A 56,012-nucleotide genomic window follows, 5' to 3' on the forward strand; every position below is an offset into this window, starting at 1 on the left:
GCGCCGCGTGGCCGTGGCACGGGCCTTGGCCCGGATTGAACACGTCCCCGGTGTGGACGTGCTGCTGGCCGATGAACCTACCGCACACGTGGATGAACGCAGCGCCCGGGCCATCGAGGCCGCCCTGGACCGGCTCCGCGGCCGGGTGACCACCGTGCTGGTGGCCCACGACCCGGACACCGCGGCGCTCGCCGACCACGTGGTGCCGGTGATGCCGGCGCCCCGGGAAACCGCTGCTGCCGCCCCGGCGGGGACGGAGGGTGTGCGGTCCCCGGCAGCGGGGATCGAACGCGGCGGGCCGGCGCCCGGAGCAAGGGCTGGCGCCGGAACGGAAGCGCCGGGGGAGGGCGGCACAACGGAAGCGGCGGCGGAGGACGCCGCCGGCGCCGGACCCGGCCTGTGGCGGCAGGCGGCCCTGCTGCGGCCGTGGAGCGGCAGGTTCCTGGCCGCCCTGTGCTTTGGCCTCGGCGCGGCGCTCTTCGCCGTCGCGCTGGCGGGCCTGTCCGGCTGGCTGATCGTCTATGCCAGCGAACAGCCGCCGATCCTGTACCTGATGACCTCCATCGTCGGTGTCCGGTTCTTCGGGATCGGGCGGTCGGTACTGCGCTACCAGGAGCGGCTGAAGCTGCACGACGCCGTCTTTGAAAGCACCGACCGGCTGCGGATCAGGCTGTGGAACGGGCTGCTGCAGCGGCCGGCAGCGTGGCGGCGGCTGGCCCGCGGCGGCGGCGCCCTGGAACGGCTGGTCGGAGACGTGGACGAACTGCGGGACATCGCCCCCCGGGCCGTCTTCACCCCGCTGGTCGGCCTGCTGGTGGCCGCCGCGTCCTGCGTGGCCACCGCCCTGCTGATGCCCGCGGCCCTGGGCTGGCAGCTGCTGCTCTCCGGGATCTGCGTGCTGGGTGCCCCGGCCCTGACGCGCTGGGCGGACCGCCACGCGCAGGCAACCACCGTGCGGATCAAGGGCAGGTCGCTGAACGCCTTCACGCGGCTGCTGGCCGCCGCACCCGACCTGGCCGCCAACACGGCTGCCGGGCCACTGCTGCTGCGTGCCCGCCGCCTCGACCGGGAAGCGACCGCCGCCGAGCAGCGCAGCGCCTGGGCGCAGGGCCTGGGACACGCGCTGACCGTGCTGGCCTGTTCCCTCTCGGCCGTCGTGATGCTCGGTTCGGCGGGAGGCACCGCGCCAGGGGTGGTGGCCGTCGTCGTCCTGATGCAGCTGGCGCTGGCCGAACCTTTCATGGCGGTGAACACCGCGGTGCAGCAATGGGGCGCCTGGCGCGCCGCCGGTGCGCGCGTCATCCCGGAGCTGGGCAGCGGCGGCGCGGACCCGGCCCGCCAAGCGCGGCGGGAAGCTCCGGTCGAGGCGCTGGAACTGCGCAACGCGTCCTACCGGTACCCGGGCGCCGGCCACGACGCCTTCACCGGCGTGGACCTGCGGGTGGAGCGCGGACAATGGCTGGCGGTCACCGGCCCGTCGGGCAGCGGGAAGTCCACGCTGCTCGGCGTGCTGCTGGGCTTCCTGCCACTGGGCTCCGGCCGCTACCTGGTCAACGGGACGGCCGGCGGGGCTCCGCGGTCGGCCATCGCGTGGATGCCCCAGGAAGCGCACCTGTTCAACTCGACGCTCCGCGCCAATCTGCTGCTGGCCCGGCCGGCCACGGACCCGCCGGCCGAAGAGGAGATGCGCTCGGCGCTCGCCGCCGTGGGGCTGGGCGGATTCCTGGCCGGACTGCCGCACGGGCTGGGCACCCGGATCGGGCCGGGCGGGCACTTCCTCTCCGGCGGCCAGCGGCAGCGGCTCGCCGTGGCCCGGGCGCTGCTGGCCGACTCCGATGTGGTGCTGCTGGACGAACCGGCCGCGCACCTGGACCGCGAGGCCGGGGACGCGTTGCTGGCCGATCTGCGCCGCGGGCTCGCCGGCAAGGCAGTGGTCATGGTGACGCACGACGAGCGGCAAGCCGCATGGTGCGAGCTTCGGCTGCATCTGCCTACCGGCACGTACGCCGCTGCCCTAAGCTGAGGCAATGACCAATTCCGACCTGCCGGTCGTTCCCGGCGGAGCCCTGCGTTGGCGTCCCATGTCCGCCTCGGACATCGAGGGATGGCACCAGTTGATCCTTCGGATGGCCGCGGTGGACAAACCGGTCTGGACCGAGACGACGGCGGATCTGGCGGAGGCGTTCGACGACCCTGCCAACGACCCCGCTGAGTGCACCGCCATCGGGTTGGATGCCGGCGGGACGGTGCGTGCCGTGGGCCGGGTCTACGCGAATGCCGGCTCGCCCGTCGCCCACACCTGGGGCGGGGTGGATCCGGACTGGCGCCGCCGCGGCATCGGCAGGGCGCTCTACGAGTGGCAGGCCGACCGCCAGCGCCGCCGGTTCAGCGCGGCCGGCATCAGCGGCGGCGTCCTGCGGAGCAGCACGGAGGAACAAGATCCGGCGCACAACGCGCTGATGGAAGCGGTGGGCGCCACGGTGGTCCGCTACTTCACCGAAATGACCCGGCCGCTGGAGGAGATCCCGGAGGCGCCGCTGCCGCAGGGCTTCGTGTTTGTGGACCTGGACCCGGGCGACAGCGACGCAGTGCGGCTGGCCCACAACGAGGCGTTCGCGGACCACTGGGGCAGCGAGCCGAGGGACGAGCGCCGGTGGAAGACCCTGGTGCAGCACCCGGAGACTAGGCCGGAGTGGAGCATGTCGGTGGTGGAGGCCGCCTCCGGCGAGACAGTGGCGTACCAGGTGGCCAGCTTTGATCCGCGGTACAAGCTGCAGTCAGGGTATGACGAAGGATTCACGAACCTCCTCGGCGTCCGCAGGCCGTGGCGCGGCCGCGGGCTTGCCCAGTCGCTGCTGGCCGAAGCGATGCGCCGGTTCCGGGCCGGCGGGATGGCACATGCCGGGCTGGGCGTGGACACCGAGAACCCCAGCGGGGCGCTGGCCCTCTACACCCGGATGGGCTACCTGCCGACCAAGCGCTATCTGGACTATGAACTGCCGCTGACCTGACGCAGGCAGGGGAGGAGGACCCCGACGCCGTGCACCGCCGACGTCGTGCACCGCGGCCGGGCGGCCGCTACGCCCCGACGTCGTGCAGGTGATGCGTGACGTCGTGCAGGAAGTAGCTGCCGAGCGTGACGACGGTGAAGGCCGAACCGTTGCTGCGCCTGCCGCGGCGGTCCCACTCAGCCGGGGTCACCGCATTGAAGCCGGCCGCGACCTCCGCGGCTGCTGCAGCCAGCTCCTCGGCGACGGCGCGCGGGTCCTGGCCGGCGTAACGTCCCTCAACGGCGGCGGCGTTCTGGTCCCAGTCGGCAAACTCCGGGTTGTCCTGGCCGAGCATCAGCTGCAGCCGGGCATCGAATACGCGGCAGGCGTCACGGACGTGGGCGGCGTACTCCAGCACAGACCACGTCGAGTCGTCGGGGCGGACGTGGGCGCCGGGCTCCGCCAGGGCCGCCTGCCAGCGGGGCACCGTGGCCAGCACCTCCGGGCCGATCCGGTCCGGCGTGACGACGGCCGGGTCGAAGCCGCATTCGGGGCAGGGCCGCTCGGTGACCCACGTCCAGTCCTTGGTGTCGGGGATGATCGCCATGCTCCAGCTTAGGAGTCCTGTGCCCCCTGCTGCGATAGGGCGGCGCCGACGGCGTCCACCGGCTGGGACAACGGGATGCCGGAACCGTCGCGGCGGCCGTGTTCGGTGGGCAGGGCCCGGGAGGCGCCGTTGGCCGAGCTGGCCTTCGCCGGACCGTGCCCGGCCCAGGCCAGCGAGAGCATGTCCTCGCCCTTCAGGAAGCGGTGCGCGCGCACTCCGCCGGTGGCGCGGCCCTTGGCCGGGTACTCCGTGAACGGGGTGACCTTGACCGAGCCGGGGGCGGTGCCCGGCAGGGCTTCCTGCGAGGAGGCGACGGTGACGACGACGGCGTCAGCATCCCCCGCGGCGACCGCACCGAAGAACGTCACGGTGTCTTCGGCGCCGAGCTTGATGCCCGTTACGCCGCCGGCCGTGCGGCCCTGGGCGCGCACCGTCGAGGCCGGGAAGTGCAGCAGTTGCGCCTGGCGGGTGATGAAGACCAGTTCGTCGTCGTCGGCCGGGACGCTCAGGCCCACGATGTAGTCCTTGGGCTTGAGCGCGATGATCTCCCAGTCCTCGCGGTTGAGCGGGTAGTCCGGGGTCACGCGCTTGACGATGCCCTGCGCCGTGCCGAGGGCGAGGACCTTGTCCAGCGGCGCCAAGGCCACCAGGGTTTCGCCCTTCGCCAGAGTCACGAACTCCTTGACCGGGACGCCGCCGGCCAGGTTGGGCGTTCCGGCAGCGGCGGCGAGCACCGGCATGTCCAGCACCGGGAGCCGCAGCATCCGGCCCAGCGAGGTCACGGCTCCGATTTCGGCCCGTGCCGTGGTCCTGACGACGGACGCCAGGACATCGTGCCGGATCCGCTGGCCGTCCGATAGGGGCTCCTGGTCCACCGTGCGGGCGAGCTGGCCGGAGGCGGAGAGCAGGACCCAGCACGGGTCGTCCGCGATCTGCAGCGGCAGGGCCGCCTTGGCGTTCTTCCCGGCGGCGGGGGCCGGCAGGGCGGTGCCGCGGAGCGGGGCGGCGGCCTCCGATTCGAGCAGCACGGTCCGCCGCGGCGTGGCGTAGAGCGCGGAAACCTCGCCCAGTTCGTCGGAAACCAGCTGGCGCAGCATGGCCTCGTTGGCCAGGATCTCCTCCAGCGCGGCGATCTCGCCGCGCAGCTCGTCCTGTTCCTTCTCGAGTTCGATCCGCGAGTATTTGGTCAGCTGGCGCAGCCGCAGCTCGAGGATGTGGTTGGCCTGGATCTCGGACAGGTCGTAGATGGCCATCAGCCGTTCGCGGGCGGCGGCCGCCTCGTCCGAGGACCGGATGATCTGGATGACCTCGTCGATGTCCACGATGGCGATCAACAGGCCTTCGACCAGATGCAGCCGGTCCTTCTTCTTGCCCAACCGGAACGCGGTGCGCCGGCGGACGACGCCGATGCGGTGGCTGATGTAGACCTGCAGCAGCTCCATCAGGCCCAGCGTGCGCGGCTGCCCGTCGACCAGCGTCACGTTGTTGATGCCGAAGGAATCCTCCATGGGCGAATAGCGGTACAGCTGCGCCAGCACGGCGTTCGGATTGAAGCCGTTCTTCAGCTCGATGACCAGGCGCAGGCCGTGCTGCCGGTCGGTCAGGTCCACGATGTCGCTGATGCCCTGCAGCTTCTTGGACGTCACCGCGTCCTTGATCTTCTCGATCACCTTCTCCGGACCCACGCCGTAGGGCAGTTCGGTGACCACCAGGCCGGTGCGGCGGGCGGTGAGCTTCTCCACCTCCACCTTGGCGCGGGTTTTGAAGGAGCCGCGGCCGGTGGCATACGCGTCGCGGATTCCGTCCAGGCCCACGATCTTGCCGCCGGACGGCAGGTCCGGTCCGGGGACGAACCGCATGATGTCCTCGAGCGTGGCGTCCGGGTTGGCGATCAGGTGCTGGGCCGCGGCGATCACCTCGCCGAGGTTGTGCGGCGCCATGTTGGTGGCCATGCCCACGGCGATGCCGGAGGAACCGTTGACCAGCAGGTTGGGGAAGGCGGCCGGGAGTACCGCCGGCTGCATCAGCTGGTTGTCGTAGTTGGGCACGAAGTCCACAACGTCTTCGTCCAGGTGGTCGGTCAGCGCGAGGGCCGGCGGCGCGAGGCGGGCCTCGGTGTAGCGCGGTGCCGCGGGGCCGTCGTCGAGCGATCCGAAGTTGCCGTGGCCGTCAATCAGCGGCATGCGCAGCGAGAACGACTGCGCCATCCGCACCATCGCGTCGTAGATCGCGGCGTCGCCGTGCGGGTGCAGCTTGCCCATCACCTCGCCGACCACGCGGGCGGACTTCACGTGTCCCTTGTCCGGCCGCAGCCCCATCTGGGACATCATGTAGAGAATGCGGCGCTGCACCGGCTTCAGCCCGTCGCGGGCATCGGGCAGCGCGCGCGAGTAAATGACCGAGTAGGCGTATTCGAGGAAGGAGCCTTCCATCTCGGAGGTCACGTCGATATCGACGATGTTCTCCGTGTAGTCCTCTTCGGGGGCGGGAGTCTGGCGGCGGGGCATCGGTAGAGCTTCGGTCCTTAGCTAAAAGTTGCGGATACAGTGAGTTTATGGCGCAAGAGGCTGATTCCCCGGATTATCCGGATTATTGGGAGGCGGATGTCGTGCTGCGCGACGGCGGGACGGCGCACCTGCGCCCCATCCTCCCGGCCGATGCCGAGGCCCTGCAGGCCTTCCACGTGGGGCAATCGGAAAGCTCCATCTACCTGCGCTTCTTCACCTTTAAGTCCAAGCTCAGCCCGCGCGAACTGGCCCGCTTCACCAAGGTCGACTACGTCAGCCGGGTGGCCTTCGTCATCACCATCGGCGATGAAATCATCGGGATCGGCCGCTACGACAGGCTGGACGATCCCGCCGAAGCCGAGGTCGCCTTCAATATCTCCGATGCCCACCAGGGCCGGGGGCTGGGCTCCATCCTGCTCGAGCATCTGGCGGCGGCCGCCCGGGAGAACGGCATCAGCAAGTTCTCCGCCGAGGTGCTGCCGGAGAACCGGAAAATGATCACCGTCTTCAACGACGCCGGTTACGAGGTACGGCGCCATTTCGACGACGGGGTGGTCGCCCTGGAGTTCGACATCGACCCGACCGAGCGCTCCCGCGCCGTCATGGCCGCCCGGGAACACCGCGCCGAGGCCAAGAGCGTGGCGGCCCTGCTGGCCCCCGGGTCCGTGGCCGTGATCGGCGCCAGCCGGGATTGGGGCAGCGTGGGCTACTCGCTGCTGGAGAACATCATCGAAGCCGGCTTTACCGGTCCCGTCTATGCCATCAACCCGCAGGCCTTCGAACTGAACGGCATGATCTCCCATGCCGCCATCGCCGACGTCCCGGACCCCGTGGAACTCGCCGTCGTCGCCGTCCCGTACGAGGAAGTGCCCAAGGTGGCCCGCGAATGCGCCGCCGCCGGCGTCAAGGGCATCCTGGTGGCCAGCGACGGTTTCTCCCAGGCCGGGACCGAAGGCCTGCAGCGGCAGCGCGAGCTGGTGCGCCAGGCCCGCGCCCACGGGATGCGGGTGATCGGCCCGGGGTCGCTCGGACTCCTGAACACCGACCCGGCGGTGTCGCTGAACGCCTCCATGGCGCCGGCCATGCCGCCGCGCGGGGCGCTCGGGCTGTTCAGCCAGTCCGCGGCGATCGGCGTACTGCTCTACACTGCGGCCAGCCGGCGCGGGCTGGGCCTGTCCTCCACGGTGTCGGCGGGGAACCGGGCCGATGTCTCCGGCAACGATGTCATGCAGTACTGGGAAGACGACCCGGCCACCATGGCGGTGGGGCTCTACCTGGAATCCATCGGCAACCCCCGGAAGTTTTCCCGCATCGCGCGCCGGCTCTCGCGCAGCAAGCCGGTGATCGTGGCCAAGTCCGATGTGATGGGGCTGCAGCTGCCGCCCGGCCATGCGGTGCGCACCACCCAGGCGCCGCCGGGCGCCCTCGACGCGATGTTCCGCCAGTCCGGGGTGATCCGCGTGGAGACCAATGAAGAGCTGATGGACGTGGCGCAGGTCCTGGTCAGCCAGCCGCTTCCGGCCGGCGCCAACCTGGCCGTCTTCAGCAACTCCCTGGCGCTGGGCAACGTGGTGGCCGACGCCGCCAAGGCGCACCAGCTGGACGTGGTCCGGCGGGAGGTGGCGCTGGACCTGAATACCGGGCAGTCCACCGCGCTCCCGATGCTTCGCCGGCAGGTGCAGCAGGCACTGTCCGCACCCGAGGTGCACGCCGCCGTCGTCACCCTCCTTCCCGCCACCGGCATCCCGACCTCCCGGCTGGCGGAGGTGCTGCGGGACTGCGCCGAAGAGGCCGGCAAGCCGGTGGTCGCCTCCTTCACCGGCGTGCTCGACCTGGCCGAACGGACCGACGGCCTGCTGGCCACCGGAGTCCGGACTTCCGGCGGCTTGCAGCGGGGCCTGCCCAGCTTTGCCAGCCCGGGCAGCGCCGTGAACGCGCTGGCGGCCGTGGTCCGTTACGCCGAATGGAAGGCCCGCGACCAGGGCGAATTCGCCGAACCGGCGGGCACCGATCCCGCCGAGGCGCAGCGGCAGATCGACGCCCTGCTCGCCGGGGTCACCGGGACCGAGCTGCTGACGCCGACCGCTGCGCAGACCGCCCGGCTGCTGGGCTGTTACGGGATCACGGTTCAGGAGTCGGCCGGCTTCACGCACGACGACGAGGCCGTGGCCGCCGCCGAACGGCTCGGCTGGCCCGTGGCCGTCAAGACCACCGACGCGCGGCTGCGGCAACGGCTGGACCTCGGCGGGGTCCGGCTGAACATCACGGACGAGGCGACCCTGCGTGCCAACATCGCGCACATGCGGGCCAGCCTGGCCCCGTTCGGCGACATCCCGTTGGAAGTCCAGTCGATGGTGCCCGCCGGCCAGGCCTGCACCATCCGCTCCATCGAGGATCCGCTTTTGGGCCCGGTGGTGTCCTTCGGGCTGGCCGGCGACGCCGTCAACCTGCTGGGGGACTGGTCCCACCGGATCCCCCCGCTGACCACCGTGGATGTGGCGGACCTGGTCCGCGGGCCCCGCGCGGCGGAGAAACTCTTCGGCTATCAGGGCCTGCCGGCCGTGGACGTTCCGGCGCTCGAAGACCTGATCGCCCGCGTGGCGCAGCTCAAGGACGAACACCCCGAAGTGGCCCTGCTGGAGCTCAACCCGGTCCAGCTCTCCGACCGGGGCCTGGCCGTGCTGAACGCCGAAGTCCGGCTCGGAAACCACGCGCACCGCACGGACAGCGCGCGGCGCGCCATGCGGGACTGAACCTGCCGGGTTGGCCATCCGGCGGCAGGGTAGGGGATTATGGAACCATGAGCCCCCTATCGACGGCCGAACGCCGCAGTCTCGACGACGCCCTCAACCGGGCAGGCTTTTACCCGCTGCTGGTTTCCGACGTGGTCCACGACGCCTTGGACGAGCGCGAGCCGCTGTCCCACCTGGTGCACCTGGAGACCCACTTCGACCGCAACGAGGTGCACCGGCACATCACCGTGCTGGTGCTCACCGAGGACATGCTGGTCATCACGCACGTGGACGACCAGCAGCTGGACGACGAGGGCGAGCAGATGGTGGCGCAGATTTCCACCGAGTCGGTCCCGGTCAGCCAGATCCGCTCCGTGGTGCTCAGCTACGTCTACGCCCAGCCGCAGAACTACACCTCCGCCGACCAGGCCCGCGAACTGACCCTGGCCATCGCCTGGTCCGGCGGCCAGCGGCTGGACATGGGCCCGGCCGGTTGCGGCGATCCGCAGTGCGACGCCGACCACGGCTACACGGGCAACATCGTCCAGGAAGACATCGTGCTGCGGGTCAGCGCCGAGGCCGACGGGTTGCAGGCGGTCCAGAACGCCAAGGACTTCGCCCGCGCCCTGCGCAAGGTCAGCACCAGCCACCCGGAGCCCGCCGCCGCGCCGGGGCCGGTGCAGCAGCGCCCGCGCATCGGCAACCGCCTGGTCCGCGGCCACCACGGCCGCTGATCTGCGGGATCGACGCCGCGTGACGCCGATACAGGAACCGCTTCCGGCTGCCCCCGGCTACGGCCGCAACTCGCTCGCGGAGGTCATGACCAGCGCGGCGGCAGCGCTGGGCGCCGAGGGCTTCGACAATGAGCTGCAGCTGCCGCCGGCGCGGCGGGTGTGCGTGGTCATGGTGGACGGACTGGGCAAGGCGCTGCTGAAGCAGCGCGGCGGACATGCCCCCTTCCTGCGCCAGGCCATGGACAACTCGCGGACCCTCGGCAGCGCCCTTCCCTCGACGACGGCGGCGTCCCTTGCCAGCCTGGGGACCGGGCTGGCGCCCGGCCTGCACGGCATGGTCGGCTATGACGTCCTGGATCCGGGGCAGGACAAGGTGGTCAACCAGCTCGGAGGCTGGGACCCCGGGGTGGATCCGCAGGTGTGGCAACCGTATGCCACGGTGTTCGAACGGGTGGCGGAGCAGTTGCCGGTGACCACCGTCAGCCTGCCCCGGTTCGCGGAGTCGGGCATGACCCGGGCGGCGCTGCGGGGCAGCAGGTTCGTGCCCGGCGCCACCGGCCATGCCCGGACGCGGGCCACGGCGGAAGCGTTGGCGGCTACGGACCGGGCGTTGGTGTACCTCTATTTCAATGAACTGGACAAGGCGGGCCACCGGTTCGGCGCGGCCTCGGCCCAGTGGGGGCATGCGCTGGAGGAACTTGACTCGGACATGCGCCGCCTGGCCCGGCAGCTTCCGTCCGATACGCTGCTGCTGCTGACCGCGGACCACGGCATGCTGGACGTGGCCGAGGAGTTCCGTCTCGACTACTCGGCGGACCCGGCCCTGGTGGCCGGGGTGCGGCACACCGGCGGCGAACCGCGGCTGGTCCACCTCTATTTCGAACCGGACGCCACGGCCGGGCAGCGCGAGCAGGTGGCCCGTGCCTGGCTGCAGCGGTATGGGAAGCAGGCCTGGGTGTTCACCCGGGAAGAGGCGGTCAGCCGCGGGTTCTTCGGCCGGGTGGACCCGCGGGTGCTGCCACGCATCGGAGACCTGATGGTGGCTGCCCGGGAGCCCGTGGCGTTCTACGACACCCGGCGCGTGCCGGAGACGGCGATGTCCGTGGTCGGCCAGCACGGCTCGCTGACCAAGGCGGAGCGGGAAGTGCCCCTGCTGACCCTGGCGGCTCCGGGCAAACGGCGCTAGGAAGCCGCGCCCGCCGGCAACGGGAGGTTGACGGGCCGGGCACCCCGCCGGGTCCCGGCCGCAGCCGGCGGCAGGTCAGTCGTGCTTGGTGCCGAAGACGATCTCGTCCCAACTGGGCACGCTGGAGCGCTTCGGTTTGATGGAGCGCTTGGGCGGTTCCGGCGCCGGATCTTCCCGCACCGTGTTTTTGGCCCCGGGGTCGGGATCGGCGGCCGTCTCCGCCCCGGCCTGCGCCGGCCGGGCCTGGTCCGCGGCCGCTGCGCTGCCGTTTTCCACGGTTGTCAGCGGTGCTGTGGAAGGACTGACGAACTCATTCCGGTCGTCCACCGGGGCGCCCGTTTCCTGCGCGCCGCCGCCCGTCGCCAGGCCTGCGTCGGCCTCTTCCCCGGTAAGGTCGCCGTCCTCGCCGCGGACGCCGCCGCCAGCTTCGGCGGCGGGCTCGTCCCGCAGGAACCTGGGCGCGCCGGAGAGCGTGATTTCGTGCGTGTGGGTGCTGATCCCGTGCCCCAGTTCCAGCGAAGAGACCGCGCCGTCGTCGTAGGCCGGGGCCAGCGTCAGCGGGAAGCCGGCACGCGGCCGCGCGCCGGGGTCGTCGCCGGAATCATCCGCTTCCCCGAATGAGTCGCGCGGGTGGGCCGCCGGAATCGGACCGTGGGTGAGCATCAGGGCCAGCGCGTCGTCGGCATCTTCGTCGACGCCCAGCCGCTGCCCGCGCCGGGAGCGCAGCACCTCCAGCAGCTCTTCCGACTCGGAAGACTGCCCGTCGTCCTGCCCGTCGTCCTCTTGCCCTGCCGGCTCGAGGTCCGGGTCCGCGGCGGTGTCGGCTTCGAAGTCGAAGACATGGTCGGTGACGGCCTTCAGCCGGCGCCCGGGGACCGGGCCGTCCACGGTTTCGAGCTCGCTCAGCTGCTGCGCCCACCGGTTGGCGTTCTGGATGGTGCGGCGGGCCGCATGGAACACCCAGCGGGCGGGCGGTTCTTCCCCGATGGAGTCGGTGGCGGGAGCCGCCGGCGCGGTGAAGGATGCCACAACTTCCCAGGTGCCGTCGCTGCGCCGCCAGGAATCCCAGTTCATCGATTCCGGGTCGATGCCGAAGGCGTGGATCCGGTGGTCCACCATTTCTCCCAGGGTGGCCGGCTCATCGCCGAAGGCCGACCGGTAGCCGTCGTGGCCGGGCAGCGGGCCGGCGACTTCCACCTTGCGGGCCTGCTCGACGATGTAGTGGCGCTCGGCGAGCACCGGGCTTTCGTAGCGCCGGATCCGCTGCAGGTCGAGGCCGGATTCGGCCGCGACCTCCTCGGCCGTGGCGCCCGCTCGGATGCGCGCCTGGATCTCGCGGGGGGACATACCGGCGTCCGACGGTTCGCCGGCCCCGGGAGCGCGCGTTGTGGTCGGTCGGAAGACCGCTGTGCGCAGGGCTTCGTCTATGGCCAGACGGTAGTCGTCCCCACCTGCGCTCAACAGCAGATGTTCGCCATCCTCATGGACACCCACCAGCCGTAGATCCTGCATGAAAACCCTCCACCAGACGACACTTTATGCCTGAAACTCTGCCACCCATACCGGGCTTTTCCTATTGTTTTCGCAGGTGTGGCGCGGTGTTTGTGGCCAAGGTCGCCCCGATCGGGCGCCCCGTCCGCAGGCGGCCGTGAATGCCCTGCAACCCCTGGGTTTGGCAGGCGCACCGAAATCGGCAAGAATCTTCGCGTCACGGGCACAAAATCGACGGCGAACGCGTTGAGCCTGTGCACAGATCGTCAGGCATGGGCACGTGTCCCGGAACCGGGGGTCTGACGTGAAACTGGACCGGACCACCGGAGTGGGAGCAAACAACAATGGCCACTGACTACGACGCCCCGCGGAAGCCCGACGAAGAGACCCACGAGGAGTCCATTGAAGAGCTGAAGTCGCACCGGCGGACCGACACGCAGTCGGCCGTCGTCGACGAGGACGAGGCCGAGGCGGCCGAGGGGTTCGAACTGCCCGGCGCCGACCTCTCCGGCGAGGAACTGCTGGTGCGCGTACTCCCGGCCCAGCAGGACGAGTTCACCTGTGCTTCCTGCTTCCTGGTCCGCCACCGGTCGCAGGTGGCCAAGAAGAAAGACGGGCTGCTCTACTGCCGGGACTGCGAGGGGTAGCCGCCGGCACCACGGGGCAGGGCACCGCCGGGGGCTGCCCCGCGGGTCCGCTAGGACGCGTCCGGGGCGGGGCGGTTCAGGGCCGCGGCGAGTTGCTGCGGCCGGCGCGTGGAGGCGATCCAGTAAGGGGTCAGGTCCGTCTCGTCGGTGATTTCGATGGTGACCACAGGATCGATCCAGCCGCGCATGCACATGTAGGCGGTGCCGTTCAGCTTGGGGCCGCGCTGCTCGGTGGCGGCCTCGCCGGTGAACGCTTCCACCCGCCCGACGTAGCGGCGCTCGATCTGGGCGCGGCCCACCTGCAGCATGGTGTCGGTGACCAGGATCCGCGGCGTGGAGGCGATCAGCAGGACGGCCAGCAGGATGGCGGCGACGACGGCGCCGATGATGCCCGCGGTCATGCTGATCGGTGCCAGCATGACGATGACCGCGGCGGCGGTGCCGGCGGCGATGAGCCAGACCCAGAAATTGGGCCACAGCCGCTCATCGAAGTGGGTCGAGGAGGAAGGACCGCCGGCGGGACCGGAGCCGCCTGCAGGGGTCGCGGGTTGTGTCATGGACTCAGCTTTTCACCTTTTGACAGGCATTTCACCTTGCTCCCGGCGGGCCCCCGGAAGCCCGCCCGTCCGCGGGCGCCACGGTTGAAAACGCGCTAGAGTGATGTGCGGAATATCTCAGCGGGCCAGGCCCTTGGCGGCCGCAGTCTTCCCGCCGCCACATCCGCAATCGCAAGGACAAACGATCACGAGTGCAGCAGACAACTGAAACGCTGACGGTCCAGCTGAAAATGCTCGACGACGGACTGGAACCGCCCGCCTACGCCCACCCGGGGGACGCCGGGGCCGACCTGCGGAGCCGGATCGATTTCCGGATCGCCCCGGGGGAGCGTGTCCTGGTGCCGACGGGCGTGGCGCTGGCGCTGCCGCACGGGTATGTTGCCCTGGTCCACCCGCGCTCCGGGCTGGCCGCCAAGCACGGACTGACCATCGTCAACGCCCCCGGCACGGTGGACGCCGGTTACCGGGGCGAGATAGCGGTCACCTTGCTGAATACCGATGCCAGTGAAACGCTCACGTTCAAGCGGGGGGACCGGATCGCGCAGTTGGTCATCCAGAAGGTGGAGACGGCCGCGTTCGAACGCGTCGCCGAACTCCCGGATTCGACGCGGGGGGCCGGCGGATTCGGATCCACCGGAGGGTTCGGCGCCGGTTAGTTCCGCACGCTCGGTGCGGGCACGCACGCGTGCGCCCCGCCCGCCGCAGGCGGCATCCCCTCAGCGCAGACATTGAGCAACCCGGTGCAGGACCGGAGGAAGAGGAATCTCACGTTATGGCATTTGGGCGTTCCAAGAAGAGGAACCAGAACGACGGCGAAGGGCCGGAAGCCGCCGCGGCCGCACCTGGCGAGGACGCCACCCGGCCGGCGCCGGACAGCGGTCCCCGCCGCAACGGCCCCTACGACGACTCCGAGCAGGACACCGGTAACGGCTACCTGGACCTGGGTGCGCTGAAGGTCCGTCCCCGGGAGGGCCTGCAGCTGCGGCTCGAGGTCGAGGAAAAGTCCAAGCGGGTTGTTGCGGTGACCCTTGACCTGGCCGGTTCCAACCTGCAGCTCCAGGCATTCGCCGCGCCGAAATCCGAGGGGCTGTGGAAGGAAATCCGCACCCAGATCGCGAGTTCCGTGGGTTCACAGGGCGGCACCGTCCAAGAGATCGACGGACCGATGGGCACCGAGGTGGTGGCCAAGCTGCCGGCACAGACCGCCGACGGGAAGCAGGGCTTCCGGGTGGCCCGCTTCCTCGGCGTCGACGGGCCGCGCTGGTTCCTGCGCGGCGTGATCGGCGGACCCGCCGCGCTGGACCGGGCCAAGGCCGCGGACCTCGAGGAACTCTTCCGCTCCACCGTGGTGGTCCGGGGCTCGCAGCCGCTGCCGCCCAAGGACCTGCTGCAGCTCAAGATGCCCAAGGGCGTCCCGGGGCAGCCGCAGCCCGCGGCACCGCACCACCCCGGACTGACCGCGCCCGAGCGGGGCCCGGAGATCACCGAGATTGGCTGACCGCTCCCGCGTCCCTCGCCGCTCCGCGGACAGCCCCATCGCCCGGCTGCCCGAGCGCGGCCACGTCGCCGGCACCGGGTTGGTTGAGGCGATCACCATCGCGCCGCCGGGGCATCCGCCGCGGTTTTCCGCCGTCGTCACCGACGCGGGCCAGCAGGAGCCCGGCAAGTCCCGCGACGGCGGGCACCCGCGGGTCCGGCTCATCTGGCTGGGGCAGCGCCGCGTTCCCGGCATCGCGGCGGGCATCCGATTGGCCTTCGAGGGCATGCTGTTCAGGGTGGAAGGAACCGCCACCATCTACAACCCGCGCTACGAGATCCTCAGCCCGTTGGAGAATTGACCCATGACAGATCAGCAGCCGGACTCCGGTCCGCACATCGTGCCGCCGCCGGGGGACGGGCAGCCGTCGGGAGCCCGTCCGGAACCGGCCCGGGAACCGGGCAACAGGCGCCCGGACGCGGCCGAGGCACTCGCCGGCGCCTACGCCGCAAGCGCCGCGGTGCACCGCACGGACGACGGACAGATCGACGTGCTGAAGACCGTGGGCGGCGTCCGCGGTCTGGCCGAGAGCATCCTGCCCGGCGTGATCTTCCTGGTGGTGTTCACCATCGGCCGGGAGCTCGGCCCCGCCCTGATCGGAGCGCTTGCGGCCGCCGCCGTCTTCACCCTGCTGCGCCTGGTGCAGCGGGGCACCGTGACGCAGGCCTTCTCCGGCCTGGTGGGGGTCGCCATCTGCGCCTTCGTTGCCAACAGCACGGGCCGGGCCGAGGACTTCTATGTCTGGGGCTTCATTACGAATGCCGCCTACATTCTGGTCATGGTGGTGTCCGTGGCCATTAAGTGGCCGGTGCTGGGCCTGATCTTCGGGCTGATCCGCAGCGAGGGCACGGCATGGCGGCAGCAGCCGCAGCGGCTGAAGGCGTACACCATCGCCACCTGGATTGTGATGGCGGTGCTCCTGTTGCGGCTTGCGGTGCAGCTTCCCCTCTACCTGATGGGCGATGACGGACTGGTGGCGCTGGGCACCACCCGCTTGCTCATGGGCGTGCCGCTGTACGCGCTGGGGCTGTGGCTGGCGTGGCTGGTTTCCCGCCCGGCCGCCGTCGAGGCGGGCCGGTCCGAGTGACCTAGTCTGCCGCCGTCGCCGCGGCGGGCCGGCCGGTCAGGACCGCACGCAGATCGTCCTCGGCGGCGATGGTCGTGATGAAGAAGAGCTCGTCGCTGCCTTCCACCACGTCGTCAGGGCTCGGCGTAATCGGCGCGTCGTCGCGCAGGATGGCCACCACCGTCGCGTCCTGCGGCCAGGCGATGGAGCCGAGCCGCTGACCGATCAGCGCCGAGTCGGCGGGAACCGTAAACTCGACCATGGATGCGACGCCGCTCTGCAAGGTCAGCAGCCGGACCAGGTCCCCGATCTCCACGGCTTCCTCTACCAGGGCGGTCATCAGGCGCGGGGTGTTCACGGCAACGTCCACGCCCCAGGAGTCGTCGAACATCCAGTCGTTCTTGGGGTTGTTCACGCGTCCCACCGTGCGGCCGACGCCGAACTCGCTCTTGGCCAGCAGCGACACCACGAGGTTGACCTTGTCGTCGCCGGTGGCCGAGACCACCACGTCGGCTTCTTCCAGCCGGGCTTCACGCAGGGTGGTGATCTCGCAGGCGTCGCCGATCAGCCAGCGTGCGCCCTTCAGCCCGCTGCGGCCGATCACCTCGGGCTTCGGATCGATCAGCAGGATGTCGTGGTTGTTCGAGAGCAGCTCCCGCGCAATCGACGATCCGACGCTGCCGGCGCCGGCAATGACCACCCTCATTCGGACTCCTCCACGGGGGGCTTGGACAGGATCCTGTCGATTTCGAAGGTCGAATCCACCGCCATCATGGCGTGGACTATGTCGCCCTTTTGGTAGCGGGTGCCGCGGGAGGGCAGGATTCCCTCGCCGAAACGGGTCAGGTAGGCCACCCGGGCGCCGGAGGCGGCTTCGATTTCGGCCAGTTCCCGGCCCACCCAGCCGTCGTCCAGTTGCACCTCACCCAGGATCAGGCGGCCGGAGGCCTCGCGGAAGTCGCCCTTGATGCCCTGTTCGGGCAGGATCCGCCGCAGCACCTGATCGGCGCTCCAGCGCACCGCGGCCACCGTGGGGATGCCGAGCCGCTGGTAGATCTCGGCGCGGCCGGGATCGTAGATGCGCGCCACCACATGCGGCACGTGGAAGGTTTCGCGGGCCACCCGGGTGGCGAGGATGTTGGAGTTATCGCCGCTGGAAACGGCAGCGAAGGCGTAGGCGTTCTCAATGTCTGCGTGCCGCAGGGTGTCGCGGTCGAACCCTACGCCGGTGACCTTGCGGCCGGTGAACCCCGAGCGCAGCCGGCGGAACGCCCGGTCGTCCTGGTCGATAATGGCCACGCTGTGCCCCGAGTCCTCCAGGGTGTGGGCCAGCGTCACGCCTACGCGCCCGCAGCCCATGATCACAAAGTGCGCCATCCACGTCCTTCCGGCACCCGCTGCAACGCGGGAATCAAATGTACTGCAACCATAACGCTGAACCGGTCCATCGATGCCATGACCGAAGGGTTCGAAACGGCGCCGGCGGCCGCGCGCCGGCCGGGACCAGCTACCCGGCCGCGGGCTCCTGCAGGGCCGCGAGCACGTGCATGTGCTCCCGGTTCGACGGGTAGAGGTGGCTGTAGGTGGCGTAAAGCTTTTCGTAGAGCGGGGCCGTCGCCGGATCGGGACTCACGGTCGCCGCCGTGCGGGCCCAGTCCGTCCCGGCGGGCACGGCCCCGGTGCCGATGGCGGCGAGCAGCGCGTCCCCGTAGCTGGCGCCGATGGCCTGTTCCGGGACCAGCTGTTCGCGCCCGCTGATGTTGCTGACGATTTCCGTCCACAGCCTGGCCTTGGTGCCGCCGCCGACGGCCACGACGCGCCGGATCGGTTCGCCCGCGTGCTCGAGGTACTCCAGGATCTGCCGGATGCCAAAGCCGATGCCCTCATAGGCGGCACGGAACAGATGGCCGCGTCCGTGGCGCAGCGACAGGCCCGTGATCAGGCCGCGGGCGTCCGGGTCGAAGACAGGCGTCCGTTCGCCGGCGAAGTAGGGCAGCAGCAGCAGTCCGTCGGATCCCGGCGGCACCGCGGCGGCCTCCGTGATGAGCTGCTCGAACGGGACGTCGCCAAACAGCCGCTGCAGCCAGGTGGTCAGGCTCCCGGACGTGGACATCCCCGCGGCCAACGTCAGGGACCCCGGATCCACGCCGGCCGTGGTCCAGAGCTTGGGTTCGGACCGGAACTCCCCGAGGACCTGGACGAAGAACATGGTGGAGCCGTACATCAGCATGAGGTCGCCCGGCTGCCGCACGCCCGCGCTGAACGCCTCGGCCCAGGCGTCGACGGTGCCCGCACAGACCGGCACGCCCTCCGGCAGCCCCGTGGCCTCGGCCGCCCGGCGGTGGACGCGGCCGCCTACTTCGGCCGGCCACGCCAGCCGGGGCTCCGGCAGGTGGCCGGCGACGGCGCCGTACCGGTCCGGATGCCACCGGTTGCCGCGAAGGTCGTAGAGCGGATCGCACTGGCTGGCGGTGTGGTGGTCAAAAACCAGCTCGCCGGTCAGCTTGGCCAGGATGAAGGAGTTCAGGCTGTGCCAGTTCCGGGCGCGGGCGAAGACTTCCGGTTCCCGGTTGCGCAGCCAGCGGAGCTTCGGTCCCACGGCCTGGGACGACAGAACCTTGCCCGACTCGCGAAAGATCTCCTCGGCACCGAACTCCTCCGTCAATTCGCGGATTTCGACGACGGCGCGCGCGTCGATCCCGTACAGGATCGCCGGCCGCAACGGGGCCAGGTTTTCGTCCGTGACCACCAGGGACGGACCCATCGCGCTGACGCACACGCCGGCGACGGCCCCGGCGTCGTTCCGGGAGAAGAGCTTTCGGCACAGCCGGACCGCTTCCGCCCACGCCCCGCCCTCGGCGTCGAACTCGGCCCAGCCGGGCCGCGGGTAGCTGACGTCGTGCGCGACCGCCGCGCTGTCCAGGACCCTGCCCCCGGCGTCCGCCAGCACCGCCTTGCTGCTGCCCGTGCCGATGTCGATGCCCAGGAACATGTCGCTCCGGCGGCCGGCCACTAGGCGCGGCCGTGGGAGGTGCGGGACTTGCGGGATACGGCGTCGAGGATCACTGCCAGCAGCAGGACCAGGCCGGTGATCATGTACCGGAACGAGGACTCAAGGTTCAGCAGGGTGAGGCCGCTGGAGATGGACTGGATGACCAGGATGCCCAGGAGGGCGGAGAACGCCGAGCCCCGGCCGCCGAACAGGCTGGTCCCGCCGATCACCGCGGCGGCGATGGCGTTCAGGTTCACGTCCCCGGTGCCGCTGCTCTGCGCCGAGGCGGCCAGCCGGCCGGCGGCCAGCATGCCGCCGACGGCCGCGAACGTCGAGCACAGGACGAAGATGGACACGTAGATCCGGTTGACGGCGATCCCGGCCCGCCGCGCCGCTTCCCGGTTGCCGCCGACGGCGTAGACGGAACGGCCCCACTGGGTCCGGGTGAAGGCGTAGTGCATCGCCAGCACCAAGGCGGCGAAGAACACAAACATCCAGCCGACGCCGCGGGCCTGGTTCAGGTACCACACCGCGAACAGCAGGATCACGGCCAGCAGGATTGTCTGCATCACGACCAGCTTCATCGGCCGCCCCGACAGGCCCGCCTTGACCCGCTGGCGGGAGAGCGTGAGCTGGCTGAGGAAGAAGCCGGCCACGCCGAGGACCGCCAGCACGTACGACAGCCACCCCGGCACGAAGGCCTGCTGGCCGAACCAGACCAGGAAGGAATCGAAGGGCAGGTTGATGGTGCCCTCGACGCCGAGCACGAACAATTGCAGGCCGAGGAAACCGAGCAGGCCGGCCAGCGTGATCACAAAGGACGGCACCCCGAACCTGGTGTACACCACCGAATAGACCAGCCCGATCGCTGCGCCCACCGCCATCGCGGTCAGGACCGCCAGCCCGATGGGCCAGTCCTGCTTGATGAAGGTGACGCCGACGATCGCGGCCGACAGGCCGCTGACGGAGCCGACGGACAAATCGATTTCGCCGACCAGCAGGACGCAGACGATGCCCAGCGCGATGACTCCGACGGCGGCGCTTTCCAGCAGCAGGTTGACCAGGTTGGCGCTGGAGAGGAAGAACGGGTTGAGCACCTGGAAGATGGACCAGATGACCAGCAGCCCGACGACGATGGGCAGCACGCCCAAGTCGCCGCCGCGCACCCGGTTGATTCCGACCTTGACGGCGCCCTTGAAGCCCTCGGTCCGGATCAGCCGTTCGTCCTGCAGGTCCGTGGCCACCGGAATGACCGGGGCGGCTGGATTCGTTGTCATGGTACGGTCCCTTCTTCCGGTGCTGCTGCCCCTGACCCCTGTCGGCCCGCGCTTCCGGCGGCCTGGCCGGGCGGGAGCGAGCCTCCGCCCGGGCCGCCCAGCCCGGCCCCCTCGGCCCCCGTGTCGGTTCCCGCGTCGCCGGCGGCCGCTGCTGCTGCCCCGGTCTGGGCGGCGCGCTGGGTCACGACGTTGTCGGTGGCGCCGGTGATGGCGGCGATCAGGTCGTCGGTCGAGACGTCCTTCATCCGGAAGGTGCCGTTGTTCTTCCCCAGCCGCAGCACCGCGACGCGGTCGGAGACGGCTTTAACGTCCTGCATGCTGTGGCTGATCATGATCACCGCGAGGCCGTTTTCGCGCAGCCGCTCCACCAGGTTCAACACCTCGGCCGTCTGCGCCACGCCGAGGGCCGCGGTGGGCTCGTCGAGGATGATGAGCTTGGGGCTGCCGAGCAGCGACCGTGCGATGGCGACGGTCTGGCGCTGGCCGCCGGAGAGGGAGGCTACCGCGATCCGGACCGAGGGGATCTTCGCCGAGAGTTGCCGCAGCAGCTTCCAGGACTGGACCTCCATCTCCACTTCGTTTAACCGCCAGGCGCCCAGCTCCCGGCCGAGGAAGAGGTTGTCGACGACGCTGAGGTTGTCGCAGAGGGCGAGGTCCTGGAACACCGTGGCGATTCCCAGCTGAATGGAATCCACCGGCGTGTGGATCGTCACGTCCCGGCCATCGAAGTTCACGGTACCGGCGTCCTGGGGATGCACGCCCGCGAGGATCTTGACCAGCGTCGACTTCCCGGCGCCGTTGTCGCCGACCAGGGCGACCACTTCGCCGGCGTGGACGTCCAGGTCGATATCGGTCAAGGCGGCCACGGCACCGAAGTGCTTGCTCACGCCCCGCATGGACAGGACCGGGGCGGTAGCCTCCGGCCGTTCCGCTGACACAGTTGACATGCTTCCCCTTCCCCTACGCCGGCGGTACCGCGGGGGCCGCGGCACCGCCGGCGGCTGCTTTACTCGATGCCGAGTTCGTCGCAGCCCGCCTTGTACTCACCGGTGCAGATTTCCGAAGCCTCGTAGATGCCGCCGTCGAAAATCACTTCCTTGACGTTCTCCTTGGTGACGACCGTCGGCACGAACAGGGCGGACGGGGTCTCGAAGAGCGTCGCGTCGGGTTCGGGGGTCTCACCATTGAGCAGCTGGACCGCCACCTCGGCCGACTTTTCGGCGACAATCTTGATGGGCTTGGAGATCGTGTTGTACTGGTCGCCCTTGATGATCCGCTGGATCGCGGCGACCTCCGCGTCGTTGCCCGTGACCGGCGGGAACGGCGAGACGCCGGCGGCCTTCAGGGCGGCGATGGAGCCGCCGGCCGTGCCGTCGTTGGCGGCCACGATACCGGTGATGTCCTCACCGAACTGGGTGATCTGGCCGGCCACCCAGTCCTGTGCCTTCGACGGCTGCCACTCCGGGGTGTCGTACGAGGCCAGGATTTCATGTTCGCTGGCCTCGACGGCTTCCGTCGCGCCTTCCTTGATCAGCTGCGCGGCCCGGTCGGTGGGGGAGCCGTTGACCATCAGCACCCCGCCGGTCTCTTCGCCGTCGGCGTCCAGCTTCTTCACCAGGTCCTCGGCGATGAGGCTGCCGATCTTCTTGTTGTCGAAGGAGACGTAGAAGTCTGCCGGCGTGTCCGGGACCGGCCGGTCGTAGGTGACCACCTTGATGCCCTGGCCCTTCGCGGTGTTGACCAGCGAGGCGGCAGCGGTGCTGTCCACCGGGTCCAGGACCAGGACCTCGACGCCCTGGGTGATCATGGCGTTGGCCTGCTGCTGCTGCTTGTTCGCGTCGCCGTCGGCGTTCTGGTACAGCACCTCGCAGCCGCCGCACAGCTCTTCAACCTTGGCCTTGAACAGCGGGCTGTCCTGCTGCTCGTAGCGGGTCGAGGCCCGGTCCGGCATTAGGAACGCGATCTTGCCCTCGGCCTGGCCGCCGCCCCCGCCTGCGGTCCCGCCGCCGCCGCCGGCTTCACCGCCGCCGCCGCCGCCACCACCGCAAGCTGTCATGCCGGCTGCAAGAAACAGGGCCGTGGTGAGGCCCATGATTCCCCGTGTGTTCTTGTTCATCGGAACTCCTCTTACTGGTGGCGCGCCGCGTTGCCGTTCGTGCGTTCCGGCATCCGCGGTCAGAGCCGCTGGGGGTAGATCATCGCCTTGAGCGATTCGGGTTCGGTGGAGGTGTTTTCCAGGGCGGCCGCGGTCTGCGGCAGCGCAAAGCTGTGCGTGACCAGTCCCTCCAGGTTGATCCGGCCGGAGGACACCAAGTCAATGCCCAGCGGCCAGGTGTTGTTGTACCGGTTCACCATCGAGATGGTGATCTCCTTCCAATTGAGCGTGGACAGGGGCAGCGGAACCTCGTCGGTCTTGGCCAGGCCGATGACGGCCGCCCGGCCGGCCTCGCGCAACCGGCCGAGCCCGGAGGCGAGGACGCCGCTGGCGCCCGAGCATTCCAGCAGCACGTCATAGGTCCGCGCCGTGGGCGCGTCGCTCTTCTCCACCGCGAAGCCATGGTCCCGGGCCACGCCGAGCCGGTACTCCGAGATGTCCGTGACCGTGACGCTTCCCGCGCCGAGGGCCCGCGCCGCTTCGGCGGCAAGCAGGCCCACCGGCCCGGCACCGGTGATCAGCACGTCGTCGCCCGCCTGGAGGTTCGCCCGCCGGCAGCCCCACAACCCCACGGACAGCGGCTCGAGCAGCGCGCCGTCCTCGTAGCTCATCGAATCCGGGATCGGGAAGTAGCAGCGGGCGTCCATGGCCAGGTATTGCAGCAGGGCGCCGTCGTAGGGCGGGGTAGCCAGGAACTCCAGGTTCGGGCAGAGGTGGTATCGTCCCGCCCGGCACTCTTCGCAGCTGCGGTCGGGCGTGCCCGGCTCGACGGCCACCCGGTCGCCGACACGGACGTTGCCGACACCCTCGCCGACAGCGACCACCTCGCCGGCGAGCTCGTGGCCGAGGATGAACGGGCCGTCAACGACGAACGGGCCGATCTTCCCGTAGCGGTAATAGGCGACGTCGGAGCCGCAGACCCCCACGGCTTCCACCCGGATCACGGCCTGGCCCCGACCAGGCTCGGGCATGGGGCGTTCCTGAATCTCGATGCTGCTCAGGCCGGTCATCACGGCGGCGGCATTGCCCATCTAAGACTCCTTAGCGAGCAGTCACTGGGTCAAACGGCCCCGGACCCCTGAATGTGATACAACGCACATTCATACGCTTATGCTAACCCCGGCGGACCTGCCGCGGCTATGAAACTGCGGGTCGGAGGCCCCGCGGCCCCGTAATTTCCGGGCCGGCAGTCTAGACTCTAAGCCGTGAAGATCCGGACCCATTGGCAGCGCGTGCCACCGAGGAAAACGTGCTGACATTCCTCGATGCCCTCAAGCGGGTCCTGGTGGGCAAGCCGTTCCGCAGCGAGCGGCTGAAGCAGGACGCGCTGCCGCGCCGCCTCGCGGTCCCGGTCTTCTCCGCCAACGCGCTCTCCTCGGTGGCCTACGCCCCGGACGAGATCTTGCTGACGCTGGCATTGGCGGGCGTCGCGGCGATCGCCCTGTCGCCCTGGGTCGGACTGGCGGTCATGGTGGTGCTGCTGGTCCTGGTGGCGTCCTACCGGCAGAGCATCCACGCGTATCCGTCCGGCGGCGACTACGAGATCGCCACCCGGAACCTGGGCAAGCCGGCAGGCATTACGGTGGGCTCCGCGCTGATGCTGGACTACGTGCTCACCGTCGCGGTGTCCATGTCTTCGGCGGCCCACTATCTCGTGTCCGCCGTTCCGGCGCTGAAGGGCTGGCAGCCGGGAGCGGCCGTCGCCGGCATCGCGATCCTCGCCCTGCTCCATCTGCGCGGGCTGGGACGCGGGCGCCTGACCGTGGCGATCGCCACCTATGTCTTTGTGGGCACCGTGCTGCTGATGTGCCTGGCCGGGTTCGTCCTTGACCTCACCGGAAGCCTGGGCGAGGCACCCAGCGCGGCGTTCGACGTCGTGCCGGAACCCGGCCTGGAGGCGGGCCTGACCGGGCTGGCCGGCGCGTTGCTGGTGCTGCGGGCCTTCTCCACGGGCGCCGCGGCACTCACCGGCCTGGAGACACCGGCCAGCAACGTGCCGGCCTTCGAGAAACCGCGCGCCAGGAACGCCGGCTTTGCGCTGCTGATGCTGGGCATCTCCGCAACCGTGATCACCATGGCGGTGATGTACCTGGCCCGGGCCACCGAGGTGCGGGTGGTGCAGGTCCCCGCCGATCAGCTGCGGCTGGACGGCGGACCCCTGCCGGCGGGCTACTTCCAGTCCCCGGTGCTCAGCCAGCTGGCGGAGACGGTCTTCGGCGGCGGCGCCCCGCTCTTCTACCTGACGGTCGCGGCCACCGCGGCGATCCTGGTGCTGGCCAGCCATTCGGCGTTCAACGCCTTCCCGCAGCTGGCGTCGATCCTCGCCACCGACGGCTTCCTGCCCCGCCAGCTGCGGACCCGCGGGGACCGGCTCAGCTACAGCAACGGGGTGCTCGCGCTGGCGGCCGCGGCCGTGGTGCTGGTGCTGATGTTCAACGCGGACGTCACCCGGCTGATCCCGCTCTACGTGATCGGCGTGATCGTTTCCTTCACCTGCAGCCAGCTGGGCATGATCCGGCACTGGTCCCGCGAAATCCGGGCCACCGCGCACCGCCCGGTGCGGCGCCGAATGCTGCGCTCGCGGTTCATCAACATGGTCGGCTTCATCCTGACCGTGACCGTGCTGGTGGTGGTAGTGGTCAGCAAGTTCGTTTTCGGGGCCTGGCTGGCCGTGCTCGGCATCGTCCTGCTCGGGCTGGTCATGCACAGCATCAACCGCCATTACGTCCAGGTCGCCCGCGAGCTCGCGATCGATCCGGACCAGCCGACCACCGCGCTGCCGTCACGGGTGCACGCAGTCATCCTGGTCTCGCACGTGCGCAAGCCGACGCTCCGGGCGCTTGCCTTCGCGCGGGCCTCGCGGCCGTCCCGGCTCGACGCGGTGGTGGTGGACCTGGACCGTGAACAGACCGAGCAGACCCTGCGCGACTGGGAGAAGCTCAACATCCCGGTTCCGATCACGGTGCTCGCCTCCCCGTACCGCGAGACCACCACGCCGATCATCGACTACATCAAGAGCATCCGCCGGGACTCGCCCCGCGAACTGGTGGTGGTCTACATCCCCGAATACGTGGTGGGACGCTGGTGGGAGCAGCTGGTGCACAACCAGACCGCGCTGCGCATCAAGACCCGCCTGCACTTCGAGCCCGGGGTCATGGTGGCCAGCGTGCCGTGGCAACTGGCCTCTTCCGATTCCGTCCGCCGCTACCAGGAGCTTTCATGACCGACCCCGCACCGCCACTGATCGAACTGACCGTCGGCGCCCCGGCGCACGGAGGCCACTTCGTCGCGCGGCACGACGGCCGGGTGGTGTTCGTCCGGCACGCCCTGCCCGGGGAGCGGGTTTTGGTACGCGTCACCGAGGGCGGACCGGACGCCGGATTCTGGCGGGCGGACACCGTGCGGGTGCTGGAAGCATCCCCGGACCGGGTGGAGCATCCCTGGGCGCCGGCGGACGCGTTGGCCGCGGCCGAAGCCGGCCGGCCGGCCGTGGGCGGCGCCGAATTCGGCCATATCGGGCTGGACGCCCAGCGCCGGCTGAAGGGCCTGATCTTCGCCGAACAGCTGCAACGGCTGGCCAAGCTGGAACGGCAGGTCACCGTGGAAGCCCCCGCGGGGGAGTACGACGACGGACTCGGCTGGCGTACGCGCGCCGCGTTCGGCGTGGGGTCCGACGGGCGCCTCGCCATGCACGCGCACCGGTCCGACGAGCTGGTCCCCATCGAGGGGATGCCGCTGGCCGCGGACGGCGTCAACGACCTGCGGTTGTGGGAGTTGGATCTGTCGGGGCTGCAGCGGGTGGAGGTGGCCGCGCCCGCCGACGGGAGCACGCCGCTGGTGCTGCTGGTGCCGGGCGCGGGGACAACGCCCAAACGGTTGGCGAAGATCGCCGACCGGATCGAACCCGGCGTGTCGGTTGCCGCGTGGGAGCCCGTGCCCGGGCGGCTCACCCGGTTGCGGGGACGCACCTGGGTATCCGAGACCAGCGGGCGGCACCAGTACCGCGTGACGGGAGACGGCTTCTGGCAGATTCACCGGCTGGCGCCGGCCACGTTGACGGCCGCCGTCCTGGACGGCGTTGCGCCCCGGGCGGGGGAGAGGGTGGCCGACCTCTACGCGGGTGCCGGACTTTTCACGGCGCCCTTGGCCGATGCCGTCGGGGTAACCGGCAACGTCCTCTCCGTCGAGGGCTCGCCGGCCGCCAGCAAAGACGCCCGCAAGAACCTGCACGGCTTCGGGCAGGTCGAGATCGTCCAGGGCAAGGTCGAACGGGTGCTGCGCTCGCAGCCCGAAGAGATGGACGCCGTCGTCCTTGACCCGCCCCGCGCCGGCGCCGGAAAAGCCGTGGTGCAGGCGGTGGCCGCCCGGAACCCCCGGGCGGTCGGCTATGTGTCCTGTGACCCGGCGTCCTTCGCCCGCGACCTGGGCTACTTCCTGCAGCTGGGCTGGAACCTCAACTCGCTGCGCGTGTTCGACCTGTACCCGCATACCCACCACATGGAGTCCTTCGCCGTGCTCACCCCGGGGCGCCGCTGAGCGGGAGCGGGCGTGCCCGGCGGCGGCCCTCCCCGCGGGGTCCCAATCCTCCCCGCGCGTTCCCAACCGGTTCCTTACCCTCCCGCGGCCGCTGCACGCGAATCCCTGCGGCCGATGCCCGGCAATCGCGGCTGTGAGGCAGGCCACAGGCGGCGCTCCGGTTCCCGCCAACGGGCTACCCGATAGGATGGAGGCAGCGGTCCCGGACGAAGCATAAAGTCTCTGGTTCGTAAATTCTGCGGGCTTCGGCGTGCAAAGCGGCCAGAGGCCGAACCCAAAGCTGTCCCTTCACACTTAGGGATGCCTAACTAGCGGGTGGTTGCCGCCCGGACAAAGATAAAGTGTGGCGAGAGGAGTCCTGTCATGAGTAATGTGGACAGCTTCGGTTCCAAAGGCGTCTTGAACGTCGCCGGGGCCGAGTATGAAATTTTCCGGCTGAGTGCCGTTGAAGGTGCCGAGAGCCTTCCGTTCAGCCTCAAGGTCCTGCTGGAGAACCTGCTTCGCACCGAAGATGGCGCGAACATCACGGCGGACCACGTCCGCGCCCTGGCCGGCTGGAACCCCGACGCACAGCCGGACACCGAGATCCAGTTCACCCCCGCCCGCGTCATCATGCAGGACTTCACCGGTGTTCCGTGTGTCGTCGACCTGGCCACCATGCGCGAGGCCGTCAAGGAGCTCGGAGGCGACCCGAAGCGCGTGAACCCGCTGGCCCCGGCCGAACTGGTGATCGACCACTCGGTCCAGATCGATGTTTTCGGCAACGCCGGCGCGCTCGAGCGCAACATGGAGATCGAGTACCAGCGCAACGGTGAGCGCTACCAGTTCCTGCGCTGGGGACAGACCGCCTTCAAAGACTTCAAGGTGGTCCCGCCGGGAACCGGCATCGTGCACCAGGTCAACATCGAATACCTGGCCCGCACCGTGATGACCCGCGAGGTTGACGGCAAGCTGCGCGCCTACCCGGACACCCTGGTCGGCACCGACTCGCACACCACCATGGTCAACGGCCTGGGCGTGCTCGGCTGGGGCGTCGGCGGCATCGAGGCCGAGGCCGCCATGCTCGGCCAGCCCGTGTCGATGCTGATTCCGCGCGTTGTCGGCTTCAAGCTCACCGGTGAAATCCCCGCCGGCGCCACCGCCACCGACGTCGTACTGACCATCACCGAGATGCTGCGCAAGCACGGCGTGGTGGGCAAGTTCGTGGAGTTCTACGGCGAAGGCGTGGCCGCGGTGCCGCTGGCGAACCGCGCCACCATCGGCAACATGAGCCCGGAGTTCGGCTCGACCGCCGCCATGTTCCCGATCGACGACGTGACCCTCGACTACCTGCGCCTGACCGGCCGCTCCGAGGAGAACATCGCCCTGGTCGAGGCGTACACCAAGGAACAGGGCCTCTGGCACGATCCGTCGCACGAACTGAAGTTCTCCGAATACATCGAGCTGGACCTGTCCACCGTGGTTCCGTCCATTGCCGGTCCCAAGCGGCCGCAGGACCGCATCGCCCTGACCTCCGCCAAGAATCAGTTCCGCAAGGACCTGCAGGGCTACGTCGGCACCGGCAACGAGGACGCCCTGGACGAGGCGCTCGAAGAGTCCTTCCCGGCGTCGGACGTCCCGGCCATGACCTCCACGGTCCGTCACGCTGCCGCTGCGCAAGCCGCCGCTGCGCAGTCCGGCGCGGCGCAGGCAAGCGCGCCGCAGGCCGACGACCGTCCCTCCGGCGGTTCGGCCAGCCAGGGACGCCACGTCGCCCTGCCCAGCGACGGCCGCGCCTCCAAGCGTGTCCACGTCACCATGGAAGATGGGCGCGAGTTCGAACTGGACCACGGTGCGGTGTCCATCGCGTCGATCACCTCCTGCACCAACACCTCCAACCCCTCGGTCATGCTGGCGGCGGCCGTGCTGGCCCGCAACGCGGTGGAGAAGGGCCTGGCGTCCAAGCCGTGGGTCAAGACCTCCATCGCCCCGGGCTCCAAGGTCGTCACCGATTACTACGAAGAGTCCGGCCTGATCCCGTACCTGGAGAAGCTTGGCTTCTTCGTGGTCGGCTATGGCTGCGCCACCTGCATCGGTAACTCCGGACCGCTGGAGCCGGAGATCTCGCAGGCCGTCCAGGACAACGACCTGTCGATCACCTCGGTGCTGTCGGGTAACCGCAACTTCGAAGGCCGCATCAACCCGGACGTCAAGATGAACTACCTGGCGTCCCCGCCGCTGGTCGTCGCCTACGCCCTGGCCGGCACCATGGACTTCGACTTCGAGAAGCAGCCGCTGGGCCAGGACCCGGACGGCAACGACGTGTTCCTGAAGGACATCTGGCCGAACCCGGTCGAGGTCCAGCAGGTAATCGACTCCTCGATCAACAAGGAGATGTTCGCCAAGGGCTACGAGGGTGTGTTCGAGGGCGACGACCGCTGGAAGGCGCTCGAGACCCCGGCAGGCGATACGTTCGCCTGGGACCCGAACTCCACGTACGTGCGGAAGCCACCGTACTTCGAAGGCATGAGTGCCACGCCGGAGCCGGTGCAGGACATCAGCGGTGCGCGCGTGCTCGCCAAGCTGGGCGACTCGGTCACCACCGACCACATCTCCCCGGCCGGTTCGTTCAAGTCCGACAGCCCCGCCGGCCGTTACCTGCTGGAAAACGGCGTGGAGCGGAAGGACTTCAACTCCTACGGTTCCCGCCGCGGCAACCATGAGGTGATGATCCGCGGTACCTTCGCCAACATCCGGCTGCGCAACCAACTGCTGGACAACGTGGAGGGCGGCTTCACCCGCGACTTCACCCAGACCGGCGGTCCGCAGGCCTACATCTACGACGCCGCCATGAACTACCAGGCCGCCGGCACCCCGCTGGTGGTGCTGGCCGGCAAGGAGTACGGTTCCGGTTCGTCCCGCGACTGGGCCGCCAAGGGCACCGCGCTGCTGGGCGTCAAGGCCGTCATCGCCGAGAGCTTCGAGCGCATCCACCGTTCGAACCTGATCGGGATGGGCGTGCTGCCGCTGCAGTTCCCGGCCGGCGAGTCCGCCGCGTCGCTGGGCCTGTCCGGCACGGAGACCTTCTCCATCGAGGGCGTAACCGCGCTGAACGAGGGCACCACCCCGAAGACGCTGAAGGTCACCGCCACCGGCGAGGACGGCAGCACCAAGAGCTTCGACGCCGTGGTGCGGATCGACACCCCGGGTGAAGCCGACTACTACCGCAACGGCGGCATCCTGCAGTACGTGCTGCGCCAGATCTCGGCGAACTAGCCCGGGATCCGGCACACACCGCACAGCGGCCCAACGCAGGGCGGGCGTCCGATGGACGTCCGCCCTGCGGCGTCCGGCCACCGCACCAGCCTGCTTTAGGGCGCGGTTCCTGACCACGGGTCGCCCGCGTTGTGTGCACCCTCGCACCGGGGGAACGCAGAGTGGCGGATGGATGGCGGTAGGATTAACCGACGCTTTGTGAAGGAAAGGACCTGCTCTGTGGGATTGCTCGAGACCATCCGCGAGCCGCGCGACCTGCGCCGGATCGACATGGTCCAGTTGCAGGACCTGGCCCGGGAAATCCGCCAGTTCCTGATCACGAACGTCGCACAGACCGGCGGACATCTCGGCCCGAACCTTGGAGTCGTGGAGCTGACCCTCGGCATCCACCGCGTGTTCGACTCCCCGCACGACAGCATCGTCTTTGACACCGGCCACCAGTCCTACGTGCACAAACTGGTCACCGGGCGGCAGGACTTCGGCACGCTGCGGCAGCAGGGCGGGCTGGCCGGCTACCCGGACCGCGCCGAATCGGTGCACGACATCGTCGAAAGCTCGCACGCGTCGTCGTCGTTGTCCTGGGCCGACGGCATCTCCCGCGCCCGCCGGCTGACCGGCGAAGGCGACCGCTACGTCGTCGCGGTCGTGGGTGACGGCGCCCTTACCGGCGGCATGGCCTGGGAAGCCGTGAACAACATCGCCGCCGACCGCGGGCGGCGCGTGGTGATCGTGGTCAATGACAACGGGCGGTCCTACGCGCCGACGATCGGCGGGCTGGCCGACCAGCTGGCCGCGCTGCGCCGGACCACCATCGACAAGGTCCGCACCCACCAGGCCTACGAAGGCACTCTGGACTGGTGGAAACGGAAGCTGCAGTCGGGCGGGCCGCTGGGCCAGTTCGCCTACCGGAGCCTGCACGCGACCAAGAAGGGCATCAAGGACTGGTGGGCGCCGCAGGGCCTGTTCGAGGACCTGGGCATGAAGTACATCGGCCCAATCGACGGACACGACCTGGAGGCCGTCGAGGCCGCGCTGACGCAGGCCAAGAACTACCGGGGCCCGGTAATTGTCCACACGATGACCGAAAAGGGCCGCGGCTACGCGCCCGCCCGCGCGCACGAGGCGGACCAGTTCCACGCCGTGGGCGTCATCGACCCGGAGACCGGCGAACCCGTCGAGTCCGGCGGACGGCAGTCCTGGACCTCCGTGTTCGCCGACGAGATCGCCGAGATCGCCGACGAACGCCAGGACATCGTCGGCATCACCGGAGCGATGCTGATCCCGGTGGGCCTGCAGAAATTCGCCAGTAAGCATCCGGACCGTGTCTTCGACGTCGGCATTGCGGAGCAGCACGCGCTGGCCAGCGCCGCCGGCATGGCCTACGGCGGACTCCACCCGGTGGTGGCCCTCTACGCTACGTTCCTGAACCGCGCGTTCGACCAGCTGCTGATGGACGTCGCGCTGCACAAGGCGGGCGTCACCGTGGTGCTCGACCGGGCCGGGGTCACCGGCCCGGACGGCCCCAGCCACCACGGCATGTGGGACATGTCGCTGCTGCAGATCGTGCCGGGGCTGCACCTGGCTGCCCCCCGCGACGCCACCCGGTTGAGGGAAGAGCTGCGCGAGGCGGTGTCCGTCGACGACGCCCCCACCGTGGTCCGTTTCTCCAAGGGCTCGGTGGGACCAGAGGTCGAGGCCCTGGAACGGCTCAAGGACGGCGTCGACGTGCTGGCGCGCCGGCCGTCCGGCTCCACCGAAAACGACGTGCTGATCGTCAGCATCGGAGCCATGAGCGAACTGGCGCTGGATGTCTCGAACCGGCTCGGCGCCCAGGGCATCAGCTCCACCGTCGTCGACCCGCGCTGGGTGCTGCCGGTGCCCCGCTCGATCATCGGCCTTGCCGCCCGGCACCGGATCGTCGTCGTGATCGAAGACGGCGTCCGCGCCGGCGGCGTCGGATCCCGGATCCGCCAGGAGATGCGTGCCGCCGGTGTGGACACGGCGCTGAACGAGGTCGGCCTCCCGGTCGAGTTCCTGGTCCACGGCACCCGCGCCGAGGTCCTGGAGCGCGTGGGCCTCACCGCGCAGCAGGTGGCCCAGGACACCGTCGCGCAGGTGCTGGGCACCAAGGTCCCGTTCGCGCGCCCGCTGCCCGGTCAGGAACTGCCGACCGGCCAGATTCCCAAGATCCAGTGACCGGCCGAATCCCCGCCGAGGCCCGGCCCGGCGATATGGTGATGTTCCGCAACTGGAAGTACGACGGCGCTGCCCACTGGCTGGTGCCCGGCACCTACCTCGGCTCCGACGGTTTCGGCGACTGGATCTTCCAGCCGGCCGGCTCCCTGGTCGCCCGGCCCGGCATCGCCTTCTTCGCGGCCTCCGACGCCGTGCAGTTGCTGCCCCGGGAAGGCGACTACGTGGCGACGTTCTACGACGACACCTACCCGGGCGACTTTCGCATCTACATCGACCTGGCCACCGGCATCCGGGTGGACCCGCTGCTTCCGGCCGGCTGGGAAGTCCAGCTCACGGACATGGACCTGGACGTGGTTCGCTCCGTCAGCGGCGGCGTGTACATCGACGACGAGGACGAATTCGCCGAACACCGGGTGACCATGGACTATCCGCCGGCGCTGGCCGAACGGATCCAGGCCAGCTGCCTGGCGCTCTACGGGCAAGTGGCAGCAGAAGCCGCGCCGTTCGACGGAACGGCCCTGACATGGCTGAACAAAGGACGGACATGAGTTTCCTTCGGGTGTACAAGAAGAACGACGACGGCGCGCTGGTGTTCCGCGAGGCGTGGTTCGACGAAGACTACGGCCAGTTCGTGGTCAACCACGGAACGGTGGGCCACCAGAGCACCACGCAGGAGAGCCGGGACGTCGATGCCGAGGCCGCCGAGTCGCTGATGGACGCGTTCGCCGCGCAGTGCGCCGAAGACGGCTACGCGGAGCTCGCGCCGGGGGAGCAGCACTGGGTGATTGCCCAGTATGCGTTGAAGACCGCGGACGGCAGCGACCGGGACCGTTACCTCGAGGACAAAGCCAAACGCACCATCACCGAGTACTTCGCCTGGCGCGGGCTCGGAACGGTGGAGAAGACCGAGTTCGTCCCGCACAAGCTCAACATCTATGTCCTGGCGCCGGATGCGGCCAAGGCGGTGGCTGGCCTGAAGGTCTGCCTCCGCGAAGCCAAACTGGACTTCACCAAGCTGAGCATCGGCGTCGCGCCCCACGGGGACCTCGCCGCGGTGAAGCAAAAGCATCCGCTGCCGGCCAAGACGGCGTTCAGCCTGTAGGGCCCGGCAACCCGGTCCGCCCGGCCGCCGGCGGGGATGGCGTTAGCTGCCCTCGGGCAGGTCCAGGCCGGCGGCGCGCGCCGCCTCCCGGTAGGCGGCCGCCAGCGTGGCCACGGTGTGGTGGGCGTTGAGGCCGCTGGGATTCGGCACCACCCAGACTTCGGCCCCGCCGAGCGTCTCCGGTTGCCGGCCCAGCTGCGCCTTCGGCCGCTCAAAACCCACCCGGTACGCGGTCACTCCCGCGACCGCCACCACCCGGGCCCCCAGGGTTTCGACCCTGGCCGCCAGGCGCCGGGCCCCGGTGCGCAGTTCCTCGGCACCCAGCTCGTCCGCCCTGGCGGTAGCCCGCGGGACAATGTTGGTGATGCCCACGCCGCGGTCGATCAGGTGGTTGCGGTCCGCAACCGCCATGCCGTCCCCGGCGTAGATTCGATGGTCGGTGATGCCGGCCGCCGCCAGGGCCGGATAGAACCGGTTGCCGGGCCGGGCGAAGTGCGATCCGGTGGCAGCCGACCAGAGGCCGGGATTGATGCCGACGAACAGCAGGCGCAGGCCCGGGCCCAGCAGATCGGGGACCAGCGCGTCCTTGTAGGCGAGCAGTTCGGCACGGGTAAAGGGCACAGAAACCACTCTTTCACACGGCGTGCCGCCCCGCCGCGAAACCGGCCGCATGCTCAGGCTCGCGGCCCCCTGCTCCGGACAGACTAAGGCACGGCGCCCTCCGAAGAGGTGGCGCCGTGCCCGTGCCGCCGCCCGCCGAGGCGGGCCGGCGAATCAGTCGGTACCGGCGTCGAACGCGGCGCGGTCCAGCGCCTCGTCGGCCGCGCGGTCGGCCGGGTCGAGCTGGGCGGTGTCGGCGATTTCGCTCGCGCCGCCGGCCTCCAGTGCGCCCACGAGCTCGGCGGTGGGACCGCCCACGAGGCCCTGGGCCGCGTACTGCTCCAAGCGGGCGCGGGAGTCGGCGATGTCCAGGTTGCGCATGGTCAACTGGCCGATGCGGTCCAGCGGACCGAAGGCAGCATCGCCCACACGCTCCATGGACAACTTGTCCGGGTGGTAGCTGAGCGACGGCCCGGTGGTGTCCAGGATGGTGTAGTCCTCGCCGCGGCGCAGCCGCAGGGTGACCTCGCCGGTGACCGCGGAGCCAACCCACTTCTGCAGCGATTCGCGCAGCATGAGCGCCTGCGGGTCCAGCCAGCGGCCTTCGTACATCAGGCGGCCCAGGCGGCGGCCCTCGGCGTGGTAGCTGGCCACGGTGTCTTCGTTATGGATCGCGTTGAGCAGCCGCTCGTAGGCGATGTGCAGCAGGGCCATGCCCGGGGCCTCATAGATGCCGCGCGACTTGGCCTCGATGATGCGGTTCTCGATCTGGTCGGACATGCCCAGCCCGTGACGGCCGCCAATGGCATTGGCCTCTTGGACCAGGGCGACGGCGTCGGTAAATTCCGTGCCGTTGATCGCCACCGGGCGGCCCGCCACGAAGCGCACCGACACATCCTCGGTGGGAATGTCCACGTCCTCGCGCCAGAAGGCCACGCCCATGATCGGCTCGACGGCCTCCAGGCTGGTGCCCAGGTGCTCCAGCGTCTTGGCCTCATGGGTGGCGCCCCAGATGTTGGCGTCGGTGCTGTACGCCTTCTCGGCGGAGTCGCGGTAGGGGAAGTTGTGCGCGGTCAGCCATTCGGACATCTCCTGGCGGCCGCCGAGCTCGGAAACGAAGCGCGGGTCGAGCCACGGCTTGTAGATGCGCAGCCTGGGGTGGGCCAGCAGCCCGTAGCGGTAGAACCGCTCGATGTCGTTGCCCTTGTAGGTGGAACCGTCGCCCCAGATGTCCACGCCGTCTTCCCGCATGGCGCGCACCAGCAAGGTGCCGGTCACGGCGCGGCCCAGCGGGGTGGTGTTGAAGTAGGAACGGCCGCCGCTGCGGATATGGAAGGCGCCGCAGGCCAGCGCGGCCAGGCCTTCCTCCACGAGTGCGGGCTTGCAGTCCACCAGGCGGGAGATATCGGCGCCGTACTCGGTGGCGCGGCCGGGCACTGCGTCGATGTCCGGCTCGTCGTACTGGCCGAGGTCGGCCGTGTAGGTACAGGGCACGGCTCCGCCGTCGCGCATCCAGGCAACGGCAACGGACGTATCGAGTCCACCGGAGAAGGCGATGCCGACGCGTTCGCCGACGGGAAGGGAAGTCAGAACTTTGGCCATGGTTTCGATCATATGTGCAGCGGCACCCAAAGACAGAAGCGGCAACGCCGCGGCCGCCTGCGTGACGTGTCCGAACTCACCCCCGCTTCCGGAACGGGGGCCGGAGCCGGGATAGGATGCGAGGCGAACGGCAAATCCCTTAGTGACATGACAAGGATGTAGCGATGGAATACCGGCGTCTCGGCAAATCCGGCCTTACCGTCTCCACGGTGGGACTGGGCTGCAACAATCTTGGCCGGTCCAACACCCCGACGGAAACGCAGGAAGGCACGGAGGCGGTGGTCAAGGCCGCACTCGACGCCGGCGTGACCTTTTTCGACGTCGCCGACAGCTACGGCAAGACCCCGGGCCTGAGCGAGGAGTTCCTGGGCAAGGCGCTGGGATCGCGCCGCGACGACGTGGTGGTTGCCACGAAGTTCGGTATGGACATGCGGGGCGCGAACGGCGAAGACTTCGGTGCCCGCGGCTCCCGGCGGTACATCGTCAGGGCAGCAGAGGCCTCGTTGCGCCGGCTCGGCACCGACTGGATCGACCTCTATCAGTTCCACACGCCCGACCCGCTGACTCCGGTCGAGGAGACCCTGTCCGCCCTCGACGACCTGGTCCGTGCCGGCAAGGTCCGCTACATTGGCCACTCGAACCGGTCCGGCTGGCAGATCGCCGAGGCGGAATTCACGGCGCGGATGGGCGGCTACACGCCGTTCATTTCCAGCCAGAACCACTACAACCTGCTGGACCGCCGGGCGGAGCTGGAAGTCACCCCTGCCGCCGAGGCCTACGGGCTGGGCCTGCTGCCGTACTTCCCGCTGGCCAACGGCCTGCTCACCGGCAAGTACAAGGACGGCAAGGCACCGGAAGGCAGCCGGCTGACTCACTCGCGTACCAACATGCTCAAGGACGCCGACTGGGAGCAGCTTGGCGCCTTCTCCCGCTTCGCCGCCGACCGCGGCCTCAAGGAAATCGAGGTGGCCTTTTCCTGGCTTGCCACCCGTCCCGCGGTCGCGTCCGTCATCGCCGGTGCCACGAAGCCGGAACAGATCCGGCAGAACGCCCAGGCTGCGGGCTGGCAGCCCACCGCCGAGGACCTGACCGAGCTGGACGGCATCTTCCCCGCGGTGCCGAAAGTGGCCCTGTTCTGACATCTTCGCGGAGGCGGCGGGAGGAGCCGATGGAACGCTGGGAAGACTTTTACTTCGAGGGCGCCAAGCAGGGCTGCCTCCACCGCCGGTGGGCGGATCACGTCCTCACCACGCGGATCGCCTTCGGGAGCGGGCAGGACGGGTACCGCGCGGAATCCGTCATCCGGTTCGAGCCCGGGACCCGGCGGTGGGAGTCCTCTTCTTACCGGCAGGGGCCGGGCCTCACCGAGGCGTCGGCCCGCCGGGAGGACTTCGGGCTGCCCGTGACGAGCCTGCCAAGCTACGGGGAGTACCTCCTGTTGACGGACATGATCGGTTCCGGCACCCAGGTTATGGAGTTTTTCCGGCTGGACGACGCCGCGCCGGCCGAACCCGACAGCGGGGCATGGACGAAGATGTCGCTGGCCGGCGCCGAGGACGTCCTGCTGACGGACGGCCGCCGGACGCTGTGCGACCGCTATGAAGTGGTGCAGAGTGCCCGAATAAGGGAAACAGTCGTCGGCCTCCCCGGCCGGAAGGACTATGCACTGCACGTCGGGGCCGAACTGGTCGGCGTTCATTGGGCGGCCGCCGGCCGTGTGGTCAAGAGCGACTGGCGCGGAGCCGAGTCCTTCCTCGCTCCGGACCGGGCGACGGCAACCGCCGGCCTCGACCGGGCGCTGATTGACTTCCTGGACGCCGGATACGGTTCCCGGCCGGCTCCGGCCGACTAGGACGCCTGCTCCGGTGGCTTCCCGGCCGCCGGTTTCAGACGGTGACGGTGATCCATTCGCCGTCGACAGCCGCCGCGAAGCGCGGAAGCGGAGCGGGTGCCGGACCGCCGGTAACTGTGCCGTCGGCGAGCGCGAAGGTCGAGTTATGGCACGGGCACACGAATTCAGCCTTCGTCGGAGTCACGCCGCATCCCTGGTGCGTACAAACGGCGCTGTAGGCCAGGACGGTGGTTTCGTCGGGGCGGTGGATGAGGATCTTCTCCCCGCCTGCCTCGCCGCTGGCGCTGCCTCCAACCGGCACGTCGCTGAGCTTGCCGACCCGAACCGGCGTGCCGTCGCTGGCAATCGGGGAAGCGGAGGCACCTTGTGCCCCTGTGTAGTCCTGGAGCGGGGAACATGCGGTGAGCGCGCCCACCGAACCGACGGCGGTCGTAGCGGTCAGGATGGCGCGGCGCGAAGGCAGGGACGAACTCATGTCCGTTATTCTCCCGGAAGGTGCTGGTGAATTTCCAAACCGACTGCCGATCGCGCAGGGCCAACGTGTAAGCAATCAAGCCACTACGGTGATCCATTCGCCGTCAATGGCCGCTGCGAAGCGCTGCAGCGGTTTCAACGCCGGCCCGTCGAGCACCGAGCCGTCTGCGGCGTTGAAGACAGAGCCGTGGCACGGGCAGCGGAACTCCTCGCCTGCCGGCGCCACGGTGCACCCTTGGTGAGTGCAGATTGCGCTGTAGGCAAGGACGGTAGTTTCGTCGGGACGGTGGATGAGAATTTCCTGCCCGCCGGCTTCGCCAGCGGCGCTGCCGCCAACCGGCACGTCGGCGAGCTTGAGGACCTGGACGGCCGCGCCTCCGGAGGCAGCCGGGGCGGGTTTTCCGCCGGCCTCGCCGCCGCCGTTCCCCGCCGGCGCACAGGCAGCCAATACACACGCCGAGCAGGCCGTTGCGGAGGCGGCCAGGACCGAGCGTCGCGAGGGACCGGCATCGAGATTCATGCGCTGACCTTCCCCGTGGGCAGTATGGGTGCCTTCGCAAAGGTAAACGTCCGGGCCCATGGGTTGGTTCAGCCGGCTCATTGGGCGTTCTACGGCCCGTCGCTTCCTGTACCGCCATCATTGGCCTTCGCCGTCCTGTCTCTTAAAGGCGTTTTCCGCACCTGATCGTTCCGCCGCCGCACCGCGGATGCCCACACCCAGGTCATCCGCCGGACCCCTGCGTCCGTCCAGGTGACTTGCACAGCCCGGGACGTCCAGCCGAATGCCTCACCGGCGACCAACTCGGCTGAACCTGGGAACCGGATCCACGCCCAAACCGGCACCCCTGGCACCACACGGGTCACCTTGCAGTGCCCGAGATCCAGTTCCTCCGGGGTCAAAGACACCGGCTCGGCCCGCCTGGCGTAACGGGCCGCCAGCTTCGCCAGCGCGTCCCCATCCACCCCTTAAAAATAGAACACATGTTCTAATTAAGCGAAGCGCCCAGTTCAAGTTGCCCGCTTCTATGCTCCGGCCATTCGTCTACACGGGCCTGCTGTTCGTCGCCGCGGCCTTCCTGCTCCTCGAGGTGCCAGGCCTTACCCTCTCGTAGTGGCCTTCAATCGGCGCCTGCCCGCACCTCGACCACCACCTTGCCGAGCGCGTGGCCCTCGCCGACGTAGGCGAGCGCTTCGGGCACCTGCGCGAGTGGGAACACGCGGTCGATGTGGATGCGAACATCTCCTGCAATGCACCGCTCGGTGAGGAGCGAGAAATGCGCCGGACCCGGCTTGACGGCGAGAACCCCCAAACGCCGCCCCGTCATGGCACCGATCAGCGTGCCAATCGTCACCACTCGCAGAAGGGCGCGCATCGTCCCGCCGACGATCAGGTAGGTGCCACCGGGGGCGAGCGCGCGGCGATACGCGAACACCGACCGCCGTGCGACGAGGTCGAGGATGAGGTCGTACGGACCGGTCCGCGTGAAGTCGCCGGTTCGGTAGTCGATGACCTCGGCAGCACCCAGGTCGCGCATGAAGTCGAGCTTGCCGGCATTGTCCACCCCCGTGACATGGATGCCGGCAGCAGCGGCGAGTTGGAGCGCGAACGCCCCAGTTCCTCCGCCGGCGCCGTTGATCAGCATCCGCCCACCAGGCTTCGCACGCGCAACCGCTTGCACCGCGATCGCCCCCGACTGCGGCACGGTAGCGGCCTGAGCGAATGACAAGTGCGACGGCTTCGCGGCGAGAGCGTGCTCCGGCGCCACCGCGTACTCCGCAAAGCCGCCTTTCAGAGCGAGATTGTCGCCATAGACGTCGTCATCGATCCGGAACCGCGTGACCCCTGCGCCCACAGCTTGGACCACTCCCGCGATGTCCGAACCGAGCGTGCGGCGGGCCGGTCTGAATAGGCCGCCGAATCGGGCGTAGGCGGGCGACCCGTGCAGCCCCTCCCAATCGCTCAGATTGACCGAGGTCGCGATCACCCGCACGAGCACCTGGCCTCTCCCCGGCGTCGGCGTGGCGATGTCGTCGAGCCGCAGCACATCGGGCGACCCGTAGCGGTCATAGACGATCGCTCTCATGCCCCGACGCTAGTCGCGCCCGCCGGCGCGCGCAATCATTCGCCGTTCGGTGAAGACGTCCGCCCTCCTGCTGGCGGACAGCGTACTCGCGCGTCCTTCCGCACGGCGCTCCGCGCCCGTGGAGTTTGGCGCTTCGTGGCGGCGTTCTGTTCACCGAGCACGGCGTACACCGCATCTGCGCCGACTGCGACACCCGCAACGACCGCTCGGTCGCACTCGAACGCATCGGCATGCGCCGCGAGGCCCACCACCACAAGTCAGCCTGATGAAAGGGTGAATGGACCGACGAGGACGAGTACGTCTACGCCATCCTCGCCGAGGAATGGGCAGACAAGAGCCACGGAACAGACCCACAACCGCCGGCCGAAGCCGGGGGTAGAGACCGCTAGCTGGCATCAGACGTGGGAAAGGTATCCGCGAATCGTCGGAGCCAGTGCTAGTAAAAAACCCGTCCTTAGTTAGGGGAGTGGCGATCGGGTGCCGCTCTATAGACCGGCTATCGGGCGCCTGCTTCTGACATTATGAGGTGGTGAAACTTGACCCTGTTGGCCCTGTCGACCATGACGCAGGCATTCGGATGTGGCAGGAATACTGTGCTGCTCACCCGGAGGCGGTAGCTGCGTCCCCGGAATACACAATTGAACACTTCGGTGATACGCAGCGGTTAGCTGATGAACTTCTCGCTCATGTTCTCAGCGGAAGGAAACGCGCGACGGCGGAGCTCGTTGCGGACTTCATAGCGCGAGGTGACCAGGTGCCCCGGATCGGGTCCCACTGGATTGCCTGTGATGGGAACGGCACTCCGAGCATCATCATTCGCAGTATTGAACTGCGCATTGGTTCCTTTAATAGTGCTGACGCTGCGTTCGCCCTCGACGAAGGCGAGGACGATCTGAGCCTAGACAGTTGGCAGCGTGAGCACCGCCGCTACTGGGCTCGCGTATCAGCAGCCCAAGGGCGTCAATGGGCAGAGTCCGACGAGATCGTCTTCGAACGATTCAAGGTGGTCTGGCCACCTCAATATGCAGATTCGGCGCAATAAGTCAGCCGCACGTTCGCTCGTAGGAGATCGCAGCGGCGCCCCCCATGAAAGGCGAACTCATGCGCCCGGAACTTGAGCAATACGCGAAGTCAGTAGACCACCTGGACAGGGTGAGCGCCACTACATCACTGTCTCTACGTGAGGGCATCAGCAACATCCTGTCGTGGCAACCGATCTGGCTAAAGGCGCTGTTCGTGGCTCGTGGCGTGCTGGCCCGCCTCATGCGGCTCGAACACCCATCCGGCCGTACGAACCGCGCACCTCGCCCGGCAGAGATGAGCCTCCGCCCCGGTGGCAGACTCGCCTTTTTCACGGTTTCCGAAAGCAAGGAAGACACCTACCTGGTGCTCACCGCCGAAGACACTCATCTAATCGCCCACCTCATCGTCGAGGTGGAGCCGACCGGAACCGAACCCAAGAACAATTTCCAGATCACTACCGTCGTCCATTACCGCCGTTGGACGGGGCGGCTCTACTTCAACCTAATTCGGCCTTTTCACAACATCATCATGCGCCGCATGATCACTGCAGCACTGGTGCATCCCCCCGGTTTTCAGAAGAACTTCCCAAGCCGATAACTGTGTATATGCCCGGGCAGGTGTCTCGATGAAGAATTCTTGACCCGAACATTCAAGATTTGGCCCGGGAAACGGGCCGCATGTTTGTCGACGAGGGCGGTCAACTGCAGCCAGGCGACGAAGTTCGCGGCGAAGGCGACAATGTATGCCCAGGCCTGGTTGGCGGTGAAATCGAAGAACTGCAGCCCGCCCAGCCCCCTGTTCTTCAGCGCTTTGACCCGGCTCTAGCACCTTCTCCTTGTCCTGTTCCGGGCATCCATGGCAGGGGCCCGGATGGGATAATCAACGCATCCGGGCCTCTGCCCCTGCCCGGCCCTCAACAAGAAGGCGATTAAAGATGTGGGAGCAGGTCTCTGAAGGGCCCCGACCGGACGGCTGGATCGAAATCGCTGAGACAGGCTGGGACGCGATGATCTCCTGGTTCGCCGGCCCGGACAATATTCGACGTGAGCCGATGGGCCCCCGCACCGAAAAGGTCAAGGTCCGCTGCGAGAAGTCCGACGGCGCCGTCATTTCCTGGGAAGAGCCGATCAGCGAGGATGATATCCGCGCCATTGAGGACGACATCGACGCCTACCTGAGAGATGCGGGCTTGCCGCCTCGGCCCCGGGGCTACCGCTGGTTCCTGCGCCTGCCGGAAGGCCTCGATATGGCGGGGGTCGACGACGCCGCCAGCCGGGCTGTTATGGCCGGGCACTTCGGCCATCCGCGTTATCTAGCACCGGCAGTCGAGCGGGTTATCACGGACCTCTACATCCGGGAACAGGAAAACACGCCCCCACCAGGGGATAAGCAATGGTTTTCAGCGTTGGCCGCCGCAGATGTTGCGAGGGGCCGGAATGCCGGCCCGGTGCAGAGGCAACCGGAGCGCAAGTCTAATGACGGCCATCGTCCGAAAAGCGCGGCGTCGCAGGTTGGTGATCATGGTTGAGAGGATCGCGGCTATCGGCGTTCGCGGAGGCAGGGACGCAGGTTAGCAACCCTGGTGGGGTTCCCAACCTCGACCATCTAGCCTCCAGTCCACAGGGGTATCATGAGCGCAAGCAGCAAGAGCAGCAGCAATGAGCCGAGGGTAGACGGGATCCAGTACCACTTGGACATCTGTAGTCCGAACAGTGAGAACACCACGGCACCAGCTACGGCGACAACCACCAGCGCGTTGTCGGTGACGAAAAAGAGGACCAGCGAAGCCACAAGCACAACCGTCGCCGCTATTGGTCCGGCAGTAGGTCGCCGCGCTGGGGTAACGACTGCCGCCATGGTCTCACCTTTCGTTTATTGGCATTATGCCTGTTCATTTGCGCCTAGCGCTTCCCGCCAGCCAGTCGACGTAGGTGATGATTGCCCTATGATCAGCCAGCGAGCCACACCCTTCCGCATCATCCTCGGAGCCCTTGCTGTTGGGGCACTGCTGGCTCAGCTGCTGATTGTTCCTCGGGTCGCCGCAGAGTACGCCGGTGCCTACCCCGAGGTTGCGTACCTGGCGCCCCCGTACGTCACGGTAATCGTGATTGCCATCGGCGGTTTCGAGGTGGCCTTGCTGGCGTCCTGGCAGCTGCTTTCGGCCGCGGTGGCGGGCAACGTGTCCTCCAGTCGGTCAAAGCGATGGGCCACCGTCATGACGGCCTCGCTATGCTTCATGTCGCTGATCTTTGCAGGCGTTTTTGTCCACGCCGGATCCGTCGCAAACGTCGGCGGGCCGCCGATGATGTTCGGACTGCTGGTCTCTCTCGCCCTCGTGCCCCTTGCGTTCAGTGTGAGAGCCAAGGCACTGGGGTTTTTGGCGGGAAACGACGTCCATGAAGGTGGTGTCGCGTAACTGAAACGCCCCGGCCTGCGCTCACGGGTAACGACGCCGTTTCCCCCGGCGGGCCGGCACCGCCGTCGTCCTGAAGGAGCGGTACGACGGCGGTGCCCGGCTTCGGCGGCTGCGGTTACCGCTCCGGGTGGAACTTTCGGCCGTTGACCCGTTCGGAGGCGCCGGCCCGGTCCAGGTAAGGGGTGATGCCGCCCAAATGCAGCGGCCAGCCCGCACCCATGATCATGCACAGGTCGATGTCTTCCGGGGCGGCCACCACGCCTTCTTCCAGCATGAGCCCGATCTCCTCGGCGAGGGCGTCCTGGGTGCGCCGCAGCAGCTGCTCGGAGTTGCTGGGGGAGTCTCCGAACTCCAGCAGCGCCAGGGTCGACTCGGGAATCACCTGCCGGCCGTCGTCGTCCGTGATCCAGAGGGACGTGATGCCGTTGTCGATGAGCCGCTGCTGGTTGGCGGAGACCCGGAAGCGGTCGCCAAAAGCCGCATTCAGCGACTCGGTGACATGCTGGGCCACCGGGATGCCGACCATGGCCAGCAGGGTGAACGGGGTCATCGGCAGGCCCATGGGTTTGAGCGCGTTGTCGGCGATGTCGGCGGGCGTGCCCTCGTCGAAGGCGTTGGCTACTTCCCCCATCAGCCGCAGCAGCACGCGGTTCACGACGAAGGCGGCGGCGTCCTGGACCAGCACGGTGGTCTTCTTGAGTGCCTTGCCCAGAACGAAGGCGGTTGAGAGCACCTCGTCGCTGGTCTTCGGCGCCCGGACGACTTCCAGCAGGGGCATGACGGCCACCGGGTTGAAGAAGTGAAAGCCGACCACGCGTTCGGGATGCAGCAGGTCCGCTGCCATCTCCGTGACCGACAGGGATGAGGTGTTGGTGGCGAGGATGCAGTCCTCGGAGACCACTGCCTCGACCTCGGCGAAGACCTGCTTCTTGACCCCCAGTTCTTCGAACACGGCCTCGATCACAAAGTCGGCGTCCGAGAACGCTTCCTTGGAGACCGAGCCGATGACCAGGGTCTTGGTGCGGTTGGCCGCGTCGGCCGAGAGCCGCTTCCTGGCCAGCAGCTTGTCCACTTCGGCGTGGACATACCCCACACCCTTGTCCACCCGGGCCTGGTCGATGTCCGTCAGGACCACCGGAACCTTCAGCTGGCGGGCGAACAGCAACGCCAGCTGGCTGGCCATCAGGCCCGCGCCGACCACGCCCACCTTCGTGACGGGTCGGGCGAGCTTGGGGTCCGGCGCGCCGGCCGGCCGCTTGGAACGCTTCTGCACCAGCTCCAGGAAGGCGTATACCGTGTCGCGGAAGTGCGGGGTCTGCATCAATTCCGCCAGCGCTTCGACTTCCAGCCCCGCGGATTCCTGCTGGCTCTTGCCCCGGCCGGCGTCCATCACGTCCAGGACTTTGGCCGGCGCCGGCGCGGCGTTGGACGTCTTGGCTTCCACGAACTTCCGGCCGGCCGCGAGGGCCTTGTCCCAGTCCGCCTCGGTGGCCGCGGAGGTTCCAGCGCGGCGGTCCGCGACCAGCCGGCGGGCGCCGTCGTCGGTGAGGATCCGCGTGGCCCAGGCCAGCGACTGCTCCAGGAAATCGGCCGGTTCGAACAGGACGTCGGCGATGCCCAGCCGGTAGGCGGCCGTGCCGTCGAGCGCCTTGTTGTTGCTCAACGGATTCTCGACCATGATCTTGACGGCGTTGGCCGGGCCGATCAGCCGCGGCAGCCGGTAGACCCCGCCCCAGCCGGGGATCAGGCCTAAGAAGGCTTCCGGCAGGGAGATGGCGCTGGCACCGGTGGAGATGGTGCGGTAGTCGGCGGCGAGCGCGATCTCCAGCCCGCCGCCCATCGCCGCTCCGTTGATGAAGGCGAAGGTCGGCACGCCCATGGAGGCGAGCGTGGCGTAAACATCGTGGCCCAGCCGGGCCATCGCCCGCCCGTCTTCGGGGTCGGTGAGCTTGCCCACGGCGCTCAAGTCCGCCCCGGCCACCAGGTAGTAGGGCTTGCCGGTGATGGCGACGGCGGAGATCTTGCCCGCCGCGGCCCGTGCCTTGAGCCCCTCGAGTGCCGTGCCCAGTTCCACCAGGGTATTGGGGCCGAGGGTGGTCGGCTTGCGGTGGTCCAGGTCATTGTCCAGGGTCAGCAGCGCCAGGGTGCCGGCACCGGGCAGCTCCACATCCTGCACGTAGGAATGGGTGACGGTCTCGTCCGGAAACTTCGCGGCCAGGGCCGTGTACTGGGCGGCGTTCATGCGTGGTCCTCTCGTGCCGGTGCTGATGCGGGGGTGGCGGTTCCAACGGTTTCGGCGGTTGTATCAACGGTGCTGCCCGAATAATCCTCATGGTGCGGGTTCTCCCAGATCACCGTTCCCCCCATGCCCAGCCCGATGCACATTGTGGTCAATCCGTAGCGGACCGACGGGTCCTCTTCGAACTGGCGGGCCAGCTGGGTCATGAGGCGCACGCCGGAGGCGGCCAGGGGATGGCCGACGGCGATGGCCCCGCCGTAGCGGTTGACGCGGGGATCGTCGTCGGCCATCCCGTAGTGATCCAGGAAGGACAGCACTTGTACGGCGAAAGCCTCGTTGATCTCGAACAAGCCGATGTCCGCGATGTCCAGGCCGGCCATCTTCAGGGCCTTCTCGGTGGCGGGGACGGGGCCGATGCCCATCACTTCGGGCTCGACGCCGGCGAAGGCGTAGGAGACCAGGCGCATCTTTACCGGCAGGCCGAGCTCCCCGGCGGCCTCCGCAGAGGCCAGCAGCGAGACCGTGGCGCCGTCGTTGAGGCCGGCGGCGTTGCCGGCGGTGACCCGGCCGTGCGGGCGGAACGGGGTCCGCAGCCCGGCCAGGTCTTCCATGGTGGTGTCCGGCCGCGGGGGTTCGTCCGCGCTGTGCAGCGTCCAGCCTTCGCCCGGTTTGCGGCCGGCCACCGGCACCAGGTCGGGCTGGATGCTGCCGTTCCGGTAGGCCGCGGCGAGCTTGGCCTGGCTGGCCGCGGCATAGGCGTCGGCCCGTTCCCTGGTGATCGCGGGGAAGCGGTCATGCAGGTTTTCGGCGGTGTTGCCCATGTTCAGCGCCGCGGGGTCCACCAGGCGCTCGCCGGCGAACCGCGGATTCGGATCCGCCCCCTGGCCCATTGGATGGTTGCCCATGTGTTCCACGCCGCCGGCCACCACCACGTCGTACGCGCCGAAGGCGATGCCCCCGGCCGTCGTCGTCACGGCGGTCATGGCGCCGGCGCACATCCGGTCAATGGCGAAGCCGGGGACCGAGCGGGGCAACCCGGCAAGAAGCGCGGCGGTGCGGCCGATGGTCAGGCCCTGGTCGCCGGTCTGGGTGGTGGCGGCGATGGCCACGTCGTCGATCCGTTCGGGCGGCAGCGACGGATTGCGGCGCAAGAGTTCCCGGATGCACTTGACCACCAGGTCGTCGGCCCGGGCGCCGGCATGGATCCCCTTCTCACCCGCCTTGCCGAACGGGGTGCGCACGCCGTCGACGAAGACGACATCGCGCAGGGCGCGGGGCGGGGACGTAGGGCTCACCTGATACCTCCATGAGATGCGGGACACAGTGCTAGGCAAGATGTTACCCGCCGGTAACTTAGGCAGCAAGCGCGGGCTGGTGGTCCGGTGGAAGGCATGCTGCGGGTACGGTGCAGCGGCTACGCTGGGCGGCAGGAAACCGGCGAGGAGACATGGAAGCAGAAGAGCAGCGGCACCGGCCGGCGGTGGCCTACCCCGGTGCGTTCCTGGTGTTGGCAGCGTCAGTGCTGTGGGGGACTACCGGAACGGCTGCCACCTTCGCGCCCGAGGTTGGTCCGCTTGCCATCGGCGCCGTGGCCATGGGAGTGGGCGGGCTGTTGCAAGCGCTGACTGCGCTGCGGCCGCTGGGTCGTGCCCGGCGGCAACTGCGGGCGCAGTGGAAGCTGGTGCTTCCGGGGGCGGTGGCCGTCGCCGTGTATCCGTTGGCGTTCTACAGTTCCATGCACCTGGCCGGCGTTGCCGTCGGCACGGTGGTCAGCATCGGCTCCGCCCCCTTGGCGTCCGCGCTCATCGAACGGGCTGCCGACCGTCACATCCTCGGCGCCCGCTGGGCCGGCGCCACCGTGCTGGGGCTCTCCGGAACCGCCCTGCTGTGCTTCGCGGCCGCCGGAGGCGGCGGCAACGGTACCCCGGACGGCGACATGACCGGGGGTACGGGCAGGACGCTCGCCGGTATTGCCTTGGGCCTGTTGGCGGGACTGACCTACGCCCTCTACTCCTGGGCAGCACACCGGATCATTGGCGGCGGGGTTCCCGCACGTGCCGGCATGGGCGCCATGTTCGGCCTGGGCGGACTGTTGCTGATGCCGGTGCTGCTGCTCACGGGCGCCCCGCTGCTGGCCTCCTGGGGCAACGCTGCCGTGGGGGCCTACATGGCACTGGTCCCGATGTTCGCCGGCTACGTGTTGTTTGGCCTCGGCCTCGCGCGGGTCCGCGCCAGCACCGCCACAACGCTTTCGCTGGCGGAGCCGGTGGTGGCCGCGGTGCTGGCCGTGCTGGTGGTGGGCGAGCAGCTTCCACCCGTCGGCTGGATTGGCGTCGCCCTGGTCATCGCCAGCCTTGCCGTCCTGACTGTACCCGGCCGCCGCTGGCTTGCCTCCGCGGGCAGCAGCCAGACACCACCGACGGGGAGTCTGCCGGGAACGGAAGACCGGGCTCCCGCGTCGGCGCAGCAGAGGCGGTCAGGCGGGGGAATGCCGTTCACGCCGGCGCCGCCGGATGGAGCCGGAAACCGCCCCCGCTGAGGATTCGGCGGGCCCGGCAATGGTTCCCGTGGAAGTCCGCCGGCGCGCGGGGGTGCCCGCAGCGCCGTCGCCGCCGCCGGCCTCGGGCTCCGGGTTCTCCTTGAGCGCCAGCGGCTCCGGGTGGGCGTAGGCTTCGGCGAGCAACCCGGCGGTCAGCTTGCGTTGCCAGGGGCGGGCGCCGAGTTCGGCCAAGGCGGCGTCCACCGACTGCTCCGTGACGGGCTCCGGCGGACGCCATGCGGTGCGGCGCAGGTAGTCGGGGGTCAGCAGGTTCTCCACCGGCATGTCCAACTGCTCGGCGAGCGATGCCAGCCGCGGCCGGGCGGTCTGCAGCCGGGCCGCAGCGGCCGGGTCCTTGTCGGCCCAGGAGCGCGGCGGCGGGGGAGCGTTGGTGGGCAGGTGCAGGGGAGGCAGCTCGGTCTCGCCCCGGGCCGTGGCGACGCAACGCAGCCAGCGCGGTGCTTCGCGCTGTGCGGCCCGCCCATGGAACCCGTGCGTCTCGAGCAGTTGCGGGACGGTGGCGGGCATGGCCTTGGCCGCGGCGACGATGGCCGAGTCGGGGATCAGCCGGCCCGGTGCAACGTCGCGCTTGGCGGCCAGGGCTTCGCGTTCGTTCCAGAGTTCGCGCACGGCGGCCAGCTGCCGGCGGTCGCGGATCTGGTGCAGTCCGGAGGTGCGGCGCCAGGGGTCGACGCGCGGCGGCGACGGCGGGGCGGCGCGCACGGCCTCGAATTCCTCCAGCGCGTATTCGAGCTTGCCGGCGTCGCGCAGCTTGTCGATCAGGGCCTCGCGGAGCTCGATGAGCACCTCGACGTCCAGCGCGGCGTAGCGCAGCCACGGCTCGGGCAGGGGGCGCGTGGACCAGTCCGCCGCGGAGTGCTCCTTGGCCAGCGTGAAGCCGAGCAGGGACTCGATCACGGCTGCCAGGCCCACCCGGGGCAGTCCGGCCAGCCGGGCCGCGAGTTCGGTATCGAACAATTTGTCGGGCCACATGCCCAGCTCGGACAGGCAGGGCAAATCCTGGCTTGCGGCGTGCAGGATCCACTCGACGCCGCGCAGGGAGTCATTGAGCAGCTTCAGGTCCTCGAACGGCTCGGGGTCGATCAGCCAGGTGCCGGCACCCTCGCGCCGCAACTGGACCAGGAAGGCCCGCTGCCCGTAGCGGAAGCCCGAGGCCCGCTCGGCGTCGATGGCGACGGGTCCGGTGCCGGCCGCCAGCGCATCGGCGGCCCGCTGCAGCCCCGATTCGCTGGCGATGACCAGCGGGACGCCGTCGCGGGGCGCATCGAGGTGGATCAGCGGTGGGGTCTGCTCCCGGGGTTCTGCGGCGTCAGTGGAGGTGCTCTGGTCAGGGCTGTTGTGCCCGGACGTGTCCGAAGTCAAGGAGCTCATGATCCGTTCAGTTTAGGCCAGCAGTATGCGCCCGGCCGAATGGCAGGATGCGCCGTGCCGTAATCGGAGGCGATGAAGCGCCGCACGCCGGCTTCCTCGCGGTCCGCAGCCATTTCTGGTGCATCCGCAGCTCCCGGGTGATTACGAACCTGCAATTAACTTCGCTAGCGGATGGGTTCCGCGGATGAGCCCTCATCTGGGTTGCGCCAGGACGGCGGCGGGCCGGATGGTTCGCACGCTTCTCGGCCAGCGCCTCCAGCGGTTACCGCTCCCTGGAAGAGAACCAGCGGGTCGAGTTCGACGTCGCCTATGACGCCGGCACGGGCATCGGACGGTTACTGGCGCTGGCCGGCGCCGGCCCCCATGTTGACGGTGAGAGCATGGCCCGCCACTAAGGGTGCTGACCCACCCAACAGTGAGAACGGCCGTTTAGCCGTCGCAGTCGGTGCAGTAGGCGTGGCTGCCCTTCTGTCGGGCAATCTGGGACCGGTGGCGGACCATAAAGCACGAATTGCACGTGAATTCGTCTTCGGCCTGGGGGATGACCTGAACAGTCAGCTCCTCGGCGATGAACTCGCCCCCGGGAACACCGGCTCCGTCCAGGCCGTCGGCCTCATCCAGCTCCATGACGACGCTGCGGGCGTCCGGTGCGTTTGCGGACTTTAGTGCCTGCAGAGAGTTCTGCTGGGATTCCTTGACGTCGGACCGGACCTCGTCGTAATCGGTTGCCACTTGGCTTGTTCTCTTTTCTCGAAGGTTGACTGACTCCGGTAAACGTATAGCACTCGGCGGCTATTCCCTCTTTCGAAGGGCAGGCAGCATGATCCGGTCTGGACGGTCGGCGGCGGTAGATCATCACATAGATGGGGACTGGAGGGCGAAGAGCACAGGACGCTCTGAGCTACTGCCACCGTTTAGGAAGTTATTGCTTCGCAACGTCTGACTCCTCCGCTCTATACACTTCCGCGCTTAGGGTGGGACAAACCTTGCATAAACGGAGGGGGAAACGAGTGAGCAGGCGTGCGGGGCAGCATTTGCCTTTGGTGGCGGTACTCGGGCTACTTGGAGTCGCTACCGCCTGCGGTAGTGCAAGTGGTGCAGCCAAGGAGTTGCCGGAATTCGCATCGCTGGAGGATGCGTATCAGGCAGTGGAGGGGGTGCTGGGCTGCGCGGATGATGTGGGTGACCCGCCGACCAAGCACCCACTGTCGGGTGGGCCTACCGGCGAATCGACGTTGTGTACCGAGACTGTCGAAGTTCTCTGGTTCGACAGCCAGGAAGCCTACGACAACGTGCACGAGATGTATGTCGGTGCAGCTGGTAACCCCGGGTCTGTGTACCTGTAGAGGGTCAAAACTGGTTTGTCGCCGATATGGCAGAAGTCGCCCTAGGGGTAGAGGATCGCCAAAGAAATACGAACATGAAAGCCCTCGCCGAGAGTCTCGGCGCTAAGTACACCGTGAAGCGGTAACACGCACAGACAGGAACCTGATGCGCACGCTGACCAAACTGACAGCCGGTGTAGCGGTACTCCTGGCGATGGCCGGCTGCACCAGCGGACCAGGCACCGCGTCATCCGATCCGGACATCTTGGCAGGTGGGCCTGACGCCGCCGGCGATTCCAAGAACCAGCCGGTCCAATCTTCCAACAAGCAGCTACTGGCAGACGAGGGCGACTACAGGTTCTATTCCTTGGTGCCCGTCAACCCCGAGGACGGCCGCCTGTGCGTGGTCATCGAGTCTAAAGGGGGTGCCGAAGAATCCGGGGGGTGCGGGGACACCACCCCCTACGTAGCTAAAGAGCTTGCTGGAACTAGGGATCTTTTGGAGGCAAAGCTCGTATTCAATGGCTACAACTCAGGCGAGGAACTGGCCGAAGGCTGGCGCTACCTGCACCCAAACCTGCTGGTGCGCGGCCTCATGATCCGCAACCCCGGTTGGCGGTCCTCGATGCTCCGGAAGAACCAGCCGACACGTTGACCGGCGACGCCAAGCATCTATTCGGTGTCAAGGCAGACAGCGCACGGCTGCTGGCGAAGGACGACGAGCACGCGTTCTATGCCGCTATACCGAACGATCCCGACAAGGGTGATATCTGTGTGGTCGTGGGAAACCTGACAGCAGACACGGCTTCTGCCGGCTGTGGTGGCGTCCCCAGTGTGGAACTCGAGGCCGCCGGTGTGAAAGCGAAGCTGGTTGTCGATGACTACGACGCCAGCAAGGAGGTGGCTGAAGGCTGGCGCCAGCTGCACAAGAACCTGCTGGTCTATCCCTGATCTGCACGGCGCGACGGTGTGAAGTAGCGCGGGCGAACCGACTTCCTGATGATGTTCACTCCTGGCCAGATCACCGACCAAGCACCTTGGCCTACGGCGCCTGTCGTCGTGCTATCGACGAAAGGCCTGCGGTGGATGGACGCGGTCCGCCGCAGAGCCAAAATCTGGCTCAAAGAATGAATCATTTGGCTTTCAGGTTGAATTTATGCCGATATAGCGGGATCGGTGTGATTGCCGTGGATATGGTGACTGGCATGGAACCGGTTCTGAAATTCGCGCGGCATTGGGGCGCCCCCGTGGCGGCCGTCCTTTTCTTCACCCTGTGGTGTATTGCCGAGGCAGGAAGGATGGGAGGGTCTTGGCAATCATGGCCAGGGAACTGGCCGCTGGTGCTGATGACACTGGCGGTTGCCACTGCCTCCTGGAAGCCCTTGGTCTCCCTCGGGCTCACGGTTGCACTCCTCGCCGGACAGATAAGTCACATCCTTTCGCCGATGGAGGCCAACCACTGGGCCATTTACCTCGGCTCCTTTGTCGCTCTTGGTTTTATCATCTGGGTTGCCCCGCCGCGGCAGCGGTACATCGCTGTGGGCGTGAACGTGACCGCCGCTGCCCTCATGACGTTTCTGATGCTCTCGTGGCGATATGGCGACGGCGTGGGGTGGATCCCGCCTGCGCAGGCCGGCGACCGGTGGATGCTGCAGGACTATGGCTGGCAGCTGTTTGCACTCCTCCTGCTAATCGCCGGAGCCTGCGCTGCCGTCGGCGGCCTGGCGGCGCTGTATCAGGAACGGGGCGGTTTGTTCCGGGCCCGCGAACTGGCGCAAAGCAATCTGCAGGAAACCGAGATCGACCTGATCGTGGAGCAGGAGCGGACCCGCATCGCACGGGATCTGCACGACGTCCTCGCTCATTCACTGGCAGTCGTCGCAGCCCAGGCCGATGGAACCCGCTACCTGAGCAAAGACCAGCCCAAAGCCGTCCTCAACGCCTTGGACACGATCGCCCGGTCTGCCCGCAGCGCCTTGGTGGATGCCCAACGGGTGATCGAGGGAGTCCACGACGACGGCATGGCAACGCCCCAGCCACAACTGAGCGACATCCCGGCACTCATCGAAGGCATGCAGCGCGGCAGTTTGAAGATCCACCCGACCGAGTCCGGGACGCCCGTGGAGCTGTCGGCCGGGCAGGAGGTGGCGGTCTTCCGAATCGTTCAGGAGTGCCTGACCAACGCCCTCAAACATGGCGGGCGCGGCACCGATGTGCAGCTCCACTTTGACTGGAGCGGGCCGGGCCTGACTATGCATGTGGCCTCGGCCGTCGCCCCAACCGGAAAAGAAAACGCCGCGGAACCGGCCACGGCCCGGGTCGGGAGGGGACTTCCCGGTATGCGCGAACGCGCCCACCTGGCCGGCGGCTGGCTGACTGCCGGACCCGACGGCGAAAACTTCCGTGTGACGGTCTTCATCCCCTACGGGACCCGGCAAGCGACGCCCGCGGACGATACTGCCGATGCCGAAGCCGGGGGCACTTTCGGTGACATTACGGATGCGGAAGTCCAGCCGGCTCTCGCCGCAGCAGGCCTTCCCCGGCAGTCAGGTGTCGTACGGGAAGCGGACGACCGTGGCTGATGGCGGGACGCGTATCACCGTGGCCCTGGTGGACGACCAGCCCTTGTTCCGGGCGGGCATCCGCATGTTGATAGAGAGCCAAGAGGACATGGAACTGTCGGGGGAGGCCGGTGACGGGGAAGCGTCGATTGCCTTGGCAATCGAACGGCGTCCGGACGTGATGCTGATGGACCTGCGCATGCCGGTGATGGATGGCGTCGAGGCCACCCTGCGGATCGTGCAGCACGCCGCGGCAGCCGGAATCGACAAGCCGAGGATCATTGCGTTGACCACGTTCAACAGGGATCAGGCCGTGGTTCAGGCTGTTCAGGCCGGGGCGAGCGGGTATCTGCTCAAGAGCGCGGAACCGGAATTTCTACTGGCGGCGATCCGTACCGTTCATTCCGGCTACTCCGTCATCGCCCCCGGATCCATCCACTCCCTCTTCGAGCATGCAGCCCGCAACGTTCCCGCCAACGGGCCGGATTTGTCCGTACTAAATGTGTTGTCGGTGCGGGAGCGGGACGTCTTCCTGCTCGCGGCTAAAGGCCTGAGCAACAGTGAGATGGCCGAGAGCCTGTTCGTCTCTGAAGCCACCATCAAATCCCACCTGCGCAGCGTGCTGGACAAGCTCGAACTGCGCCTCCAGTTGGTCGCATTCGCCCACGAACGCCGACTACTGGGCACCTAAACAGAAGGAAGGAGGAGTAAGGACAAATGATGGACCTTTCAGCTGTCGCCCTCTACATGACCTTTCTTCTGACCCTCGGGCTCGGTTTCCTGTTTTTCCTTGCCCTCCTTCTCATCTTCACCACCGTGCTGATGCTGGTTGGCGCCGCTCGGATGGCGGCCCAGATTTCACGGCACTTCGGGGCCGGCTCAGTAACCCGCGTTGGAGTAGGCGACAGGTAGGCGAAGTGCTCAAGGCCGGCTGACGATAAGGAGTGTTCTTGCTCCGGCTAATACATCATCTGTCTGATCCAGTGAGGCGCCGGGCGCATCTTGCACTGCGGTTTGACCGCAACCAGTAACTGTAATCACCAGGATTGCGGAGGCTGCCGTTGCCTCCGGCGCGTGAGTGCGGCGCTGTACAGAAGCGTCTACCGGAAGTGGCACTCTTATCTAATCTGTCCAGAGCTGATTCACCGGAGTCGCACCCTGCATTCCATACCTGTCGGCTTGCCGTCGAGAGTGAACGACAGCCGGAGGGTTTGCGCTGTCTCCGGTGGCGTAGGGGAGTAGAACGAGAAGGCTTCCCAGTCGGTTCCGTCTCCCGCGACGTGGCCCCCTGCCCACCGGTATTGAGTTCCGATGTCATCTGTAACCCGAACCCCCACTCGGTCCAAGACAGGTACCCCGGGCATCGGTGGCGGATCGCCGGCACCCTCGCTTCCGTGCGTTTTCCGTCGTTCTACCCACGCTTGCCGGGCGGCATCAAAGTGAACGTCGCGCTGGCGCGTCTCAGGTCCTCGAACTCCCTCAAGACTTATCCGGATTCCGCTGCCGCCACTGGATGAGTCGACATGAGGTGGAAGATCGATGTCGACCCGGATCCCGGCAAAGCGAATATCGATGCCGTCGCTCGTGGCGATAACCAGGTCTCCCGGGGCCGAAACGATAGAAGCCATAAGCACACCGTAGCGTCTCGCTCTCATATCCTCGTGACATCTTGACCACCGGCTCAGGGGGCGGTCCGTACACGAATTGAACTGTCCGGATTTTGATGGGGGAGTGTCGCGGTGGAGGACCGGCTTACGGGCAGGCCATCCATTCGAGCCCGCCTCGCACTCGAGGATCCAGATATTAATCGTGCCCGTTCACGGCCCAGCGTCTCATAGCTTCGAGGAGATGATTGGGAGCGAGCATGAAGCGAGGTTCGAGTTCCTCCCAGCCCGGCTCTTTCACGCTCCGGCTGTACGCTGCATGGTCAGCATCAATGGGAATGGACTCGTCGAGCCCTCCCGATTCATCGCCCATTAAAGCTAGGTGATAGATCCACGTTGAGCCGTCGGCTTCGACGTTTCGGAACGTTGCTTCGAAGACCGCGCGCTCCGCCGAGAGTCCTTGCTGCAGCTCATCCGGTCGCGAATTGAGCATGTTCATCCACTCCTCGAATGCCTGCTCCTTGCCGTGCACGATGCGTGAGCGGCTAAGTTCGAGGCGCATACCTTGAGGTACTGATAGAGGCATTTGGTGCCCAGGAAAGTTGCGCGGTACCGGAGTGAAAGGGATCTCGAAGTCAGCGTCAGGAGAGGTCATAACAGTAGTCTTAGGGCGTTGACCGCGCAGGGGCGCCATTAGCGCGGACGTGTTTCGTTCAAGAACCTCAAAAGGGACA

The 56,012-nt window shown here is 68.3% G+C and carries 51 protein-coding genes (1 of these 51 only partly in view); 29 read left to right on the top strand and 22 right to left on the bottom strand.

From position 1 onward, the window contains the following. Together cydD and AC5RVZ_RS21145 are read left to right on the top strand one after the other, a co-directional pair. Nucleotides 1-2,023, top strand: the 3' portion of a protein-coding gene (cydD, locus tag AC5RVZ_RS21140) for a thiol reductant ABC exporter subunit CydD (RefSeq protein ID WP_494067642.1). Its footprint begins 1,397 nt before the window's first position; 2,023 of the gene's 3,420 nt are visible here — the last part of the coding sequence; the start codon falls outside the window, past its left edge; it ends in the stop codon at nucleotides 2,021-2,023. A 4-nt stretch (nucleotides 2,024-2,027) separates the two neighbouring features. Then, on the top strand, nucleotides 2,028-3,011 hold the full coding sequence (locus AC5RVZ_RS21145) for a GNAT family N-acetyltransferase (protein WP_494067643.1): 984 nt from the start codon (nucleotides 2,028-2,030) through the stop codon (nucleotides 3,009-3,011). Between the two features lie 67 nt (nucleotides 3,012-3,078). Here the strand turns inward: AC5RVZ_RS21145 and AC5RVZ_RS21150 are convergent, their stop codons facing one another. Beyond that, nucleotides 3,079-3,597, bottom strand: a complete 519-nt coding sequence (locus tag AC5RVZ_RS21150) for a DinB family protein (protein WP_494067644.1) — start codon at nucleotides 3,595-3,597, stop codon at nucleotides 3,079-3,081. Nucleotides 3,598-3,605: 8 nt separating this feature from the next. After that, the gene (locus AC5RVZ_RS21155; RefSeq protein WP_494067645.1) at nucleotides 3,606-6,104 is read right to left on the bottom strand and encodes a DNA gyrase/topoisomerase IV subunit A; all 2,499 of its coding nucleotides are present in this window, start codon (nucleotides 6,102-6,104) and stop codon (nucleotides 3,606-3,608) included. Nucleotides 6,105-6,151: 47 nt separating this feature from the next. On the opposite strand from AC5RVZ_RS21155, the gene AC5RVZ_RS21160 reads away from it, so the two are divergent. The 3 genes from AC5RVZ_RS21160 (at nucleotide 6,152) to AC5RVZ_RS21170 (ending at nucleotide 10,756) form a co-directional block, all read left to right on the top strand. Further along, entirely contained in the window at nucleotides 6,152-8,857 is a 2,706-nt protein-coding gene (locus tag AC5RVZ_RS21160) for a bifunctional acetate--CoA ligase family protein/GNAT family N-acetyltransferase (RefSeq protein WP_494067646.1), read from the top strand. A gap of 47 nt (nucleotides 8,858-8,904) precedes the next feature. Next, entirely contained in the window at nucleotides 8,905-9,570 is a 666-nt protein-coding gene (locus tag AC5RVZ_RS21165) for a DUF5998 family protein (protein WP_493977911.1), read from the top strand. 85 nt (nucleotides 9,571-9,655) lie between these two features. Then, nucleotides 9,656-10,756, top strand: coding sequence for an alkaline phosphatase family protein (locus tag AC5RVZ_RS21170; protein WP_494067919.1), 1,101 nt, complete (start codon nucleotides 9,656-9,658; stop codon nucleotides 10,754-10,756). A 75-nt stretch (nucleotides 10,757-10,831) separates the two neighbouring features. On the opposite strand, the gene sepH is transcribed toward AC5RVZ_RS21170, so the two are convergent. Then, the gene (sepH, locus tag AC5RVZ_RS21175; protein WP_494067647.1) at nucleotides 10,832-12,268 is read right to left on the bottom strand and encodes a septation protein SepH; all 1,437 of its coding nucleotides are present in this window, start codon (nucleotides 12,266-12,268) and stop codon (nucleotides 10,832-10,834) included. Between the two features lie 323 nt (nucleotides 12,269-12,591). Here sepH and AC5RVZ_RS21180 point away from each other — a divergent pair, with 323 nt between their 5' ends. Next, a complete protein-coding gene (locus tag AC5RVZ_RS21180) occupies nucleotides 12,592-12,894 on the top strand; it encodes a DUF4193 domain-containing protein (protein WP_494067648.1) in 303 nt (100 codons plus the stop codon). Between the two features lie 50 nt (nucleotides 12,895-12,944). On the opposite strand, the gene AC5RVZ_RS21185 is transcribed toward AC5RVZ_RS21180, so the two are convergent. After that, nucleotides 12,945-13,451 (bottom strand): DUF3093 domain-containing protein, encoded by a 507-nt coding sequence (locus AC5RVZ_RS21185; RefSeq protein WP_494067649.1) that lies wholly within the window; start codon nucleotides 13,449-13,451, stop codon nucleotides 12,945-12,947. A gap of 191 nt (nucleotides 13,452-13,642) precedes the next feature. On the opposite strand from AC5RVZ_RS21185, the gene dut reads away from it, so the two are divergent. From dut to AC5RVZ_RS21205, 4 genes are all read left to right on the top strand, one after another. Further along, entirely contained in the window at nucleotides 13,643-14,107 is a 465-nt protein-coding gene (gene dut, locus AC5RVZ_RS21190) for a dUTP diphosphatase (protein WP_493999514.1), read from the top strand. A 116-nt stretch (nucleotides 14,108-14,223) separates the two neighbouring features. Then, nucleotides 14,224-14,949: a DUF3710 domain-containing protein gene (locus AC5RVZ_RS21195; RefSeq protein ID WP_494067650.1), complete on the top strand. Its 726-nt coding sequence runs from the start codon at nucleotides 14,224-14,226 to the stop codon at nucleotides 14,947-14,949. Then, nucleotides 14,942-15,289 (top strand): hypothetical protein, encoded by a 348-nt coding sequence (locus tag AC5RVZ_RS21200; protein WP_494067651.1) that lies wholly within the window; start codon nucleotides 14,942-14,944, stop codon nucleotides 15,287-15,289. The genes AC5RVZ_RS21195 and AC5RVZ_RS21200 overlap by 8 nt, the downstream gene beginning before the upstream one ends. A gap of 3 nt (nucleotides 15,290-15,292) precedes the next feature. Next, nucleotides 15,293-16,075 carry a DUF3159 domain-containing protein gene (locus AC5RVZ_RS21205; RefSeq protein WP_494067652.1) on the top strand — a complete coding sequence of 261 codons (783 nt, stop codon included), beginning with the start codon at nucleotides 15,293-15,295 and terminating at the stop codon, nucleotides 16,073-16,075. Nucleotide 16,076: 1 nt separating this feature from the next. Here the strand turns inward: AC5RVZ_RS21205 and AC5RVZ_RS21210 are convergent, their stop codons facing one another. The 7 genes from AC5RVZ_RS21210 to AC5RVZ_RS21240 all read right to left on the bottom strand — a co-directional run bounded on the left by AC5RVZ_RS21210 (nucleotide 16,077) and on the right by AC5RVZ_RS21240 (nucleotide 23,509). Then, the gene (locus tag AC5RVZ_RS21210; protein WP_494067653.1) at nucleotides 16,077-16,760 is read right to left on the bottom strand and encodes a potassium channel family protein; all 684 of its coding nucleotides are present in this window, start codon (nucleotides 16,758-16,760) and stop codon (nucleotides 16,077-16,079) included. Beyond that, the gene (locus AC5RVZ_RS21215; RefSeq protein ID WP_494067654.1) at nucleotides 16,757-17,431 is read right to left on the bottom strand and encodes a potassium channel family protein; all 675 of its coding nucleotides are present in this window, start codon (nucleotides 17,429-17,431) and stop codon (nucleotides 16,757-16,759) included. Before AC5RVZ_RS21215 ends, AC5RVZ_RS21210 begins: the two co-directional genes overlap by 4 nt. 130 nt (nucleotides 17,432-17,561) lie before the next feature. Continuing rightward, nucleotides 17,562-19,046 carry an FGGY-family carbohydrate kinase gene (locus AC5RVZ_RS21220; RefSeq protein ID WP_494067655.1) on the bottom strand — a complete coding sequence of 495 codons (1,485 nt, stop codon included), beginning with the start codon at nucleotides 19,044-19,046 and terminating at the stop codon, nucleotides 17,562-17,564. A 20-nt stretch (nucleotides 19,047-19,066) separates the two neighbouring features. After that, on the bottom strand, nucleotides 19,067-20,323 hold the full coding sequence (locus AC5RVZ_RS21225; protein ID WP_494067656.1) for a sugar ABC transporter permease: 1,257 nt from the start codon (nucleotides 20,321-20,323) through the stop codon (nucleotides 19,067-19,069). After that, nucleotides 20,320-21,270: an ATP-binding cassette domain-containing protein gene (locus tag AC5RVZ_RS21230; protein ID WP_494067657.1), complete on the bottom strand. Its 951-nt coding sequence runs from the start codon at nucleotides 21,268-21,270 to the stop codon at nucleotides 20,320-20,322. The genes AC5RVZ_RS21225 and AC5RVZ_RS21230 overlap by 4 nt, the downstream gene beginning before the upstream one ends. Nucleotides 21,271-21,329: 59 nt before the next feature. After that, nucleotides 21,330-22,439, bottom strand: coding sequence for an ABC transporter substrate-binding protein (locus AC5RVZ_RS21235; RefSeq protein ID WP_494067658.1), 1,110 nt, complete (start codon nucleotides 22,437-22,439; stop codon nucleotides 21,330-21,332). Nucleotides 22,440-22,498: 59 nt separating this feature from the next. Continuing rightward, on the bottom strand, nucleotides 22,499-23,509 hold the full coding sequence (locus tag AC5RVZ_RS21240; RefSeq protein ID WP_494067659.1) for an NAD(P)-dependent alcohol dehydrogenase: 1,011 nt from the start codon (nucleotides 23,507-23,509) through the stop codon (nucleotides 22,499-22,501). Between the two features lie 218 nt (nucleotides 23,510-23,727). Between AC5RVZ_RS21240 and AC5RVZ_RS21245 the strand changes: the two genes are divergently transcribed. From AC5RVZ_RS21245 to AC5RVZ_RS21270, 6 genes are all read left to right on the top strand, one after another. Next, complete coding sequence (locus tag AC5RVZ_RS21245) at nucleotides 23,728-25,701, top strand: APC family permease (RefSeq protein WP_494067920.1); 1,974 nt, start codon at nucleotides 23,728-23,730, stop codon at nucleotides 25,699-25,701. Next, nucleotides 25,698-27,014 carry a class I SAM-dependent RNA methyltransferase gene (locus tag AC5RVZ_RS21250; protein WP_494067660.1) on the top strand — a complete coding sequence of 439 codons (1,317 nt, stop codon included), beginning with the start codon at nucleotides 25,698-25,700 and terminating at the stop codon, nucleotides 27,012-27,014. Before AC5RVZ_RS21245 ends, AC5RVZ_RS21250 begins: the two co-directional genes overlap by 4 nt. 363 nt (nucleotides 27,015-27,377) lie before the next feature. Further along, entirely contained in the window at nucleotides 27,378-30,269 is a 2,892-nt protein-coding gene (locus AC5RVZ_RS21255) for an aconitate hydratase (RefSeq protein WP_494067661.1), read from the top strand. 219 nt (nucleotides 30,270-30,488) lie between these two features. Next, nucleotides 30,489-32,465 carry a 1-deoxy-D-xylulose-5-phosphate synthase gene (dxs, locus tag AC5RVZ_RS21260; protein ID WP_494067662.1) on the top strand — a complete coding sequence of 659 codons (1,977 nt, stop codon included), beginning with the start codon at nucleotides 30,489-30,491 and terminating at the stop codon, nucleotides 32,463-32,465. Then, nucleotides 32,462-33,013, top strand: coding sequence for a DUF402 domain-containing protein (locus AC5RVZ_RS21265; RefSeq protein WP_494067663.1), 552 nt, complete (start codon nucleotides 32,462-32,464; stop codon nucleotides 33,011-33,013). The genes dxs and AC5RVZ_RS21265 overlap by 4 nt, the downstream gene beginning before the upstream one ends. Continuing rightward, entirely contained in the window at nucleotides 33,010-33,567 is a 558-nt protein-coding gene (locus AC5RVZ_RS21270) for a hypothetical protein (RefSeq protein WP_494067664.1), read from the top strand. The genes AC5RVZ_RS21265 and AC5RVZ_RS21270 overlap by 4 nt, the downstream gene beginning before the upstream one ends. Before the next feature lie 42 nt (nucleotides 33,568-33,609). Here the strand turns inward: AC5RVZ_RS21270 and mug are convergent, their stop codons facing one another. Together mug and argG are read right to left on the bottom strand one after the other, a co-directional pair. Beyond that, nucleotides 33,610-34,188, bottom strand: a complete 579-nt coding sequence (gene mug / locus AC5RVZ_RS21275) for a G/U mismatch-specific DNA glycosylase (protein WP_494067665.1) — start codon at nucleotides 34,186-34,188, stop codon at nucleotides 33,610-33,612. Nucleotides 34,189-34,341: 153 nt separating this feature from the next. After that, complete coding sequence (gene argG / locus AC5RVZ_RS21280) at nucleotides 34,342-35,769, bottom strand: argininosuccinate synthase (protein ID WP_494067666.1); 1,428 nt, start codon at nucleotides 35,767-35,769, stop codon at nucleotides 34,342-34,344. A 164-nt stretch (nucleotides 35,770-35,933) separates the two neighbouring features. On the opposite strand from argG, the gene AC5RVZ_RS21285 reads away from it, so the two are divergent. Both AC5RVZ_RS21285 and AC5RVZ_RS21290 read left to right on the top strand, forming a co-directional pair. Continuing rightward, nucleotides 35,934-36,908, top strand: coding sequence for an aldo/keto reductase (locus AC5RVZ_RS21285; RefSeq protein WP_494067667.1), 975 nt, complete (start codon nucleotides 35,934-35,936; stop codon nucleotides 36,906-36,908). A gap of 29 nt (nucleotides 36,909-36,937) precedes the next feature. Continuing rightward, nucleotides 36,938-37,621, top strand: coding sequence for a hypothetical protein (locus tag AC5RVZ_RS21290; protein WP_494067668.1), 684 nt, complete (start codon nucleotides 36,938-36,940; stop codon nucleotides 37,619-37,621). A 34-nt stretch (nucleotides 37,622-37,655) separates the two neighbouring features. On the opposite strand, the gene AC5RVZ_RS21295 is transcribed toward AC5RVZ_RS21290, so the two are convergent. The 3 genes from AC5RVZ_RS21295 to AC5RVZ_RS21305 form a co-directional block, all read right to left on the bottom strand. Next, entirely contained in the window at nucleotides 37,656-38,096 is a 441-nt protein-coding gene (locus tag AC5RVZ_RS21295; RefSeq protein WP_494067669.1) for a Rieske (2Fe-2S) protein, read from the bottom strand. A gap of 75 nt (nucleotides 38,097-38,171) precedes the next feature. Beyond that, the gene (locus AC5RVZ_RS21300) at nucleotides 38,172-38,615 is read right to left on the bottom strand and encodes a Rieske (2Fe-2S) protein (RefSeq protein ID WP_494067670.1); all 444 of its coding nucleotides are present in this window, start codon (nucleotides 38,613-38,615) and stop codon (nucleotides 38,172-38,174) included. 598 nt (nucleotides 38,616-39,213) lie between these two features. Further along, nucleotides 39,214-40,179, bottom strand: coding sequence for an NAD(P)-dependent alcohol dehydrogenase (locus AC5RVZ_RS21305; RefSeq protein WP_494067671.1), 966 nt, complete (start codon nucleotides 40,177-40,179; stop codon nucleotides 39,214-39,216). A gap of 577 nt (nucleotides 40,180-40,756) precedes the next feature. Between AC5RVZ_RS21305 and AC5RVZ_RS21310 the strand changes: the two genes are divergently transcribed. The 3 genes from AC5RVZ_RS21310 to AC5RVZ_RS21320 all read left to right on the top strand — a co-directional run bounded on the left by AC5RVZ_RS21310 (nucleotide 40,757) and on the right by AC5RVZ_RS21320 (nucleotide 42,730). Beyond that, on the top strand, nucleotides 40,757-41,221 hold the full coding sequence (locus AC5RVZ_RS21310; RefSeq protein ID WP_494067921.1) for an ASCH domain-containing protein: 465 nt from the start codon (nucleotides 40,757-40,759) through the stop codon (nucleotides 41,219-41,221). A 44-nt stretch (nucleotides 41,222-41,265) separates the two neighbouring features. Continuing rightward, on the top strand, nucleotides 41,266-41,799 hold the full coding sequence (locus AC5RVZ_RS21315; protein ID WP_494067672.1) for a DUF2867 domain-containing protein: 534 nt from the start codon (nucleotides 41,266-41,268) through the stop codon (nucleotides 41,797-41,799). A gap of 337 nt (nucleotides 41,800-42,136) precedes the next feature. Continuing rightward, entirely contained in the window at nucleotides 42,137-42,730 is a 594-nt protein-coding gene (locus AC5RVZ_RS21320; protein WP_494067673.1) for a DUF5956 family protein, read from the top strand. A gap of 77 nt (nucleotides 42,731-42,807) precedes the next feature. Here AC5RVZ_RS21320 and AC5RVZ_RS21325 read toward each other — a convergent pair whose 3' ends face one another. Continuing rightward, complete coding sequence (locus AC5RVZ_RS21325; RefSeq protein WP_494067674.1) at nucleotides 42,808-42,993, bottom strand: hypothetical protein; 186 nt, start codon at nucleotides 42,991-42,993, stop codon at nucleotides 42,808-42,810. Between the two features lie 154 nt (nucleotides 42,994-43,147). Between AC5RVZ_RS21325 and AC5RVZ_RS21330 the strand changes: the two genes are divergently transcribed. After that, entirely contained in the window at nucleotides 43,148-43,618 is a 471-nt protein-coding gene (locus AC5RVZ_RS21330) for a DUF2975 domain-containing protein (RefSeq protein ID WP_494067675.1), read from the top strand. 115 nt (nucleotides 43,619-43,733) lie between these two features. On the opposite strand, the gene AC5RVZ_RS21335 is transcribed toward AC5RVZ_RS21330, so the two are convergent. Further along, on the bottom strand, nucleotides 43,734-45,860 hold the full coding sequence (locus tag AC5RVZ_RS21335; protein WP_494067676.1) for a 3-hydroxyacyl-CoA dehydrogenase NAD-binding domain-containing protein: 2,127 nt from the start codon (nucleotides 45,858-45,860) through the stop codon (nucleotides 43,734-43,736). Beyond that, complete coding sequence (locus AC5RVZ_RS21340) at nucleotides 45,857-47,152, bottom strand: thiolase family protein (RefSeq protein WP_494067677.1); 1,296 nt, start codon at nucleotides 47,150-47,152, stop codon at nucleotides 45,857-45,859. Before AC5RVZ_RS21340 ends, AC5RVZ_RS21335 begins: the two co-directional genes overlap by 4 nt. Nucleotides 47,153-47,304: 152 nt before the next feature. On the opposite strand from AC5RVZ_RS21340, the gene AC5RVZ_RS21345 reads away from it, so the two are divergent. Further along, nucleotides 47,305-48,396 carry a DMT family transporter gene (locus AC5RVZ_RS21345; RefSeq protein ID WP_494067678.1) on the top strand — a complete coding sequence of 364 codons (1,092 nt, stop codon included), beginning with the start codon at nucleotides 47,305-47,307 and terminating at the stop codon, nucleotides 48,394-48,396. Here AC5RVZ_RS21345 and AC5RVZ_RS21350 read toward each other — a convergent pair. Together AC5RVZ_RS21350 and AC5RVZ_RS21355 are read right to left on the bottom strand one after the other, a co-directional pair. Then, nucleotides 48,334-49,788 (bottom strand): HRDC domain-containing protein, encoded by a 1,455-nt coding sequence (locus tag AC5RVZ_RS21350; protein WP_494067679.1) that lies wholly within the window; start codon nucleotides 49,786-49,788, stop codon nucleotides 48,334-48,336. The genes AC5RVZ_RS21345 and AC5RVZ_RS21350 overlap by 63 nt on opposite strands. A gap of 429 nt (nucleotides 49,789-50,217) precedes the next feature. Then, nucleotides 50,218-50,520, bottom strand: coding sequence for a DUF4193 domain-containing protein (locus AC5RVZ_RS21355; RefSeq protein WP_494024779.1), 303 nt, complete (start codon nucleotides 50,518-50,520; stop codon nucleotides 50,218-50,220). Nucleotides 50,521-50,828: 308 nt separating this feature from the next. On the opposite strand from AC5RVZ_RS21355, the gene AC5RVZ_RS21360 reads away from it, so the two are divergent. The 6 genes from AC5RVZ_RS21360 (at nucleotide 50,829) to AC5RVZ_RS21385 (ending at nucleotide 54,586) form a co-directional block, all read left to right on the top strand. Beyond that, complete coding sequence (locus AC5RVZ_RS21360) at nucleotides 50,829-51,134, top strand: hypothetical protein (protein WP_494067680.1); 306 nt, start codon at nucleotides 50,829-50,831, stop codon at nucleotides 51,132-51,134. Nucleotides 51,135-51,279: 145 nt separating this feature from the next. Further along, entirely contained in the window at nucleotides 51,280-51,768 is a 489-nt protein-coding gene (locus AC5RVZ_RS21365; protein ID WP_494067681.1) for a hypothetical protein, read from the top strand. After that, complete coding sequence (locus AC5RVZ_RS21370) at nucleotides 51,765-52,064, top strand: hypothetical protein (protein WP_494067682.1); 300 nt, start codon at nucleotides 51,765-51,767, stop codon at nucleotides 52,062-52,064. The genes AC5RVZ_RS21365 and AC5RVZ_RS21370 overlap by 4 nt, the downstream gene beginning before the upstream one ends. 254 nt (nucleotides 52,065-52,318) lie before the next feature. Continuing rightward, complete coding sequence (locus AC5RVZ_RS21375) at nucleotides 52,319-53,695, top strand: sensor histidine kinase (protein ID WP_494067683.1); 1,377 nt, start codon at nucleotides 52,319-52,321, stop codon at nucleotides 53,693-53,695. A 19-nt stretch (nucleotides 53,696-53,714) separates the two neighbouring features. After that, nucleotides 53,715-54,365 (top strand): response regulator, encoded by a 651-nt coding sequence (locus tag AC5RVZ_RS21380; RefSeq protein ID WP_494067684.1) that lies wholly within the window; start codon nucleotides 53,715-53,717, stop codon nucleotides 54,363-54,365. A 26-nt stretch (nucleotides 54,366-54,391) separates the two neighbouring features. Continuing rightward, nucleotides 54,392-54,586, top strand: coding sequence for a hypothetical protein (locus tag AC5RVZ_RS21385; protein ID WP_494067685.1), 195 nt, complete (start codon nucleotides 54,392-54,394; stop codon nucleotides 54,584-54,586). Between the two features lie 891 nt (nucleotides 54,587-55,477). On the opposite strand, the gene AC5RVZ_RS21390 is transcribed toward AC5RVZ_RS21385, so the two are convergent. Then, nucleotides 55,478-55,933, bottom strand: coding sequence for a DUF6176 family protein (locus tag AC5RVZ_RS21390; RefSeq protein WP_494067686.1), 456 nt, complete (start codon nucleotides 55,931-55,933; stop codon nucleotides 55,478-55,480). Between the last annotated feature and the right edge of the window lie 79 nt (nucleotides 55,934-56,012).

The sequence above is a fragment of the Arthrobacter sp. Cza30 genome, from assembly GCF_059090765.1.

Bases quoted from the DNA above. Each gene is read 5' to 3' on its own strand.
- AC5RVZ_RS21210 (WP_494067653.1), bottom strand. From the start codon at position 16,760: ATGAGGGTGGTCATTGCCGGCGCCGGCAGCGTCGGATCGTCGATTGCG.
- AC5RVZ_RS21320 (WP_494067673.1), top strand. From the start codon at position 42,137: ATGTGGGAGCAGGTCTCTGAAGGGCCCCGACCGGACGGCTGGATCGAA.
- AC5RVZ_RS21345 (WP_494067678.1), top strand. From the start codon at position 47,305: ATGGAAGCAGAAGAGCAGCGGCACCGGCCGGCGGTGGCCTACCCCGGT.
- AC5RVZ_RS21180 (WP_494067648.1), top strand. From the start codon at position 12,592: ATGGCCACTGACTACGACGCCCCGCGGAAGCCCGACGAAGAGACCCAC.
- AC5RVZ_RS21270 (WP_494067664.1), top strand. From the start codon at position 33,010: ATGAGTTTCCTTCGGGTGTACAAGAAGAACGACGACGGCGCGCTGGTG.
- AC5RVZ_RS21385 (WP_494067685.1), top strand. From the start codon at position 54,392: ATGATGGACCTTTCAGCTGTCGCCCTCTACATGACCTTTCTTCTGACC.
- AC5RVZ_RS21165 (WP_493977911.1), top strand. From the start codon at position 8,905: ATGAGCCCCCTATCGACGGCCGAACGCCGCAGTCTCGACGACGCCCTC.
- AC5RVZ_RS21225 (WP_494067656.1), bottom strand. From the start codon at position 20,323: ATGACAACGAATCCAGCCGCCCCGGTCATTCCGGTGGCCACGGACCTG.
- AC5RVZ_RS21300 (WP_494067670.1), bottom strand. From the start codon at position 38,615: ATGAATCTCGATGCCGGTCCCTCGCGACGCTCGGTCCTGGCCGCCTCC.
- AC5RVZ_RS21230 (WP_494067657.1), bottom strand. From the start codon at position 21,270: ATGTCAACTGTGTCAGCGGAACGGCCGGAGGCTACCGCCCCGGTCCTG.
- AC5RVZ_RS21350 (WP_494067679.1), bottom strand. From the start codon at position 49,788: ATGAGCTCCTTGACTTCGGACACGTCCGGGCACAACAGCCCTGACCAG.
- AC5RVZ_RS21335 (WP_494067676.1), bottom strand. From the start codon at position 45,860: ATGAACGCCGCCCAGTACACGGCCCTGGCCGCGAAGTTTCCGGACGAG.
- AC5RVZ_RS21330 (WP_494067675.1), top strand. From the start codon at position 43,148: ATGATCAGCCAGCGAGCCACACCCTTCCGCATCATCCTCGGAGCCCTT.
- AC5RVZ_RS21255 (WP_494067661.1), top strand. From the start codon at position 27,378: ATGAGTAATGTGGACAGCTTCGGTTCCAAAGGCGTCTTGAACGTCGCC.
- AC5RVZ_RS21185 (WP_494067649.1), bottom strand. From the start codon at position 13,451: ATGACACAACCCGCGACCCCTGCAGGCGGCTCCGGTCCCGCCGGCGGT.
- AC5RVZ_RS21160 (WP_494067646.1), top strand. From the start codon at position 6,152: ATGGCGCAAGAGGCTGATTCCCCGGATTATCCGGATTATTGGGAGGCG.
- AC5RVZ_RS21365 (WP_494067681.1), top strand. From the start codon at position 51,280: ATGCGCACGCTGACCAAACTGACAGCCGGTGTAGCGGTACTCCTGGCG.
- AC5RVZ_RS21375 (WP_494067683.1), top strand. From the start codon at position 52,319: ATGGAACCGGTTCTGAAATTCGCGCGGCATTGGGGCGCCCCCGTGGCG.
- AC5RVZ_RS21295 (WP_494067669.1), bottom strand. From the start codon at position 38,096: ATGAGTTCGTCCCTGCCTTCGCGCCGCGCCATCCTGACCGCTACGACC.
- AC5RVZ_RS21240 (WP_494067659.1), bottom strand. From the start codon at position 23,509: ATGGGCAATGCCGCCGCCGTGATGACCGGCCTGAGCAGCATCGAGATT.
- AC5RVZ_RS21315 (WP_494067672.1), top strand. From the start codon at position 41,266: ATGAAAGGCGAACTCATGCGCCCGGAACTTGAGCAATACGCGAAGTCA.
- AC5RVZ_RS21235 (WP_494067658.1), bottom strand. From the start codon at position 22,439: ATGAACAAGAACACACGGGGAATCATGGGCCTCACCACGGCCCTGTTT.
- AC5RVZ_RS21205 (WP_494067652.1), top strand. From the start codon at position 15,293: ATGACAGATCAGCAGCCGGACTCCGGTCCGCACATCGTGCCGCCGCCG.
- AC5RVZ_RS21215 (WP_494067654.1), bottom strand. From the start codon at position 17,431: ATGGCGCACTTTGTGATCATGGGCTGCGGGCGCGTAGGCGTGACGCTG.
- AC5RVZ_RS21390 (WP_494067686.1), bottom strand. From the start codon at position 55,933: ATGACCTCTCCTGACGCTGACTTCGAGATCCCTTTCACTCCGGTACCG.
- AC5RVZ_RS21310 (WP_494067921.1), top strand. From the start codon at position 40,757: ATGTGGCAGGAATACTGTGCTGCTCACCCGGAGGCGGTAGCTGCGTCC.
- AC5RVZ_RS21290 (WP_494067668.1), top strand. From the start codon at position 36,938: ATGGAACGCTGGGAAGACTTTTACTTCGAGGGCGCCAAGCAGGGCTGC.
- AC5RVZ_RS21150 (WP_494067644.1), bottom strand. From the start codon at position 3,597: ATGGCGATCATCCCCGACACCAAGGACTGGACGTGGGTCACCGAGCGG.
- sepH (WP_494067647.1), bottom strand. From the start codon at position 12,268: ATGCAGGATCTACGGCTGGTGGGTGTCCATGAGGATGGCGAACATCTG.
- AC5RVZ_RS21285 (WP_494067667.1), top strand. From the start codon at position 35,934: ATGGAATACCGGCGTCTCGGCAAATCCGGCCTTACCGTCTCCACGGTG.
- AC5RVZ_RS21250 (WP_494067660.1), top strand. From the start codon at position 25,698: ATGACCGACCCCGCACCGCCACTGATCGAACTGACCGTCGGCGCCCCG.
- AC5RVZ_RS21305 (WP_494067671.1), bottom strand. From the start codon at position 40,179: ATGAGAGCGATCGTCTATGACCGCTACGGGTCGCCCGATGTGCTGCGG.
- AC5RVZ_RS21145 (WP_494067643.1), top strand. From the start codon at position 2,028: ATGACCAATTCCGACCTGCCGGTCGTTCCCGGCGGAGCCCTGCGTTGG.
- AC5RVZ_RS21195 (WP_494067650.1), top strand. From the start codon at position 14,224: ATGGCATTTGGGCGTTCCAAGAAGAGGAACCAGAACGACGGCGAAGGG.
- AC5RVZ_RS21170 (WP_494067919.1), top strand. From the start codon at position 9,656: ATGACCAGCGCGGCGGCAGCGCTGGGCGCCGAGGGCTTCGACAATGAG.
- argG (WP_494067666.1), bottom strand. From the start codon at position 35,769: ATGGCCAAAGTTCTGACTTCCCTTCCCGTCGGCGAACGCGTCGGCATC.
- AC5RVZ_RS21220 (WP_494067655.1), bottom strand. From the start codon at position 19,046: ATGTTCCTGGGCATCGACATCGGCACGGGCAGCAGCAAGGCGGTGCTG.
- AC5RVZ_RS21155 (WP_494067645.1), bottom strand. From the start codon at position 6,104: ATGCCCCGCCGCCAGACTCCCGCCCCCGAAGAGGACTACACGGAGAAC.